At 40.8% G+C, this 57,671-nt stretch carries 44 protein-coding genes and 2 pseudogenes (2 of these 46 running past the window's edge); 15 read left to right on the top strand and 31 right to left on the bottom strand.

Annotation, left to right across the window (positions count from 1 at the left end; genetic code table 11):
- The 9 genes and pseudogenes from AC4CVD_RS05375 to AC4CVD_RS05335 form a co-directional block, all read right to left on the bottom strand.
- Positions 1 to 2,196 carry the 5' portion of a TonB-dependent receptor gene (locus AC4CVD_RS05375; protein ID WP_490752324.1) on the bottom strand. It extends 24 nt beyond the left edge of the window, so 2,196 of the gene's 2,220 nt are visible here — the first part of the coding sequence; the start codon lies at positions 2,194 to 2,196; the stop codon falls past the left edge of the window.
- 666 nt (positions 2,197 to 2,862) lie between these two features.
- Positions 2,863 to 4,584 (bottom strand): acetyl/propionyl/methylcrotonyl-CoA carboxylase subunit alpha, encoded by a 1,722-nt coding sequence (locus AC4CVD_RS05370; RefSeq protein WP_490753489.1) that lies wholly within the window; start codon positions 4,582 to 4,584, stop codon positions 2,863 to 2,865.
- The gene (locus AC4CVD_RS05365) at positions 4,584 to 6,167 is read right to left on the bottom strand and encodes a 5-oxoprolinase subunit B/C family protein (RefSeq protein ID WP_490752322.1); all 1,584 of its coding nucleotides are present in this window, start codon (positions 6,165 to 6,167) and stop codon (positions 4,584 to 4,586) included. Before AC4CVD_RS05365 ends, AC4CVD_RS05370 begins: the two co-directional genes overlap by 1 nt.
- Positions 6,168 to 6,201: 34 nt before the next feature.
- Positions 6,202 to 7,008 carry a putative hydro-lyase gene (locus tag AC4CVD_RS05360; RefSeq protein ID WP_490752320.1) on the bottom strand — a complete coding sequence of 269 codons (807 nt, stop codon included), beginning with the start codon at positions 7,006 to 7,008 and terminating at the stop codon, positions 6,202 to 6,204.
- The gene (locus AC4CVD_RS05355) at positions 7,001 to 7,783 is read right to left on the bottom strand and encodes a LamB/YcsF family protein (protein WP_490752318.1); all 783 of its coding nucleotides are present in this window, start codon (positions 7,781 to 7,783) and stop codon (positions 7,001 to 7,003) included. The genes AC4CVD_RS05360 and AC4CVD_RS05355 overlap by 8 nt, the downstream gene beginning before the upstream one ends.
- Positions 7,784 to 7,818: 35 nt before the next feature.
- Positions 7,819 to 9,073 (bottom strand): annotated as a pseudogene (locus tag AC4CVD_RS05350) (NRAMP family divalent metal transporter).
- Positions 9,074 to 9,418: 345 nt separating this feature from the next.
- Positions 9,419 to 10,330, bottom strand: a complete 912-nt coding sequence (mumR, locus tag AC4CVD_RS05345) for a LysR family transcriptional regulator MumR (protein ID WP_004694273.1) — start codon at positions 10,328 to 10,330, stop codon at positions 9,419 to 9,421.
- Positions 10,331 to 10,464: 134 nt separating this feature from the next.
- On the bottom strand, positions 10,465 to 10,596 hold the full coding sequence (locus tag AC4CVD_RS05340) for a hypothetical protein (protein ID WP_265936943.1): 132 nt from the start codon (positions 10,594 to 10,596) through the stop codon (positions 10,465 to 10,467).
- Between the two features lie 73 nt (positions 10,597 to 10,669).
- Complete coding sequence (locus AC4CVD_RS05335) at positions 10,670 to 13,630, bottom strand: heavy metal translocating P-type ATPase (RefSeq protein ID WP_490752315.1); 2,961 nt, start codon at positions 13,628 to 13,630, stop codon at positions 10,670 to 10,672.
- A gap of 82 nt (positions 13,631 to 13,712) precedes the next feature.
- On the opposite strand from AC4CVD_RS05335, the gene AC4CVD_RS05330 reads away from it, so the two are divergent.
- The 4 genes from AC4CVD_RS05330 to AC4CVD_RS05315 all read left to right on the top strand — a co-directional run bounded on the left by AC4CVD_RS05330 (position 13,713) and on the right by AC4CVD_RS05315 (position 17,857).
- The gene (locus tag AC4CVD_RS05330) at positions 13,713 to 14,108 is read left to right on the top strand and encodes a MerR family transcriptional regulator (protein WP_039889744.1); all 396 of its coding nucleotides are present in this window, start codon (positions 13,713 to 13,715) and stop codon (positions 14,106 to 14,108) included.
- A gap of 71 nt (positions 14,109 to 14,179) precedes the next feature.
- Positions 14,180 to 14,770 (top strand): 5-formyltetrahydrofolate cyclo-ligase, encoded by a 591-nt coding sequence (locus AC4CVD_RS05325; RefSeq protein ID WP_490752313.1) that lies wholly within the window; start codon positions 14,180 to 14,182, stop codon positions 14,768 to 14,770.
- Positions 14,771 to 14,918: 148 nt separating this feature from the next.
- Positions 14,919 to 17,348: an endopeptidase La gene (gene lon / locus AC4CVD_RS05320; RefSeq protein WP_490752311.1), complete on the top strand. Its 2,430-nt coding sequence runs from the start codon at positions 14,919 to 14,921 to the stop codon at positions 17,346 to 17,348.
- A 128-nt stretch (positions 17,349 to 17,476) separates the two neighbouring features.
- On the top strand, positions 17,477 to 17,857 hold the full coding sequence (locus tag AC4CVD_RS05315) for a VOC family protein (protein WP_004980894.1): 381 nt from the start codon (positions 17,477 to 17,479) through the stop codon (positions 17,855 to 17,857).
- Positions 17,858 to 18,102: 245 nt separating this feature from the next.
- On the opposite strand, the gene AC4CVD_RS05310 is transcribed toward AC4CVD_RS05315, so the two are convergent.
- Positions 18,103 to 19,044 carry a M28 family peptidase gene (locus AC4CVD_RS05310; protein WP_490752309.1) on the bottom strand — a complete coding sequence of 314 codons (942 nt, stop codon included), beginning with the start codon at positions 19,042 to 19,044 and terminating at the stop codon, positions 18,103 to 18,105.
- A gap of 146 nt (positions 19,045 to 19,190) precedes the next feature.
- Between AC4CVD_RS05310 and rlmH the strand changes: the two genes are divergently transcribed.
- The 3 genes from rlmH to AC4CVD_RS05295 all read left to right on the top strand — a co-directional run bounded on the left by rlmH (position 19,191) and on the right by AC4CVD_RS05295 (position 21,482).
- Complete coding sequence (gene rlmH / locus AC4CVD_RS05305) at positions 19,191 to 19,673, top strand: 23S rRNA (pseudouridine(1915)-N(3))-methyltransferase RlmH (protein ID WP_004980899.1); 483 nt, start codon at positions 19,191 to 19,193, stop codon at positions 19,671 to 19,673.
- Between the two features lie 108 nt (positions 19,674 to 19,781).
- Positions 19,782 to 20,558, top strand: coding sequence for a dioxygenase family protein (locus AC4CVD_RS05300; RefSeq protein WP_005399833.1), 777 nt, complete (start codon positions 19,782 to 19,784; stop codon positions 20,556 to 20,558).
- Positions 20,559 to 20,699: 141 nt separating this feature from the next.
- Entirely contained in the window at positions 20,700 to 21,482 is a 783-nt protein-coding gene (locus AC4CVD_RS05295) for a DUF4377 domain-containing protein (protein ID WP_005399834.1), read from the top strand.
- A gap of 76 nt (positions 21,483 to 21,558) precedes the next feature.
- Here AC4CVD_RS05295 and gdhA read toward each other — a convergent pair whose 3' ends face one another.
- Positions 21,559 to 22,902 (bottom strand): NADP-specific glutamate dehydrogenase, encoded by a 1,344-nt coding sequence (gene gdhA, locus AC4CVD_RS05290; RefSeq protein ID WP_004980905.1) that lies wholly within the window; start codon positions 22,900 to 22,902, stop codon positions 21,559 to 21,561.
- Between the two features lie 345 nt (positions 22,903 to 23,247).
- Between gdhA and AC4CVD_RS05285 the strand changes: the two genes are divergently transcribed.
- Together AC4CVD_RS05285 and nth are read left to right on the top strand one after the other, a co-directional pair.
- Positions 23,248 to 24,042 carry an RnfABCDGE type electron transport complex subunit B gene (locus AC4CVD_RS05285; RefSeq protein WP_490752306.1) on the top strand — a complete coding sequence of 265 codons (795 nt, stop codon included), beginning with the start codon at positions 23,248 to 23,250 and terminating at the stop codon, positions 24,040 to 24,042.
- A gap of 3 nt (positions 24,043 to 24,045) precedes the next feature.
- Positions 24,046 to 24,756: an endonuclease III gene (gene nth, locus AC4CVD_RS05280; protein ID WP_148826427.1), complete on the top strand. Its 711-nt coding sequence runs from the start codon at positions 24,046 to 24,048 to the stop codon at positions 24,754 to 24,756.
- An 11-nt stretch (positions 24,757 to 24,767) separates the two neighbouring features.
- Here nth and AC4CVD_RS05275 read toward each other — a convergent pair whose 3' ends face one another.
- The 4 genes from AC4CVD_RS05275 to AC4CVD_RS05260 all read right to left on the bottom strand — a co-directional run bounded on the left by AC4CVD_RS05275 (position 24,768) and on the right by AC4CVD_RS05260 (position 27,683).
- Entirely contained in the window at positions 24,768 to 24,965 is a 198-nt protein-coding gene (locus tag AC4CVD_RS05275; protein ID WP_279670427.1) for a hypothetical protein, read from the bottom strand.
- A gap of 82 nt (positions 24,966 to 25,047) precedes the next feature.
- Positions 25,048 to 25,707 (bottom strand): adenylate kinase, encoded by a 660-nt coding sequence (gene adk / locus AC4CVD_RS05270; RefSeq protein ID WP_004980915.1) that lies wholly within the window; start codon positions 25,705 to 25,707, stop codon positions 25,048 to 25,050.
- A 77-nt stretch (positions 25,708 to 25,784) separates the two neighbouring features.
- Positions 25,785 to 27,101: a DUF445 domain-containing protein gene (locus tag AC4CVD_RS05265; protein WP_004694304.1), complete on the bottom strand. Its 1,317-nt coding sequence runs from the start codon at positions 27,099 to 27,101 to the stop codon at positions 25,785 to 25,787.
- A 63-nt stretch (positions 27,102 to 27,164) separates the two neighbouring features.
- Positions 27,165 to 27,683 carry a hypothetical protein gene (locus tag AC4CVD_RS05260; RefSeq protein WP_004980918.1) on the bottom strand — a complete coding sequence of 173 codons (519 nt, stop codon included), beginning with the start codon at positions 27,681 to 27,683 and terminating at the stop codon, positions 27,165 to 27,167.
- Between the two features lie 241 nt (positions 27,684 to 27,924).
- Between AC4CVD_RS05260 and mrdA the strand changes: the two genes are divergently transcribed.
- The 4 genes from mrdA (at position 27,925) to AC4CVD_RS05240 (ending at position 31,975) form a co-directional block, all read left to right on the top strand.
- Complete coding sequence (gene mrdA / locus AC4CVD_RS05255; protein ID WP_125274575.1) at positions 27,925 to 29,967, top strand: penicillin-binding protein 2; 2,043 nt, start codon at positions 27,925 to 27,927, stop codon at positions 29,965 to 29,967.
- A 2-nt stretch (positions 29,968 to 29,969) separates the two neighbouring features.
- Positions 29,970 to 30,536: a 16S rRNA (guanine(966)-N(2))-methyltransferase RsmD gene (gene rsmD, locus AC4CVD_RS05250; RefSeq protein WP_490752304.1), complete on the top strand. Its 567-nt coding sequence runs from the start codon at positions 29,970 to 29,972 to the stop codon at positions 30,534 to 30,536.
- Between the two features lie 204 nt (positions 30,537 to 30,740).
- The gene (locus AC4CVD_RS05245) at positions 30,741 to 31,475 is read left to right on the top strand and encodes a sulfite exporter TauE/SafE family protein (protein WP_490752302.1); all 735 of its coding nucleotides are present in this window, start codon (positions 30,741 to 30,743) and stop codon (positions 31,473 to 31,475) included.
- 164 nt (positions 31,476 to 31,639) lie between these two features.
- Positions 31,640 to 31,975 (top strand): hypothetical protein, encoded by a 336-nt coding sequence (locus tag AC4CVD_RS05240; RefSeq protein WP_224466888.1) that lies wholly within the window; start codon positions 31,640 to 31,642, stop codon positions 31,973 to 31,975.
- 83 nt (positions 31,976 to 32,058) lie between these two features.
- Here AC4CVD_RS05240 and AC4CVD_RS05235 read toward each other — a convergent pair whose 3' ends face one another.
- Complete coding sequence (locus AC4CVD_RS05235) at positions 32,059 to 32,643, bottom strand: 1-acyl-sn-glycerol-3-phosphate acyltransferase (RefSeq protein ID WP_490752300.1); 585 nt, start codon at positions 32,641 to 32,643, stop codon at positions 32,059 to 32,061.
- 277 nt (positions 32,644 to 32,920) lie between these two features.
- Here AC4CVD_RS05235 and AC4CVD_RS05230 point away from each other — a divergent pair, with 277 nt between their 5' ends.
- A complete protein-coding gene (locus tag AC4CVD_RS05230; protein ID WP_490752298.1) occupies positions 32,921 to 33,397 on the top strand; it encodes a copper resistance protein NlpE in 477 nt (158 codons plus the stop codon).
- Positions 33,398 to 33,510: 113 nt separating this feature from the next.
- On the opposite strand, the gene AC4CVD_RS05225 is transcribed toward AC4CVD_RS05230, so the two are convergent.
- From AC4CVD_RS05225 to AC4CVD_RS05160, 14 genes and pseudogenes are all read right to left on the bottom strand, one after another.
- Positions 33,511 to 34,893, bottom strand: a complete 1,383-nt coding sequence (locus tag AC4CVD_RS05225; protein ID WP_490752296.1) for an arylsulfatase — start codon at positions 34,891 to 34,893, stop codon at positions 33,511 to 33,513.
- Positions 34,894 to 35,191: 298 nt separating this feature from the next.
- A complete protein-coding gene (locus AC4CVD_RS05220; RefSeq protein ID WP_490752294.1) occupies positions 35,192 to 36,457 on the bottom strand; it encodes an anaerobic sulfatase maturase in 1,266 nt (421 codons plus the stop codon).
- Between the two features lie 683 nt (positions 36,458 to 37,140).
- Positions 37,141 to 37,533, bottom strand: a pseudogene (locus tag AC4CVD_RS05215) (transposase family protein); the annotation flags it as partial.
- Between the two features lie 37 nt (positions 37,534 to 37,570).
- A complete protein-coding gene (locus AC4CVD_RS05210) occupies positions 37,571 to 37,894 on the bottom strand; it encodes a helix-turn-helix domain-containing protein (RefSeq protein WP_020753140.1) in 324 nt (107 codons plus the stop codon).
- A 263-nt stretch (positions 37,895 to 38,157) separates the two neighbouring features.
- Positions 38,158 to 39,183: an IS30-like element ISAba125 family transposase gene (locus AC4CVD_RS05205; protein WP_001988464.1), complete on the bottom strand. Its 1,026-nt coding sequence runs from the start codon at positions 39,181 to 39,183 to the stop codon at positions 38,158 to 38,160.
- A 193-nt stretch (positions 39,184 to 39,376) separates the two neighbouring features.
- Positions 39,377 to 40,199, bottom strand: a protein-coding gene (locus AC4CVD_RS05200; RefSeq protein WP_094148576.1) for an IS5 family transposase whose coding sequence is annotated in 2 segments (ribosomal slippage) — positions 39,377 to 39,817 and positions 39,819 to 40,199 — 822 coding nt in all. Because the reading frame shifts where the segments join, the coding sequence is not laid out codon by codon here.
- A gap of 168 nt (positions 40,200 to 40,367) precedes the next feature.
- Complete coding sequence (locus tag AC4CVD_RS05195) at positions 40,368 to 40,799, bottom strand: hypothetical protein (RefSeq protein ID WP_490752292.1); 432 nt, start codon at positions 40,797 to 40,799, stop codon at positions 40,368 to 40,370.
- Between the two features lie 359 nt (positions 40,800 to 41,158).
- The gene (locus tag AC4CVD_RS05190; protein ID WP_490752290.1) at positions 41,159 to 41,593 is read right to left on the bottom strand and encodes a hypothetical protein; all 435 of its coding nucleotides are present in this window, start codon (positions 41,591 to 41,593) and stop codon (positions 41,159 to 41,161) included.
- A 2-nt stretch (positions 41,594 to 41,595) separates the two neighbouring features.
- Positions 41,596 to 46,500, bottom strand: a complete 4,905-nt coding sequence (locus AC4CVD_RS05185) for an RHS repeat-associated core domain-containing protein (protein ID WP_490752288.1) — start codon at positions 46,498 to 46,500, stop codon at positions 41,596 to 41,598.
- 287 nt (positions 46,501 to 46,787) lie between these two features.
- Positions 46,788 to 50,120, bottom strand: coding sequence for a type VI secretion system Vgr family protein (locus AC4CVD_RS05180; RefSeq protein WP_490752286.1), 3,333 nt, complete (start codon positions 50,118 to 50,120; stop codon positions 46,788 to 46,790).
- Positions 50,121 to 50,594: 474 nt separating this feature from the next.
- A complete protein-coding gene (gene groL / locus AC4CVD_RS05175; protein WP_004694331.1) occupies positions 50,595 to 52,229 on the bottom strand; it encodes a chaperonin GroEL in 1,635 nt (544 codons plus the stop codon).
- A 67-nt stretch (positions 52,230 to 52,296) separates the two neighbouring features.
- Positions 52,297 to 52,587, bottom strand: coding sequence for a co-chaperone GroES (locus tag AC4CVD_RS05170; protein ID WP_010326285.1), 291 nt, complete (start codon positions 52,585 to 52,587; stop codon positions 52,297 to 52,299).
- 194 nt (positions 52,588 to 52,781) lie between these two features.
- Positions 52,782 to 53,558 (bottom strand): metallophosphoesterase family protein, encoded by a 777-nt coding sequence (locus tag AC4CVD_RS05165; protein ID WP_126035858.1) that lies wholly within the window; start codon positions 53,556 to 53,558, stop codon positions 52,782 to 52,784.
- Positions 53,555 to 54,478 (bottom strand): diacylglycerol/lipid kinase family protein, encoded by a 924-nt coding sequence (locus AC4CVD_RS05160; RefSeq protein WP_004694337.1) that lies wholly within the window; start codon positions 54,476 to 54,478, stop codon positions 53,555 to 53,557. The genes AC4CVD_RS05165 and AC4CVD_RS05160 overlap by 4 nt, the downstream gene beginning before the upstream one ends.
- Before the next feature lie 414 nt (positions 54,479 to 54,892).
- On the opposite strand from AC4CVD_RS05160, the gene AC4CVD_RS05155 reads away from it, so the two are divergent.
- Positions 54,893 to 56,725, top strand: coding sequence for a phosphoenolpyruvate carboxykinase (GTP) (locus tag AC4CVD_RS05155; RefSeq protein ID WP_490752284.1), 1,833 nt, complete (start codon positions 54,893 to 54,895; stop codon positions 56,723 to 56,725).
- Positions 56,726 to 57,083: 358 nt separating this feature from the next.
- Here AC4CVD_RS05155 and glpD read toward each other — a convergent pair whose 3' ends face one another.
- Positions 57,084 to 57,671 carry the 3' portion of a glycerol-3-phosphate dehydrogenase gene (gene glpD, locus AC4CVD_RS05150; protein ID WP_490752282.1) on the bottom strand. The gene runs 930 nt beyond the window's last position, so the window shows 588 of its 1,518 coding nt (coding positions 931-1,518); its start codon lies off the right edge, out of view; its stop codon occupies positions 57,084 to 57,086.

The raw sequence follows: 57,671 nt of genomic DNA, 5'->3' as shown, positions 1-57,671 counted from the left end.
TTTTAACGTTGCTCCATTTGCTACTAAGTTACTTGTGTTGTCACCAGATCTTAGCAATTGGCTATAAAGTGGGTAATATTTTCGGTTAAACATATTTTCTAAACCAATAGTTACAGTATCTTTTTTGTTAAGCGCAAAACTACTGATTAAGTCGGCCGTTGTATAAGATTTCACATCATAACGACCAAAACCGTTTACGCCATTCAATCTGTAGTCCTTCGCACCAAAGTAAGTTGCCTGTAGTCTATTCGTCCAAGTATCAGTTGGACTATAAGAGATGTAACCAGTCAATTTTAATGGTGGGATTCTAAAGCCCGTCATATCTTGTTCTTTATTCGTGTGTTGTGGAGTTTCAGGACCTTTCATCCACGTTACACTCCCCCCAGTCCCCCAAACATTAACATCATCAATGTAGTCAATAGTTGCTTCAACACCAGAAACTTTCTCTTTTGTTCTAGCAAGAACCAATCCATTGTTAAAAGATTGAACACCTCCAAGGTCAGAGGTTGAATGGAATACAGCAAAACTAGATGAGATATTTTTAAAATCACCCTTCCAGCCAAGCTCATAATTATCAACTTTTACAGGTTCTAAAAATGATGAAGCAAGGTTAAAACCGACTCCAGCATTACGTATAACTAAACCAACATCAGGAAGTTGAAAGCCTTGATTAAAAGAGCCGTATATCGAATGTTGATCAGTTGGAGAGAAAGTAACATTTGCATTATATAACCATGCATCAGCTTTAACTTTACCCCCTTGGACTGTATAAGGGTTTGGTTTACCTAACTGAGATAATGGGATGAAACTATCGATTTCAGCGTAACTATCTTCATAACGAGTTCCAATCTCAGCAGCCCATTGGTCATTAAATTGATGCTTAAATTGAACAAATCCGCCAAGACTTTGCGTTGTGAGCTCAGGCAAATAAATAAGATTCCCAATTTTAACAAACTCGATACCACCGGACTGATCATAAATTTGAGGGTCAAAAATATCCAAGGGCATCTCGCTCTTTTCACGACTAAAGTCACCGCCCCAAACTACAGTTGTATCACCCAAGAATTCAAGTGGAGTTGAGACTGTTAAGCGACTACCTAGGACATTATTTTCTTGGTAAATTTGATCTACTTGTTTTCCACGATTGGCATTACCGCGAGCATCAAATGGTGAGAAGCGAGTAAAGAAGTCTCGATAGTAAAGTTGTGCATCAACTTTATTTCCTAATAGATCTTTATTGATATAGGTCAAATTATAGATTTGATTTTCATTTTTATTTTGATCTTTTAATTTTAAACCTTTAATTGCTTGAGCAGGTACACTACCAAGAGGATATTTTTTTGTGCTCGTATCAGCTGCATAATCAGAATCTTGTTCTGCATTATAGTAATTCGCTGCGAGCTGTAGGTATTGATTGTCATCAATATGATAGCCAATTTTACCCCCTATGCTATAGGCATCAGCATCATAAAGATCACCTTGACTGGGTTCTGGAGCAACTCTATCACCACTGGCATCATATGGACTACCAATACGTTGATAGCCAAAGTCCAATGCATAGTCAAAATTATCCAAACTTCCCGTAAGATATTGGTGAATATCCCCACTTAATGCATCTGTACGGAAATTAGTTAAAGGGCTTTGTAAGCCAATAACAGTTTTAGCTGTAGGTTCTCCACCAGCAGCTTTAGTTGTTATAGATATAATCCCGCCTGCTGCACCACTACCGTAAATGGCGTTGCTTCCTCGAATAACTTCAATATTTTGAATACTTTCCGGATCAATAGAAGAAAGACCTCTAGAAGTATCACGCGTTAAATTCATCGGAACACCATCAACTAAGATAAGTGCATTTCGTCCACGTAACGTTTGTCCATAATCTGTAATTGTACGACTTGAATCAGATAAGCCAGGCACAGCTTTAGCTAAAACAGTTGCAATATTCCCTGAAGAACCATTTTTTAAAAGTTCAATTTGTTTTTCATCTAACTTTGTCACTTGTTTTGATTTTTCTTGGACTTCATCAGCACGTGAGGCAGTGAATGTCATTGTTTCTAACTGTTGTACAGTATTTTCTGATGGAGAAACCTTTTCTGAGTTCTCTGCAAAACTCGAATTAGAAATGAAAATTACCCCTGTTGTTGCCAATATTGGGAAAAGTTTTTTAGACATAGATATTGAAGAGGGTTTTTTCATAATTTGTAAATAGCAATAAGAATTGTTATCAAAATAATTCTTGTCTACTTTACAGTCAATTTTTTTATCAAATAACTTTAAATTATTTATTGTAAATAAATAATTTAAAGAAAAAAATATTCAGCTATTTTGATACGTAATTTTCTAATATTGAAGTAACTACCCTAATTTACTTTCTTCAATTTCAAATATCGAAAACGATTTATAAGAAAGCAGATGCTTTTGCTTAAATGAATCGGCAATGAGTAAACTCTAAATCTCAAAAAACAGTTTAATTCACCTTTTTTTATTAAATTTTACAAATAAATTTAGTAGGCAAATGGTAGGCTGAAAACATTAAAAAGTAGGCATATGGTAGGCACATTATTTATACTTCTGAACAATATGGTATTTTTTCATAGAGTTTTGTATTTTTTTGTTTAAATACAAATATTTATTTCACCTTATTATATATTTAAACTCTGTTTAATATTGTCTCATCTCGCCAAAAACAAGATTTCCCTTTAAATAACGCTTTTATTGGACTATTAAATCTTTATCGAACCATCTTTCGACTTCATTTGTCCATAAAACAAAGCTAACCAGCCCTCAATTTTTAAGAGTTTCAAAACGAAAAACCTGACTTAGCTGAATACTGCATCAGGTTCATTCACATGATTTAATTTTTTAGCAAATCGATCCAATAATATGCTCTGCGTGACAGGTCACTCCCTGCTGAGTTATCAACTGAATTACCCCGCTTTGATGTGCAAGTACAGGGACTTCCATTTTCATGGCTTCCATAATCGCCACCACTTGCCCCTCTGCGACCTGCTCCCCGTTTTCTACCTTCCAAGCGCTAATTACGCCATTGATTGGAGCAAGTAAGTGTTCGGCACTCACTGCTGTTTCTGTAGCTAGTTGGTCTTGAGCAGTGATTGTAGGATTTTGCGCAAACATACCCGCAGGTAAGCCTAAACGATGTAATTTCCCATCAATTTCAATATAGCTGAGTAACATCGGCTGTTGATGATTCGGAATACTGCGTTTCGTTGGCTTTAAGTCCTGTTTAAAATCATTTTCAATCCAACGAGTATGGACATTAAATATGTCGGTAAAATCAGCTTCATTTAATACAGCACGGTGAAAGTCTAAAACCGAAGCAACCCCTTCAATTTTAAATTGCTTCAGCGCACGTTTAGCCCGAGCGATCGCAATTTCACGGGTTGGGCCTGTGATAATCAGTTTTGCCATGAGCGAATCAAAATGACTCGACACCAACGAGCCTGTACGAACACCTGTGTCTACGCGTACGCCCTGACCAAACGGTGCTTCAAATAAACTCAATACACCAAATGCAGGAATGAAGCCACGAGCAGGGTCTTCAGCATTGATACGAAACTCAATGGCATGCCCTTGTACTTTCGGGGTTTCTTTGATTGAAAGTTCATGACCTTGAGCCACACGAATTTGCTCGACCACCAAATCGACTTTGGCCGTTTCTTCAGTAACAGGATGTTCCACCTGCAAGCGGGTATTAACCTCTAAAAATGAAAGCTTTCCATCACGGCTCAGCAAATATTCAACTGTACCCGCACCGACATAGTTGGCTGCCTGACATATATTTTTAGCCGAAGTTAAAATTTCTTCATAAATTGCATCACTGATAAAAGGCGCTGGCGCTTCTTCAATCAGCTTCTGATTACGACGCTGTAGTGAACAATCGCGTGTACCTAAAACCACTACATTGCCATGTTGATCGGCAATCACTTGCGCTTCGACATGGCGTGGTTGATCTAAGTATTGCTCAACAAAACACTCACCGCGGCCAAAGGCAGCTTGCGCTTCACGTACAGCCGAATCATACAGCTCTTTTACATCTTCCAGTTTCCAAACGACTTTTAAACCGCGACCACCACCACCAAACGCGGCTTTAATCGCAATAGGTAAACCAAACTGCTTTGCAAACTCGAGGGCTTCATCAGCATTATTTAAGGGGTCTTGTGTTCCTTGAACTAAAGGTGCACCCACTGAAGCGGCTATCTTACGTGCTTCAATTTTATCACCCAATTTTTCAATGGCGCTTGGCGATGGCCCTACCCACTTTAAGCCTGCATCAATCACTGCCTGTGCAAATTCAGCACGTTCAGATAAAAAGCCATAACCCGGATGAACCATGGTCGCTTTGGATTTTTTAGCAACCTCAAGAATGGCTGGAATATTTAAATAGGTTTCACGTGCAGTTGCACCCGCTAAACCCCATGCTTCATCCGCCAGTTCGACATGCATACTATCAATATCGTCATCGGCATATAACGCAACTGAACTAATACCCATATCACGGCAAGCATGAATAATACGAACGGCAATTTCACCACGGTTTGCAATTAATAATTTTTCAGTAGTCATCATTCATTCTCAAAATCTGTAAATTCGGTCATTTTTTTAAATTTGATTTGGCACCCTGCTGGAATCTGTGCCACCAAGTCCCAATGGTGCTTCGCCACAGCCGCTATAACGGGGTAGCCACCAGTTAAAGGATGGTCATTCATAAACAATACAGGCTGTCCACTGGGTGGAATCTGTAAGGCACCAATACAAGTGCCTTCACTTTCCAACTCATGAGTAATTTTGCGTTGCAATGGTTGTTCACCTGAAAGCCTCAGTCCAACTCGATTGCTTTCATTGGTCACAAGCCAAGCTTGCTGACATAAGCGCTCAATGCTCTCCGCTTCGAACCAATCCGTTCGCGGTCCCATCACAATGTCGAGCTCAACCACATCGCCGACTTTGGGCAAGTGTAACTTCGCAATTTCGGTATTACTGATATTTGAAACTTCAACCTGTCCTTGATAAACCATATCCCCCATTTTTAGAGGTTCTGGTCCCAATATGGCCAAACTATCAAATGAGGCGCTATTCAGCACAGGCTGCACGTCGATACCACCACGAACCGCCAGATAATTCCTCAGTCCAGCCGTCGGCGCTTGAATCTGAAATTCATCACCTTCATCAAGGGCAATCGCTTGATAACTCTCAAAGTCAGCCTTTTGGCCATCACTAAATTTCACGTGGAGGTTTGAAATTGCTCCCGTAACCGAAATGACTGCGGACTGATGCATTTTGGCTTTCAAACCACCATTTAAAACTTCAATTACAGGCGTCGGAGTTGGGTTACCAACAATTCGATTTGCACTGTGCATCGCTGATACATCCATCGCCCCTGCAACACCAACCCCTATCTTGGTCTGGTTAAAACGCCCTTCATCTTGAATCAGCATCTGTAGGCTCGGTGCAGTTACCGTAAATAAAGGCATGGATTGTTTGGGCTCAACTGTACGAGTGACTTGCTGTGCTACGCTAACCGTGGTCGGTTGATGTGTGACATCTTCAAAATGGACCGTCATCCCCGGTAACAATAGCGCTGGATTTTTACGCTCCAAATCCCACATTTTTTCAGCAGTCGTACCGATCAGCTGCCAGCCGCCCGGACTATCTTTCGGGTAAATCCCTGAATATTGTCCTGCCAGTCCCAAAGAACCCGACGGTATTTTTTTACGTGGCACAGCTAAACGAGGAATATCTGTAAAAGGTCGATCGGGACTGCTCATATAAGCAAAGCCCGGTGCAAAACCGATAAAAGCCACATTCCAAACACTTTGACGATGCTTCAAAATCACATCAGCAATTGAAAGCCCTTGTAACTCTGCAACCTGAGCAAGATCTTCGCCCGTATAGCAGATAGGAATAATCAATTCTTGGGCATTACGCTCACCGCCTGAACCAATTTTTACAGTCTGAATTGAAGCAACCAGTGTTTTAAAGGTGGTCTCGATTTCATTAAAAAATACCAAAATCGTTTTTGCAGCAGGGACTAAGTCTTTAATTCCATTCAATTGCATCGTGTGCAATTTATTGTACAACGCCAATGTTTCCTCTAAGCTGGCAAGCTCTATAAGAAAACAATCCGCGTTTACCGATAAAAAACGCATGTGCCTATCCTTTTTAATTGTTCTTTCCTGCCGCTTAACCTATCCATGCACGATCAGGAATGTCGGTAATGAACATATGACCGGGTGCATGGCTTATGGCAAAAGGAATTTTTGAGTTCATCACCGCCGCTTGTGGGGTTACACCACAAGCCCAAAACACAGGAATTTCCCCAGCCTCAATACGTGAAGCATCACCAAAGTCTGGCTGATTCACATCACGAATGCCTAAACCTTCAGGATGTCCAATATGTACAGGCGCACCATGCACACTTGGCATCCGTGCTGTAATTTTAACGGCATCCGCGATTTGATGGGATGGAATTGGGCGCATAGACACCACCATGTTGCCCGAAATACGACCCGCAGGCTGACATTGAATATTACTCAAATACATCGGTACATTGGTCTGATCATAGATATGACGAACTTCAATGCCCGCCTCCTGCAGTGCTGTTTCAAAAGAGAAACTACAGCCAATTAGAAATGTTACCAAGTCAGGATGCGCATTATAAATGTCACTCGCATCCGTTACTTCATCGACCATTTCACCCTCTTTCCAGATGCGATAACGTGGAAAGTCGGTGCGTATATCTGAGTTCTCTGCCAGTCTTGTGGCATAAACACCTTCCTCTAGCACGTCTAAAACAGGACAGCTTTGCGGATTGCGATGTGCATACAGTAGAAAATCATAAGCCCAATCTTTAGGTACCGAAATCATATTGACCTGCGTCATGCCCGCAGCCATACCCGCCGTTGGTTTGTCAAAGCCTGCACGGATTTTTAAACGTGCGGCTAAAGCGGCTTCAAGCTGCGCTGAATCGACTCGGATATCCTTATACATTGCGTACTTCCTGAGGCTTTAAGACAAAGGGACGAATTTCAATATGATGATTTAGCAGTTCAGCTTTAATCGCAGCCGACATCTCTAAAGCACCCGCGGTGTCACCATGTAAGCAAATCGTGTCCGCTTGAATCGGGGTAAATACACCATCAATCGAATCAACGCCGCCATTTTTCAACATAGACACCACACGGCGTGCCACCAAGGCTGAGTCATGTAAAACAGCCCCGTCCAAACGTCGTGAAACCAATGAGCCATCACTGTTATAAGCACGGTCTGCAAATGCCTCAGATACAACCTTTAAGCCTGCTGCACGTGCTTGCTCAACCAAGTGGGAACCTGCCAGTGCCACCAAAACCAGTTCTGGGTTATACATCTTGATAGCATCAATCACCGCAGCGGCTTGAGCGTGGTCGTGTGCAATGGTGTTATACAGTGCACCATGTGGTTTCACATATTGCACTTGAGAACCAGCCACTTTAGCTAGACCATCCAGTGCAGAAATTTGATACAACACATCGGCAATCAGCTCATCACGTGACACATCCATATTGCGACGACCAAAACCGACGAGGTCTGGATAAGATACATGCGCGCCAATCGCGACATTTAATTCAACAGCCTTACGCAGTGTTTTTAAAATCCCCAGCGGATCTCCTGCATGAAAGCCACATGCAATATTGGCACTCGTCACCACGGGTAGAATTTGGTCATCATTGCCCATTTTCCATGAACCAAAACTTTCACCTAAGTCACTATTTAAATCTACAAACATGGCTTGATTCCTTTATCACTTCACCGTCTACTGGCTTAAAGTTTGGTTAAATAATTAAAGACTGTGGTAAAGGACATATAGCCCATCCACCATGTCAACATACATGTGAGTACACCCAAAATAAGTAACCATTTTGGATAGTTATAATTCCCCATCATATCTTTACGGCAAGCGGCAACATAAACAAAAATAGTCAAACCGATTGGCAGTACCAAGCCATTAAAGCCACCAACAAAGATCAATAATCCAGCCGGTGTCGCGCCCAGTACGACATACAGCAATAAAGCTAAAGAGATAAATGTAATGGTGATGTAATTGGTTTGTTTTGGACTCAGGTTTTTCTTAAATGCAGTAAAGAATGAAACCGAAGTATAAGCGGCACCAATGGTACTACTGATCCCTGCTGCCCAGAAAATCAGACCAAATAATTTATAACCGAAAGTCCCTGCGGCATATTGAAAAGCTTGTGCTGCTGGATTGGCATCATGGCTGGCTAAATCAATGCTTGCACCACTCACCACTACACCCAAGAAAGCTAAAAACAGCACATAACGCATGATGCCTACAACCACAATACCTTTGGTTGCAGCTCTTGCGACTTCATCAATATTTTCAGGGCCAACCGCGCCTTTATCCAGTAAACGATGGGCGCCTGCATAGCAGATATAGCCACCGACCGTTCCACCAACAATTGTAGTGATAATGGCAAAATCAATCTGGTCGGGTGCAAACGTTTGATGAACAGCTTGGCCCACAGGTGGCATCACAATGACGGCAACAATGATAATCAAGATGATTTTGAGCAACCCCAAAACGATCATGCTTTTATCCATGGCCAGCGTGGCTTTTCTTGAAGCAAAAATTAAAATGGCCAAAGCACCACTTAAAATGCCGCCCCATTTAGTGTCCAAACCAAATAATGCATTGAGACCTAAAGCCGCGCCTGCAATATTACCAATACTGAAGAAGAAGCCACCCAAAATGACCAGAAAAGCCAGTAAGTAACCACTGCCCGGCAAGGCTTTGTTGGCAATATCCGAGGCACGCATTTGCGTCAGTGTTACAACACGCCAAATATTTTGCTGAACCACATAATCAATCAAAATAGACACGAGAATGGCAAAGCCAAACGCAGCACCCAATTTCACAGTAAAGACCGCGGTTTGAGTGAGAAAACCAGGTCCCATTGCGGAGGTCGCCATCATGAAGATTGAAGCAACAATGGCCCATTGGCGATCTGATAAAAAAGAAGATTTTAATAAAGACATATTTAATGCGTTCCTCGTCCATTTGAGCTTAATAACGCTATTTTCAAGTTGAACCAAGAACATCATTTTGCTTACAAATTCTGTTCTTAAATCCCTTTAACTGACAAAGATTCCCTGTTGCCCAACCAAAGCCATGGCGGATCAAATCTTCTATTTGAAATAAGAACATAGGCAAGCGCGATGAACAATACGACTTTTTACATCCATTATTAAAACTAAATAACTGTATTTTATTATTTTTTATTTATTAAAAGTCTAATGATAAATTTTACTTATCACGCACGATAAGCTGCTTTTATAGTTTTTCAAACAAATTACGTATTGAGATAAAGTAACATCACTTGTAAAAAAGCTGTGTGCGCCTCAATTATTTTTTAATTTTCTCAAGCAATCTTTTCATTGCGCTTTCAGAAACAGTGACTGCAACATCGGTTAGTTTCTCTTTCAAGGCAGCATCATTTCCTTGCATATAAATCGAGGTGAAATGAAAGGTTTTGAGTTGGATCGGTGTATTTAAAATCTCTAAACGACCATCTGTAATTTCCTTTAAGGCCGTTAAGGTCGGCACAACGGCGATCCCTAAACCTTGCTCCGCAAGACGCAATAAGGTCGCAAGCGAATAACTGGTAATAGACAGCGGCTCATCCAGTGCCTGCTCTTTCATTTTGGCCTTGAGCTCTTTATAGGGATAGGTAATTTTCGGGTAGGTTAAAATGGTATGAGACATCAATGCCTTAAATGACATTTGACCCACACCACCTTTGAAAGATGGGGCTGCCAAAAAACTCAGTTCAAAGTCACACAGCGCCTGCTCTACACACTCAAAAGCCAAAGTCGGCCCCAACAAAAAGGCCATGTCCAAATCCCCTGTACGCACACCCTCTTGCAAATTTGGAGTCAAATCCACCACAATTTCCACAGAAACTTTAGGAAACTCTTTTTGTACTTTCTCGATATATTCAACCAACCATGTATAAACGATCGTCTCAGAAACACCTAAACGAATTGTTCCTGTGAGGTGTTGGTTTTCAGTCAGCTCAGCCACCAAATCGGTTTCCAAACGCATAAACTTTTCAGCATATTTAAACAGAGTCATGCCTTTATGAGTGGGTTTAAGCTGTCGAAAACTGCGATCGAGAACTTTAAAACCTAAATCATTTTCAAGAGAGGTGATTTTTTGTGAAACGGCAGGCTGAGTCGTTTGTAATTTTGTGGCAGCCTTATTGAAACTATTTAAAGTCACCACCCAATAAAATGCTTCTAGATTTTTTAAATTCACCCTGAACCCTACCTTTACTCCATCCCGCTTATAGTACGGCAGTTGCCACTATTTTTTAAGTTGCTGTTTTATATAATTTCAAAATGACTCACAAGATGACGCTCATTCAAGCGCTATGCCTTGCCCAAACACATCTATTTTGCGTCTTTTACAACCTTACTCGGTCTAACCGGATCAAGGCTCTTTAAATCAAGTTGAATCAAAAAAGACGCTTGTAAAAAGCAATATTTATTCACGCTGAGCTTCATTCCAGCACGAATCATCATAAAAAAAGCACCTTTGTTAAAAAGATGCTTTTTTAAACTCAACTGAAAAGGGAGTGTAAAAATCTAAAAGCGCTTATTTACTCTTCTGTAAACGTAAAGCATTTAAGACTACGGACAATGAGCTCAATGACATCGCCACCGCAGCGAACATTGGGGTGAGCAATAACCCTGTTAATGGATAGAAAATTCCTGCTGCCACAGGTACACCCAAACCGTTATACACAAAAGAAAAAGCAAGGTTTTGTTTCATATTACGCACACCCAGTTTCGCCATATGCAGGGCATCGGCTGCACCACGAATATCACCTTTAACCAAGGTCACTTGCGCGGTTTGTTTAGCGATATCAGTTCCGTTCCCCATGGCAATTCCGACATTGGCTTGTGCTAAGGCTGGTGCATCGTTAATGCCATCTCCCGCCATCGCCACAATTTTACCTTGAGCCTGATATTTCTTCACGATGTCCAGTTTTTCTGTTGGTGTACAGTTACCATAGACTTGTTGAATACCCAATTCCTTAGCCACCAACTGGGCATTTTGTTCGTGGTCACCTGTTGCCATGACCACTTCAATACCATCATCAATCAGCTGCTGAATGACTTGCTGAGCATTGGCTTTAATCGCATCGTGAATAGCAATATAAGCCAGCACTTCTTGGCTATTACTTAAGAAACTAATCACATTCCCAGTCGCACGCTGCTGGTTCAACTGGCTTTGCAAAGCATCATCTAAGGTGATGCCGAGTTGCTCAAGCAGCTTTTGGCTACCAATATAGAGGGTTTGCTCGCCAATCTGACCTTTGACACCAAAGCCAGTCACATCCTCAAAGTCTGCCACTTTAAGCAATTGCTGTGCAGGCACAATTTGCGTCAAAGTCTGTGCAATCGGGTGACTTGAATATTGCTCAATCGAAGCAATCCACTGTTCCGCTTGCGCTTGGTTCACATTTGGGCTGAGCAACTGAATTTCTTTAAGGCTTGGTTTACCTTCCGTCAGAGTCCCTGTTTTATCGACAATCAGGGTATTCACTTTACTTAAAGCTTCAATCGCCTCTGCATCTTTAAATAATACCCCTTTTTGTGCCGCACGCCCTGTAGTGGCCATCACGGACATTGGCGTCGCTAAACCCAGCGCACATGGGCAGGCAATAATCAGGACCGCCACCGCACACATCAGTGCCAGATCAAATTGCGCACCACCAAACACCATCCAAGCAGCAAAGGTCAGTACACTAATCAGTAACACCACAATCACAAAATACTTGGCAAACACATCGGCCAAACGTTGTAACGGTGCTTTAGAGCGCTGTGCTTCTGCCACTGTCTGAATCATTTTCGCCAAAGTGGTATTCGCCCCGACCGCCGTGGTTTGAATACGAATACTGCCTTGTTGATTGACCGTACCGCCAATCACCGTGTCATGCATTTGCTTTTTCACAGGCACAGGTTCACCGGTCATCATGGCTTCATCGACATAGGTTTTACCTTCAACCACCACACCATCCAGTGGAATCTGCTCGCCCGAGGAAATCTGTAAAATATCGCCTTGTTTGACCATGCCGATATCCACTTCTACCACTTGATCGTTTTGAACCAACTTGGCCGTGTTAGCTTGCAGTTTCAGTAAGGCTTTGAGTGAATCTGCGGTCTTGGCACGCGCTTTCAGCTCCATGATTTGCCCGAGCAAGCTTAAAGATACGATCATACAAGCTGCTTCAAAGTACACTGCAACGCCATGCCCTGTTTTGGCTTCCATTGGAATCACACTTGGGAAAATCGTTGCCACCACACTATAAATATAGGCTGCCAAGACCCCAACACCAATGAGGCTCCACATATTTAAGTTGCGGGTTTTATACGAGGTCCAGCAACGCTCAATAAACGGTTTACCCGCCCATAGCACTACAGGAGTCGCGAGGACCAACTCAATCCACGGCTGAATATGCGGTGAAATGAAACTGTGAATATGTGAACCCATCGCCAGTACAAACACGATCAACGTCAGCGGTAAGGTCATCCAAAAGCGATGGCTAAAATCCACCAATTCAGGGTTCGGCGCATCATCTAAAGTCGGTTGCATCGGCTCTAGTGCCATACCACAAATCGGACACGTCCCCGGTCCCTTTTGTACAATTTCAGGGTCCATCGGACAGGTATAGTCCATATCCGCAGCGCCTTCAGGCACAGGACGCTGATCGGGTGGAATTAGATAAAACTCAGGATCCCCTTTAAACTTATCTAAGCAGGACGGATTACAGAAATAATAAGTCTGTTGCTGATAATCCGTTTTTAACTCTGTATTCGGATCGACTGACATGCCACAGACAGGATCAATAAACTCAGCTGACGCCGATTGAGTACTGTGTTCATGTTGATGTTTCCCACCACCACAGCAGCTACTTTTGGCAGCTTCTACTTTCGGCTTGGGTGCACAGCAACTGGATTTGCTGTCTGCTTCTATTTGCGGTTTGGGCGCACAACAGGACGTTTTTTCCTCAGCCACTTTCGAGGTCGAACCACAACAACCTGAGGCTTTAACTACAGAATCTGAACGTTCAGCCTTTACATAAGCCTCTGGGGTTGCAATAAACTTTTGCAAACATTTTTCACTACAAAAATAATAGTTCTGCCTCTGCCATTCAGTATGTGGTTTAGTTAAATCTGTTACGGTCATACCGCATACAGGATCAATAAATGTGGTCTTCTCTGTATCTGACACAGCTTTTGATCCGCAACCACAGCCCTTAGATGCAACTAATGTGCCTTCCTCTTTAGCCTGAGATGAAGCATCGCTTATATCTGTTTTCGGTTTACTGCAACAAGTGCTTGCTTGTTTTTCTGAGCTTAAGTAAGCCTCTGGGTTAGCGGCAAATTTCTTTAAACAGCCTGAGCAACAAAACAAATAACGAACTGATTGATGCTCATACACATGAGGAGAGTCCTCTGCGACCGTCATCCCACAGACAGGATCGATATTCACCACCATCGGCGCTAATTTCTGTTTGGAACAGCAAGACGTTTTGTGTTGCTCACTCATTCTGACTCACCTTTTATTTTTTGATTGTGTTAGCATAAAGTCTGTACCTAGGTACTGAGTCAAGCCTTTTGGAGATTATTTTATGCTCACTATCGGCAAGCTGGCAAAACACTGTCAGGTAAATGTGGAAACCATTCGTTATTATCAACGGATCGGTCTGATGCGTATTCCTGAAACCACACAAAACTATCGCTATTATAGTCAGCAAGATATTGAAACTTTAAGCTTTATACAAAAAGGCAAAGATGCGGGCTTACAGCTCAGTGAAATTCAAGATTTGCTGCATTTGCAGTTGGATGACCGTGAAAAAGTCCGTGAAGTGATTCAACAACGGCTGGAAAAGATTGATCAACGGATTCAAGAGCTGAATGCTTTGAAACAACGCCTTTCAATCTGGGTGGATGAATGTAAAACCACCACCGACAGTTGCTGCCCAATTTTGCAAGAGCTAAAAAAAGGTTCAACGATTGCCCCATAAACAGATACCATCTTTGAAATTTGACGATCATTTTCACACACACCTTTTCGATTCTCAGGACTGCGTTCACCATGTCGATTGAACTTGCCCAACTCAGAAAACAGCTTCGCAAACAACGCAGACAAGTTTCCGCCTATCAACAGCAGCAGTCCGAACTTCAAATTTTACAACGTTTAAGACGTGTGCCCGAATTTAAACATGCCACCCGTGTCGGGATCTACCTACATGCTTTTGGGGAAATTCAGACCCGTAAAATCATTGAATATTGTTTTCATCAAAAAAAAGCAGTGTATTTACCAATGATTTGCAATATGAATCAGCGTTTAGCGTGGGTCAAAATTTCACGCAATCAATTTCAAAATAAACGTTTTTCCCACCATCCGCTGGGTATGCAAGAGCCCATGGCAACACGTGGTCAGCACGTTTCACATTTAGACCTGCTACTCATGCCCTTATTGGCTTGTGATCCTTATGGCACACGCATTGGCATGGGCGGTGGTTTTTACGATAAAACCTTGGCTTCTGCACGCTATCACCGTCCATTTCGTCTTGGTTTGGCTCATCACTTCCAGTTGGTGCCACAGCGCTTGATTCGAGAAACATGGGATCAGCCTTTAGATGGACTGCTGACCCCTCAACAACATTTACGCTTCAAGCGCTAAAATTGACATTTGTGACTGTTGAGAATACTTAAAAATCACATGTTTAGTCATTTTTTATACAATTTATTTTGACCTGCCCTTGTATTTTTTAAAATACCCATCACTATAAAAAACATGGCAACACCGTTGTCACTCATTAGGAGTGCCCATGTCTGAAATTATTATGAATCAAGAAACCTTAGAGCCTCAGGTTCCAAGTGTATTACCACTTTTAGCGTTACGTGATGTGGTGGTGTATCCACACATGCAAATCGCGCTATTTGTAGGTCGTGAAAAATCGATCAATGCAGTTGATGTGGCTCGTAACAGTGACAATCTAGTATTTGTAGTTGCTCAAAAAGATTCTCTTTCAGAAGAAATTGATCACGACAACTTATATCAATACGGTACTGTCGCGAAGATTGTGCAAGTTGTGAATCATGAAAATGATGAAAACTGTATAAAAGTATTAATTGAAGGCTTGCATCGTTCAAAGCTAGAAAAAATCATTGATGAAAATGATTATCTAACCGCAGAACATGCGCTTAGCCCAATGTCAGTCCACATTGACGAAACCACGCAAGAAACACGTGTTCAAGAATTACGTGCTCTGTTTGCTCAATATGCTGAAGCAAAACTGCGTAATGCACGTGAACTGATTGCTGCTGCGAACAAGATTGACGATTTACTGCAATTGTTATTCTTCGTAGCGACCCGTGTTCCACTGAATATTGATGTGAAGCAAAAATTCCTCGAACACGATGAGTTTGAAGCACATCTACAAGAACTGATGACGTATTTATTGCAACAATCTGAAGAACAACAGATTGAGCAAACTTTACATGACTCAGTGAAGCGTCAAATGGAGAAAAATCAACGCGAATACTTCCTCAATGAAAAGATGAAGGTCATTCAGCGTGAGCTTTCTGACATGAATGGCGGCGCGGAAGATGACGTTGCAGAAATTGAAAAACGTCTTGCTGAAGCAGATTTACCTGAACATGTGCGTAAAAAAGCTGAAAGCGAATTCCGCAAACTCAAAGCAATGCAACCTGCATCTAGTGAAGCGGCTGTGGTGCGCAATTATATCGAGGCTATCTTAGATACGCCTTGGAATAAAGCCAGCAAAGTCAGCATTAACTTAAGCAAAGCGCAAGAAATTTTGGATACCGATCATTATGGCTTAGATGACGTGAAAGATCGTATCGTGGAATATCTCGCGGTTCAATCTCGCGTGAAAAAACTCAAAGGCCCAATCCTTTGTTTGGTTGGCCCTCCAGGTGTAGGTAAAACTTCACTGGGTGAATCGGTTGCGAAAGCGACAGGTCGTGAGTTTGTACGTATGGCACTCGGTGGCGTACGTGACGAAGCGGAAATCCGTGGTCACCGTCGTACCTATATCGGTGCGATGCCGGGTAAAATTGTGCAGTCTTTAACGAAAGTTGGTGTGAAGAACCCATTGTTCTTGCTCGACGAAATCGACAAGATGGCACAAGACTACCGTGGCGACCCTGCTTCTGCGTTGCTTGAAGTACTCGATCCATCACAGAACAACAAGTTTAACGATCACTATTTAGATCTTGATCTGGACTTGTCTGAAGTGATGTTCATTTGTACTGCGAACAGCATGAATATTCCAGAAGCCTTGCTTGACCGTATGGAAGTGATTCGTCTACCGGGGTATACCGAAGATGAAAAAGTGAATATTGCTGAGCGTTACCTTGTTCCGAAAGCAATGAAGAACAATGGCCTACGTGCGAAAGAATTGACTGTTCATGAAGAAGCGATTCGTGACATCGTACAACGTTATACACGTGAAGCCGGTGTGCGTAGTTTAGAGCGTGAAGTCTCTAAAATTGCCCGTAAAGTGGTAAAAGAAGCGGTCAGTAAAAAGGCGAAAAATTTGCAAGTCGACGTGACTTCGGCTAACCTTCCAGACTACTTAGGTCCACATAAGTTTGACTTTGGTATGGCGGAAGACGAAGCCCAAGTGGGTCGTGTCAATGGTTTAGCATGGACTTCGGTCGGTGGTGAGTTGTTGACCATTGAAGTTGCAGCGGTCAAAGGTAAAGGTAAATTCATTACCACGGGTTCACTCGGCGATGTAATGAAAGAGTCCATTACCGCAGCTATGACTGTCGTGCGTACCCGTGCAGATGAATTGGGTATCGAATCGACCCGCTTTGAAGAAACCGATGTTCACGTGCACTTACCAGAAGGTGCAACACCGAAAGATGGTCCATCTGCAGGTTTAGCGTTAACAACTGCATTGGTTTCTGCTTTCACAGGCATCCCAATTCGTCCAGATATTGCCATGACAGGTGAAACCAGTCTTGGTGGTCGTGCAATGCGCATTGGTGGCTTGAAAGAGAAACTACTGGCTGCACACCGTGGTGGAATTAAGCTGGTCTTCATTCCTCAAGACAACGTCCGTGATTTATCTGAAATCCCTGACAATGTCAAAGAAGGTTTAGAGATTAAAGCGGTGAAATCGATTGATGAGATTTTACCACTGGCGTTGACCTCTATGCCTGAGCCTTTGGTCAAAGCACCAATAGTGAAAGCGGTCGATGAAGGCAAAAAAGCTGCACGCCACTAATTCGGCATCGTAAAAAAGAGAGCTTCGGCTCTCTTTTTTATTACAATTTACTGTAGATAACACCACACATCTTTATGCTTTTATTTCCTACAATAATTTGATCAAGGGATACATGTAGGACAACTAAAATGAAAAACCCGATTGGCTGGTTTGAAATTTATGTGGATGACTTATCTCGTGCCAAACAATTTTATGAATCTGTTTTTAATATTCAATTAACTGAATTAACCCCACCAGCAGATGATAATTCACTGCAAATGTGGGCTTTCCCCTCAGACATGCAAGCCTATGGTGCTTCAGGTGCACTGGTGAAAATGCCAGGCCTATCCGCAGGAGGAAACAGTACCTTAATCTATTTTTCATGTGACGATTGTGCGAATGAAGCGAGCCGACTTGTTGAGTCTGGTGGAAAAATTCATGAAGCAAAAACTGCCATTGGTGAATATGGTTTTATTGTGCTGGCCTTTGATAGCGAAGGAAATATGATTGGCCTACATTCCATGACGTGAAACGAATGAAACTCCAAATTTTCGCTTAGTTGGTTTGAATTTTTGTATTAAACCTTTTCCTCTATCATCCATCAGACTTGAAAAATCGATAAAAAGCCCGATATAAATAATAAGAACAGATACGCGCTGTATGTTTCTTTTTATTGATGATTTGAAATTGCATGGTCATCTGATTCTCCAGACGGATGACCTTTTATCGCAGTTCTCGCTACTTGGGAACTGCGTTTTTTATGGCTCAAAATACATTAAGGTTTCAATAAATGCTGTACCAGCCCATCGATCACATTTGCCATTTTGGACAAATTCAACGTCGCTAAGCGGTCTGCTTTGGTATGGTAGTGACCATTTCGATAAAATGCCGTATCGGTAATCATGACTGCGGGGATATCAAACTCCCAATAATTCAAATGATCTGAAAAATCAAAAGCGTTGGCAAAGCTCGGAGCAACCAAACGCTGACATTCCAACAGATCAAGTTGCTGCATCGCTGTACAATAGCCTGCACCTAAATCACGTGAGCTCACGTTACTCACTGTCGCAATAAAATTACCATGGGTTGGATAAATCCACTTTAAGCCCACAGGATAGCTTTGTATGGGTTGTTCGCTAAAGAACCCGATCATTTCTAAAATATACACGCCTTTAATCTTATCTTTTTGTGACTGAACCGATTTCGCATGCACATAACTGCCCATTTGTTCAGTTTTAGAAAACGGTGGTTCTTCTAAACTATAGAACACAAAGTCCACATTGTTGGGCAATTTAGACTTCTGCTCTGCCAAAATACGCGCCGTTTCAATCACACCCGCAACGCCAGAGGCATTGTCATCTGCGCCATCCTGATCGCCAAAGACGTCATAATGCGCCCCAACAATCACGCGGTCTGCCCGTCCGACGTTTAAACTACACACTACATTTCGGTAGATTTGCTGATTGGCAGTAAAATTTTGATAGTGACATGGGACGCCCAATAAGCGCATTTGTTCCTTGATCCATGCAGAGACACGATTAAGTTCATCAAGGTTTTTATAGTTACGTGCTTTGCCCTGACCAATCACTTGCTCCAAATAAACTTGTAGGTTTTGTTCATCAGCCATTTTGACGTTGCTTGCAAATACCTGCCCTGTGAAAGTACCCAGTACAACAATCAACAAAAAAGCCTGTTTTTTTAAAGTTTTGAGCCACATTGTTATTATTCCAAGTATTTCTTATTCCTCTCATCTGTTGAATTAAGCAACATTAGTTCAGTGAATTCAATTGCATTTTGTTTCGTCTCACTGCAAAGCCTTGCTTTCACCGTTATAATGGATCGTCTCCTTATACATGACCCATTATGAAAATCCGTATTCTGACCATTGGTCAAAAAATGCCTGCATGGGTACTGACTGGTTTTGAAGATTATTTCAAACGTATTCAACCTTTTGTGCAAACGCAGATTATTGAACTGCCAATGGCAAAGCGCGGTAAAAATGATTCAGAAGCAGATATTTTAAAATACCGTCAAATTGAAGGTGATAGCATTTTAAATGCAATGAAAGGAAACGAAGTGCTGATTGCTTTAGAAGTCGGTGGTCGTGAGTTTAGCACCGAAAAACTGGCAGAAACCATGAAAGGATGGATGCTTGAGGGCAATGATATTGTACTGGCAATTGGTGGGCCTGACGGTCACTCTGAAGCAGTACGTAAAGCAGCTGCTTGGCATTGGTCTTTATCCAAACTGACCTTACCTCACCCGATGGTTCGCGTGATGCTGATTGAACAACTCTACCGTGCGATGAGTATTAATCATAATCACCCTTATCATCGTGCAGGTTAAGCTCAAGTATTGTTCTTTTTTTGGAACAATACGTTGATATTTCCCCCATTACACAGATGATAAGAATCTGACAAAATTCTTTTCATCTTCTCCTATTAGGCTTTCACAATGAACTTACAAACGCTACCCGGCTTATTCATTTCTCATGGCTCACCCATGCTTGCGTTGAATCCAGAGCAAGTTGGGCCTGCGTTGCATCGTTTGGGTCTAAACTTACCTACACCACAAGCAATTGTGATTATGTCTGCTCACTGGGAAAGTAACTCACTTGAAGTAAGTACTGGAGTACGTCCGGAGACATGGCATGACTTTCGAGGCTTTCCTGCTGAGCTTTATGACATTCGCTACCCAGCACCCGGTCAACCTGTTCTAGCCGAAGAAATTCTACATTTATTAGCAGAAGCGGGTTTTTCAGCTCATGCAAACAGTACCCGTCCGCGTGATCATGGCGTTTGGATGCCTTTACTTCATATGTATCCAGATGCAGACATCCCTGTGGTGGAAATTTCACTCCCGATGAATCTGTCGGCAGAGGAGATTTATAAAATTGGACAAACCCTTGCGCCTCTACGCGAACAGCAGGTCTTGCTGATTGGCTCAGGGAGTATTACCCATAACTTAGCCGAATTGTCTTGGCATGGTCAGTCACAAGCGGTACCTGAGTGGGCGTCGACGTTTCGTAATCATGTGGTCGCGAAACTTAGCCATCAGGACTTTGACGCCATTTTAGACTGGGAATCGATTCCTTTTGTCCGTCGTAACCACCCAACGTTAGAACACTTTGCCCCAATATTCTTTGCGATGGGTACAGGTCATCGTTTTAATATTGTGCATAGTAGCTTTACCATGGGTGCACTGGGCATGGACATTTACCGTTTTGATTAATGTATAAATTTTACTTATATATTAACAAAAAAATATTTATGGATACATTTTGAAACCCAAAAGAACTGAATGTATCCATTCTTTTAAAAATAACATCGGATAGCATGTATCTTGTTATTTTAAATCAAGAACTTGTAACCCATGAAATTAAAATATTTAGCGATTGCCCTTTTCCCTCTCGCACTGGCTGCTTGCCAATCATCTGATATTCAAAAAGTAGGAGATTTGGCTGTGTCTGTACTACAACAACAAAATGCAGATCAAACACTCGCAAACTACCATTGGAGTGCGAACACCGCAGATGCGCCTAAACCATTGGTTTTAAACTTTGACAAACAAGCAGGTCGCTTAGGCATTGCAACCAGTTGTAACGGTATGGGTACCAGTTGGAAAGTTGAGAATAATCAAATCGTGACGAGTAACCTGATGGCGACTCAAATGGCATGTGAACCAAAAGCCATGGCTCAAGAAGGCGTTGCAGCAGATTTATTTGACAACCGTAAAGCACCGTTTGTTTTAAACCTAAATGATCCTGATGCACCAACACTAACCGTGGTATCGGCAAAAGGTGAAAAAATTGTGTTCACAGGTAAGCAAACTGCTGAATCGAAATATCAAAGCCAAGGTGAAACTGTTTTCTTAGAAATTTCACCAGAAACCAAAACATGTTCTGCAGGAGTTGCCCGTATGGAATGCCTACAAGTTCGTGAAATTAAATATGCTGAAAATGGCGTAAAAACACAGGTCGATAAAGACTGGACGTTATTCTATAACCATATCGATGGTTTCACCCACAATCCGAAAGAGCGTCAAATCGTGCGTGTTAAACGTTATGAAATTGCCAACCCTGCGGCTGACCAATCAAAATATGCTTATGTTCAAGACATGATTATTGAACGTGAAGCGGTAAAAGGTTCATTGTAATCGTCAATGACCTAGAAAAAAACCGAGGCCTAAAGCCTCGGTTTTTTTATTGGAATTTTTCTAAGTGTATATAAACTTAGAATACGCCTTGAGCAAGCATTGCATCTGCAACTTTGACAAAGCCTGCAATGTTGGCACCATTGACATAGTTCACAGTACCATCTGCTTGTGTACCGTATTTCACACAGTTACGGTGAATTTCTTTCATAATCGCATGTAAACGCTCATCGACTTCTTCAAAAGTCCAACCCAAACGCAAAGCATTTTGTGACATTTCTAAGCCAGAAGTCGCAACACCACCCGCGTTGGATGCTTTACCTGGTGCGTATAAAATTTTCGCTTCAACGAATTTTTCGACTGCATCTAAGGTAGAAGGCATGTTTGCCCCTTCAGCGACACAAATTACTCCATTTGCAAGGAGCACTTCAGCATCCGCCTGATCTAACTCATTTTGAGTTGCGCATGGCAATGCGATATCACATGGAATAGACCATGGACGCTGACCCTCTAAGTATTCAAAGCCATGCTTAGACGCAAACTCAGAAATACGACCACGCTTCACATTTTTCAGTTCCATCACTTCAGCCAGTAAAGCATCGGTAAAGCCTGCTTTCACATATACTGTACCCGCAGAGTCAGACAATGAAACGACTTTCGCACCTAGGTACATTGCTTTTTCAGCTGCGTACTGTGCTACGTTACCAGAACCAGAAATCGTGACTGTTTTGCCTTGGAAGCAGTCGCCACGGGTTTTCAGCATTTCTTCAGCAAAATACACTGTGCCGTAGCCCGTTGCTTCAGGACGCGCCAAAGAACCACCAAAGGTTAAACCTTTACCCGTAAACACAGATGAAGTGTCATTACTCAACTTCTTCATCATGCCAGCCATATAACCCACTTCACGGCCACCCACACCAATATCACCCGCAGGGATATCCGTATTTGAACCAAGGTGACGGTATAGCTCAATCATTAGCGCTTGGCAAAAACGCATAATTTCGCCTTCAGACTTACCCTTAGGATCAAAGTCTGAACCACCTTTACCGCCACCCATTGGCAGTGTCGTTAACGCATTTTTAAAGGTTTGTTCAAAGCCTAAAAATTTTAGGATCGATAGATTCACCGATGGATGAAAACGCATACCACCTTTAAATGGACCAATTGCCGAGTTGTACTGAACACGGAAAGCACGGTTGACATGCGTTTGACCTTGATCATCCACCCATGAAACACGGAATTGAATCGCACGCTCTGGCTCAACCAAACGCTCCAGCAAACCGTGGTCTGCATAACGAGGATTTTTTTCAATGAACGGCCAAAGGCTGGTCATGACTTCCTCTACCGCTTGTAGAAACTCGGGTTGATGTTCATCACGTGTTTTCACGTAATCTAAAAACTCATTAAGGCTGTTATATTTCAACGCTTAATCCTCAGCAGAAAATGGATCAAAATTGGTCAAATTTTATAAACAATGTTAAATTTTGGCGCAAACAATTAAATATCTTTTACCAACAATTCACAATACATTTCTGTCAAAAAACATATTTATCATTTATATAACAATTATTTATATAAAATATACCTAGAATTTTTTAAAAAAAACACCAATAAAAACACAGGCTTAAAATCTTTTTTTGCTCAAAAATGATGCAGTCAATGAACCATTTTAGAACACAGGATTAATCAAAAAAAACATGGTAAAATTCAGTGATCTACCTATTTCTTCTAATATCTCTGCAAATTCATCTGCAGGATTGGTTTACGCATGAATTCGCACATTTCCCTGATCCAAAATATCGATGCCCTCCTTCCCCAAACCCAATGTGGACTCTGCGGACATCGTGATGGATGTCTGCCTTATGCCCAAGCCATCAGCGAAGGTGAAGCAGCCAATAAATGTGTACCCGGCGGGCAGCCTGTAGCCGATGCATTGGCTCAGTTGCTAAACCGACCAGCATTAATTGCAGAAGAAAGTATTTGGCCTATTCAAGCCGATGGCCGCCCACAGAGAATGAAAGCAATCATTCGTGAAGATGAATGCATTGGTTGTACCAAATGTATTAGTGCCTGTCCTGTAGATGCCATTATTGGCTCAGGTAAACTCATGCACAGTATTTTGACTGACCTGTGTACAGGCTGTGAACTGTGTATCCCGCCTTGTCCTGTTGACTGTATTGACCTTATTCCAGATGTAGACGGCATACCAACGGAAATCTTGCGCAAAGCTGAGCAAGATGATTTAAGACAACGCTATTACGCACATATTCAACGTGAAGAAAAACAGCGCCTACACCGTAAAGGCCCAGTGGTTCGCGCGGAAATTGATACGGCTTTATTTGCCCAGTTTTCAGCACAGAACGATGCTGTACCTGATATTCAGATCATTGAAAAAGAACCAGAAATGGCAGCAAAGCTCGATGCAAAATCCACCATTGAGCTGGCGAAATTACGCGTACAAATCAAAAAACTAGAAAAGCAGCTCAGTGTTTGTGAAGATACGAAAAAACGTCTGTTGTTAGATGACTTAACCCAACAGCTTCATCAGTTACAGGGAGCTTAAAGCATGCTCACTACAAGCGGAAAACCTGTAAAAAACATGACCAAAAAGCAAATTCAAATCTTTTTTGAGCGTTTACGCGCACAACGTCCAAACCCCAAAACTGAATTGAATTATTCGAGTCCTTTTGAGCTGTTGGTGGCTGTGACCCTGTCTGCTCAAGCGACGGATGTGAGTGTCAACAAAGCTACAGATAAACTCTTTCCAGTTGCCAATACACCTGAAACGATTTATGCCTTAGGGGTCGATGGTTTAAAAACCTACATTAAAACCATAGGCTTATATAATGCAAAGGCTGAGAATGTCATTAAAGCCTGTAAGATACTGATTGAAAAACATAACAGCATCGTGCCAAACAACCGCGCTGATTTAGAAGCTTTGCCCGGCGTAGGACGAAAAACAGCCAATGTGGTATTAAATACTGCTTTTGGACAACCGACGATGGCGGTCGATACGCATATTTTTCGTTTAGGCAATCGTACGGGATTAGCTGTCGGCAAAAATGTGCTTGAAGTCGAACACCGTTTAGTGAAAGTCATTCCGAAAGAATTTATTGTCGACTCGCATCATTGGCTGATTTTACATGGTCGATACTGCTGTATCGCACGCAAACCGAAATGCCATGAGTGTATCGTTTCAGATGTGTGTAACTGGCCAGATCGTTTTGAATTTGGTGCAGCACGTATTGCCACAACGACGATAGAAGCTGAACATTAAAGTTCAGTTTTTTATTGTTGATTTGATTTATCTTTTAAGTCTTGCTGCAACTTCGGATGCAACTGACGTTCTGGCTGCTTCTTCGACATTTTTTCTTGTTTACTGACATCGCGTAGCATTTTTACGCTGATATAAAACAAACCCACCAAGACCGCCGCAGCAACAATAATTAAAACAATGATTCCAACTTGTGCCACACGCGACTCCATTTTAACAGGATCAAGGAAAAGAGCCCTAATATGACTTAGAGCTCTTTCAATGTCAAAACATTGCCATGTTTAAAACATGCAATTATTTGTCTTGATCAAGAATCGCAAACAAATCTGCTTGTACTTCGTCAATTGGACGTAAGCCATTCAGCTTGTCATAGGTTGGTGCATTTTCACCAGACGCTGCGCGACCTTGGTAGAAACCAACCAACTGTTCAGTTTCAGTGTGGTATGAACCTAAACGTTTACGAATCGTTGCTTCTTGGTCATCTGGACGTTGTACCAGCTCTTCACCAGTTTCGTCATCCTTACCTTCCACTTTAGGTGGGTTGTAAACGATGTGATAAACACGGCCCGATGCAGGGTGCTGACGGCGACCAGAAAGACGTTGTACGATTTCTTCGTCAGGAACATCAATTTCAATCACGTGATCAATGTTGATGCCTTCATTTTCAAGCGCTTCGGCTTGAGGAATGGTACGAGGGAAACCATCAAAGATACAGCCATTTACACAGTCAGGTTGTGCAATACGTTCTTTCACTAAACCAATGATCAGTTCATCAGATACAAGACCACCATTGTCCATCACGCTTTTAGCTTGTAGACCGAGTTCAGTTCCTTCACGAATTGCAGCACGGAGCATATCACCGGTTGAAATTTGTGGGACATTGTAGCGCTTACAGATCAACTGAGCTTGTGTACCTTTACCTGCTCCAGGTGGTCCGAGTAAGATAATGCGCATAAAAAAACATCCTCATTTAAACAATGTATTTGACACTTTGTACATATCGAAAAATTCGACATATTTTTAGCATCTAATTATAAGAAAGCTACAAACAAATGTATTGTACCCGCAATGAAGCCTGTTACCCCACCCAATAGAATCAAAATCCATTCGTCTTCCTGAAATGCAGGACGTAATAAGTTTTGAAATTCTTTCGGCGTTAGCTCCCGAATACGGTCTCTAAACATTTGATAGATTTTCTGTGCACGGCTCGCATTGAACGCTGGGTCGCATACAGGCACCATCGTAATTTCAATTGAACGATCAATCAAGTCCGTCTTCAGTTTTGCGTATTCACGTGGCCCCAAAGACAGCTGCAAAGATGTTCTCACCAATGGCGTTTCCATGATTTCATTAATATGACGTTTGACAATACGACGGGTCTTGTCTTTTTTATTGCCATACATCATTTCAGTCATGATGGATTTTAACGTAATCAGGTCTTCTGTGACTACACTTGCAAACACATCAGATACTTCTTCTTGACGCTTCATGAAAGCGCCTTGCACATTATAGGTCCCAATGCGCGGAATCACAGGCTTAATCCATGGAAACTTACGATCTTTTGTTAATTCAGTCAGTTGCAGATATCGAACATAGTGTGGCTCAATTGGATTAAACACCATCCAAATCGCAATCCAGTTGGTTAAGAAGCCCCATACCGCTGCCCAAAATGGGACCGTCCAATGCCATGGCACCACAAACCAAACAATCATTTGGAAGATACCAAAGAACATCCCAATGAGAGCACTAATATGCCAAATAAAGTTGATTTCTTTCTGACCCACTTTCAAGAACATACGCACCATCAGTCTGCGGTCACCTTCCATTTGGCTGACCACCATATCGCGCATATCCACAAGTGACTCGACGTTCATAGTCAGTTCGGTCACTAATTCTCTGAGCACAGCCGGAAGCTGTTTGTGTGCCTGTGCATAAATTCGACGCTTAATCGAATAAGGTAAGTTTTCCCAAAGTACGGCATTGCGGTCAATCATGACTTCATCAATCAGGTGCTCAAGTTCAAAACCAACTTGCTCACCAATGATTCGCGCCATATCCTCAGGATCCATTGCATCTAAAAATTCACGCAAAGAACCGAGTTTGGATAAAGTGTTATCGGTAATGATGCCTGAGATACGCCCCGCTTTTCTGGGCACAATGCCCTGCCAACCCACAGGCAAAGGTCCAATATGAAAACCCCAAAAAGTAATCGGGTAAAAGACCATTTTCAGGGCCATCCAAACGTGCGCCCAAGTCACAAAAGCAGTCACAGGAATAATGCTGAGTACAGCCCAAAAATCAGGTCGATTCAAAAAGGTTTGCCACAACTGATTGACGTACTCAAGCATGCATAACTTCCATATTTAATTTTATTAACTGAATTATATAGCGTTTTAAAAAAGATATTGTGTCTATAAACCGAAACTTAGAGTATAGGAAAATTGTAGTCTCGGTTCAGTTTCTGCAACCACGTAGCCCGATTTGGCTTCGAGTTTTTCCCCTGCACCAATCCCCACACTGAAAGTGCTGATTCGCTCAGGACTCAGTAACACATAAGCAAGATCTACACCACCACCAAGGCGAGATTCGTACTCGCCATCCACTTTCTTGCTGTCAATATGCCCCGCATAAACACCGAGATAATAACCATTTTTATCTTTACCAGTAAAATGAACTGGAAATCTAAAGCCTAGCTGACCACCTACAGGGTAATCATCATTGATAAATACCCCAGCTTTTGCATATGCAATGCCATAAGGATTCACCCATTCCAAATTGGTGTGCAGTAATTTCTGCGTTACACCAGCCCCTACATTCCATGTTTGAGCACTGCCAGCAGGAATTTTTGCATCTGGCAAAAAGGAATTATCTTGAGCGTAGGCTACGTTTGCACAGGCAACAAGTGCCAACACTGGATAAATTCTTGTCATTATTGTCACCATTATCCGTAATGTTATTTTAGTAATTGGTCCCTTTTTACAGGATTTTGACTGTAGCAGAATTTATAAAACACTTATATACAGCAATTTATATTTTTGATGTCTATAAAGTCAAAATTTAGGCAAAAATGAAAAGCAGAAGCCGCGATTACAAATATCAAAACAGTGTGACATGCGTTAGAATAGCGCGCAGGTATTTTCCTCTTTATCCATGTGTTTAAGTCGATTTGGTATGAAACAGCACTTTCCTTTAAAAAATGTCCAACAAGAAAAGCGCATTTTTCGAAATCGTACCTTTATTTCCATGGGTATTGTGGTTTTCTTCTTGCTGATTTTAGTCACTCGCTATGCCTATTTGCAGCTGGTTCAATTTGACGAGTTTTCAACTGCATCCGATCAAAACCGCATCCGTTTACAACCTTTAGCCCCTGCACGTGGTTATATTTATGACCGCAATGGCGTGCTGTTGGCGGACAATTATCCTGTCTTTACCGCGACGATGAGTCGAGCGGATGTGACGGATATTGATGCCACGATTGAACGTTTAACACCAATCTTAGAACTCACACCAGATGATATTGAACGCTTTAACAGTCGTATTAAAGCCTCACGTAAAACTGAACGCGTTTCCATTAAACTTAATCTCAATGAAAACGATATTGCTCGCTTTAGCGAAGTTAAATATCAATTCCCTGGGGTTAATATCGAAACCCAGATGACACGCTACTATCCACATGGTGAACTGTTTGCCCATGTGATTGGTTATGTAGGTCGAATTAACGATAAAGAATTAAAAAGTATCAATAAAGATTTGTATGCGGGCACTAACCTGATTGGTAAAATTGGGGTAGAAAACTCCTATGAAGATTTGCTACATGGTGTGCCAGGAAATGAGTCTGTCGAAGCCGATGCGCATGGTAACGTGCTACGTCATTTAGGTCGCAAAGAACCCGTTCGTGGTAATGACTTATATCTTTCACTCGATTATGGCTTGCAGACGGTTGCCTCAGAGCAACTTGCAGGTCGTCGTGGTGCAATCGTGGCGATGGATCCACGTACAGGTGAAATTCTGGCCTTGGTCTCAAGTCCAAGTTTTAACCCTAACCTGTTTGTCACTGGGATTAGTCATACCGACTATAGCGGTTTACGCGATAACCTCGATCAACCACTATATAACCGTGCTGTGCAAGGCGCTTACCCGCCCGGCTCAACCATTAAACCGATGTTTGGTTTAGGTGGTATTCATTATGGCTTAATTGATTGGGGCACGGCCATTTCCGATCATGGCTATTTCACACTTCCGGGCGATTCGCATAAATTCCGCGACTGGAAAAAGTCAGGACACGGCGTTGTCAACTTGCATAAATCACAAGTGGTCTCTTGTGATACCTTCTTCTACATTCTGTCGTTCCGTATGGGAATTGAGAAAATGAACACATGGATGCGTCAGTTTGGCTTTGGTGAAAAAACTGGTGTGGATTTACCAAGTGAAAGTACAGGTCTTTACCCCAACCCTGAATGGAAAATGCGTACCCGAGATGCCAAATGGCTCAAAGGGGAAACCATTTCAGTGAGTATTGGACAAGGTGCTTTTACAGCAACACCACTGCAATTGGCCATGGCAACAGCCATTACCGCCAACCATGGTTCACATGTGATTCCGCATGTCTTACAAACCAGTAAAGGTGCAAAACCACATAAAGACTTAAATGCGCCTGATGGCAGAATCCAGTTCAATGGCACAGATCAAGATTGGATACAAATGCGTGATGCCATGGTCGATGTCATTGAAACAGGGACTGGACGTGGCATTCGCACGCCAATGTATAAAATTGCAGGTAAAACCGGTACGGCACAGGTCAAAAGTATTGCTCAAGGTAAACGCTACAATGAAGCCCTATTGACTGAGCGTCAGTTGGATCACGGTTTATTCGTAGGCTTTGCACCTGCGGAAAACCCTGAAATTGCGATTGCAGTGGTTTGGGAAAATGGTCGTCATGGTGGTTCTGCGGCACAGCTGGCTCGTCCGATCTTAGACTACTGGCTGCTCACACGTCATAAAAATCCAATTCGTCCACAAAACCATCAAATTAGTGGTGGTTTGATGACCGCAGGGATTAAACCGGGTGAATTACCAAGTGGTAGCACTCCACCAACGACCACGACCGGGACAAGTGCAGCAGCAACAAGTACCCAAAATACAGCACCCACTTCAACAACGACAAATACAAGCCGTTCAACTACACCGCCTTCTGCACCTGTGGAGTCAGACTAATTATGAAAAACCAACTCCGCATCATTGGAGGGGACTGGAAACGTCGTCAACTGCCTTTTGCCAGTATTGAAGGTTTACGCCCTACGCCTGATCGCATACGTGAGACTTTGTTTAATTGGCTCATGTGGGATGTACAAAATACCAATGTTTTGGATATTTGTGCAGGTTCGGGTGCATTGGCATTTGAAGCCTTATCACGTGGTGCCTCAAAAGTAGTGATGATTGAACCTGACCGCAGTCAAGCACAGTTTTTAACGCAAAACTTGGAACTCCTTAAAGTACCTAAGTCTCGTGCCCAGTTAAAAGTAGCGACTGCACAGCAAACATTACCCACCTTAAAAGAACAATTTGATTTGGTCTTTTTAGACCCGCCGTATAGCCTAGAGCTATGGGAAGAATTAGCTCTCTTGGCTGATCCGCTGATTCAAAATAATGGCTATATTTATGTAGAAGCCGATCAGGATTTGAATCTGTTAAAACTTCCAACATCGTGGGTGCAAGTGAAGAGCACCAAAGCTGGGACTGTACGTGCAGGTTTATATCAAAAGAAAGTGGTGGTTTCCCTATAAATACGGCTTTACACCGTTTTGATTTAGACCATTACGAAAGAAAGTGCTCTTAGCGCATATTCGTATGGTTCTGAGCTACGCTATGTATGAAGATGAATATACATATTCAAAATCAAGCTAAGGCTTCAGTCAGTTTTCACGTCTAAAAACTATGTAGACAGATCGAAAAACCGTACATTCGCTAAAATTTTAAATATATCGCATATGACTTGGTTGATCTTTATCTTAGGTGCAATGGTGGCGGGTTTTGTACAGGGGCTCACAGGCTTTGCATTTGCCTTAATTGCCATGTCATTTTGGGTCTGGATCTTGGCACCTCAGCTCGCAGCGCCTCTGGTGGTTTTTGCCTCGGTCTGGAGTCACCTAATTTCCTTAAAGTCAGAATCTGCTTTTAAACTTGATAAAAGCCTCGTTGCACCTTATATCCTTGCAGGTCTGATTGGCGTTCCATTGGGAACCTATCTGTTAGACATCATTCAAGCACATACCTTTAAACTGGTTCTAGGAATTTTTTTGATTCTTTGGTGTCCATTGATGCTACTTAATCCCCAAATTCGCTTCATTCAAAACTCTGGAAAATACGCCGATAGCAGTATTGGTTTTCTTAGGGGTGTATTGGGCGGGCTGGGAGGTTTTTGTGGCTCACTGCCTTCAGCTTGGGTCATGTTAAAAAACCTTCCTAAAGAGCAACAGCGCTTAATTTTAAGGCATTTTAATTTCGCCATTCAGTTGTTTACCCTGCTCACCTATCTGCTCCGCGGAAATTTAAACTTGCAACATTTACCCTATATGGGCATCTTACTTTTGAGTGTGAGTCTACCAGCCATGCTCGGCGCGCAATTGTTTTATAAAATTTCTGAGCGGCAGTTCAAACATACGGTACTGGGTTTATTGTTTAGTTCAGGCTGTTTTCTATGTATCAGCTATCGCTTTCTGTAGTGCTATAAAACCTAACTCTGAACTTTGGCAATGGCTTGGATCAGCAATTGTGTATTTTGTGTCAATATAGGCTCATCTTTAAACAACTTAGCTCTAATGGGCTTTCTCCAACTCCAAAAATATTTATACAATTGGCGCACCTTAAAACCCACCGCCCACCATATATGAAACTGCCTCTTGCACTACTGAGTCTTTGCTTTATCAGTGCTTGCTCCATAAGCTCATCCAAAGAAATAAAACAAGCCGAAAAACTTCTCCAATCTTTTGACTGTCAAAATATAGAACGCGATCAGGCAGACCACAGCAGCATGACCAGTTATCATGAACAAGTGCTTGCCAGCAGCAAACAAAAAGCCCAATCCTATGTAGAAAGCTATCAACATGGCGATCAAATTTTTGACCTGCCCCTGCCCGAAGTGATTGAAACACAGCTACAAAGTTATACGGCCGCATGCCAGTCACTAGGTGGGGTTTTACCCAATCCCCAGCAAAGTCCTTAAAATACGATTAGCAATAAAAAAAGACAGCTCGAAAGCTGTCTTTTTTAATTTCATAGGACTTAAATTTGAACTTAAGATGCAGTTTAGTCGTTGTGATAGCGAGTATCGACACTGAAATCTTGAGGAAATTTAGCAGAAATTTGCGCATAAAATGCCATAATTTCAGCCATATCTTTTTCATAATCACCAGTAGGATAAATAATTTTACCCACCCCAGTTTTTTTCTTCGCATAGTCCATATAGGCTAACGCAATCGGAACACCTGCGCTGACTGCAACATGATAAAAACCTGTTTTCCATTGTTCCTGCTTGGCACGTGTCCCTTCAGGGGTAACCAACATCACCAACTTAGGATGTTCTTTAAAAAGATCACTCATGAGTTGCACCATACTTGGACGTAGTTCACCTTCATGCTTTGGACGACGGTCAATACCTATCCCGCCCATTGCACGAACAAATGGCCCAAATGGCAGTTTCATATAGCTGTCTTTAATAGTGATACGGACATGCACACCTAAGGCCTTTAATGCCAAACGAGCGTACAGCGCATCCCAATTGCTGGTATGTGGCGCTGCAATCATTACACATTGATCGATATTCAAATCCCAATGATTATCAATCTGCCACCCCATTAAGGCTAAACTTTGTTCTGCAAGCTTTTCGAACACAAAAAATACCACATTACTGAAAATCCGCGCCGATTCTAGCAATGCTGCTGATCAAATACACGGCGAGACGCTCAATAAAACAACAATTAATCTATAAACGTATATTTTATTTAATTCCAAATATTTCAAGAAAAAACAGGGTCTTTGAGATTAAAGGTAAAAATATGTGAATAGTATTCTTTATTGAATATACAGAAGCACTCACAGATCTTCACAGATTCATTTCCTGCACTACTGTAAGGTAAAACTAAACATTGAATAATATCGGGTGCTGTATATGCAAAAGACTGTTTTAGCACTATGCCTATCTTTCACCATGTTAACTGCATGCTCAAAGCCAAATGAAAACAATTCTCCACCAGATCACAATGTCACGGCATCTCTGGACGACAGTGCTAGCGCAACCGTGATGGATACACCAGACACAGCAAATGCCTTAGATTGGGTAGGCACATATCAAGGGGTTCTACCCTGTCATGATTGTTCTGGGATCGACACTGAACTTGAACTGACCTTAGATCATCATTTTGTGCTGAAACAAAAATTTTTAGGCAAATCGAATAATAATTATGTGAATGAAGTGAAAGGTTCATTTCAATTTGTGAATGGCTCTGATCAACTGATACAGCTCGACTCATCTGGTGATAGCCGTATTTATTATATTGGTGCGCAATTTATTGAAATGCGTGGCGATAAAGGTCAAGTACTGGATCAACCTGAGTCCAACTTTAAACTCACCAAATCCTTGGAATAGACACTCGCAACATTCTGAATGATTTAAATTGCTTATTTATATATCACAGCAAAAATTTCACCCAAACATCAAAAAGGTAGCCTAATTACTTCGGCCACCTTTATCAGAGTTTACTACTTTTGAGTCTGCATATTCTTAATTAGCTCGCTAAAATCAAGTGTTGCAGCTTTTTGTACCGGTGGATAATCCATCAAAGATTTAATGTGTGAACCCAGTAATGCCTGTAAGGGTTCAGAAATCCATTGCTTGGTTTGAATAATATCTGAACGGTCTCTGATACTATCAAAAGTCTCAAATGGGTCTTGGCGAAGGTTGTACATCACTGGAAATTTTTGCTTTTGATATTGGTCGTAATAATTTTCACTGGTTTCAAAATGAACTTTCCATTGATTAATACGAACTGCACGTAAAATCGATTCATGATAGTACAGAAAATTATCTCGCATACTCTCTTTTGATTTTCCCGTCCAATAGTCGATATTGTTTACACCATCAATAATTTGCTTACGATTGGTTTTCATTTCCTCGACTACATTTTTATTCCCTGCGACATTCGCCAAAGTTGTAAACAGATCCATATGCGACTGAATGCCGTGTTTCACTTGTCCCGCAGGAATATGTCCCGGCCACCGCACCATCATTGGAACACGGACTCCCCCTTCATAGGTCGTCATTTTTTCACCACGGAACGGTGTGGTTCCACCATGATTTTTTGCACTGTGCTCAGGGCCGTTATCGGTGGTATAAACAATGATGGTGTTATCCAACACTCCCATCTTCTTCATATCATCCAAGAGTTGACCGACTTGCATATCATGTTCAACCATACCACTGCCGTATAAATCATCTTCTGAGGTGGCTTTGGCAGCTAAGTAACGATGCTCAGGACGTAAATGGGTAAACATGTGCATACGACTTGGATTCAGCCACACAAAAAACGGCTTGTCCGATTTTTTACTGCGCTTCATAAAATCGACACTGGCAGCAATGAACTCATCATCGACTGTTTCCATACGTTTACGGGTTAAAGGGCCTGAATCTTTACATTTTTGTTTCCCCATTACACCAAAGCGAGGATCGATAGTTTCATCGGCATCATTAGACGAATAGCAGTGCAATACACCACGCGTTCCATATTGATTCACAAATTCAGGATCTTTTGGATAATCATACTGTTCAGGAAATTCTTCCGTATTTAAATGATATAAATTACCAAAGAATTCATCAAAACCATGTACCGTTGGTAAGCTATCGTTGCGATCACCCAAATGGTTTTTACCAAACTGACCACTCATATAACCCAGCGGTTTCAATACTTCTGCCAAAGTCGGTGTTGCAGCTTTAATCCCTAAAGGTGAACCTGGACGACCGACTGTCGTCATACCTGAACGAATCGGATACTGACCTGTAATAAATGCTGCACGTCCAGCGGTTGAACTTGGCTGTGCATAGTGATCCGCCTTCTTTGGCAATACGATCAATATTCGGCGTGTCATAGCCCATAACACCATGACTATAAGCACTGACGTTCTGCCAGCCTACATCATCGGACATAATAACCAAAATATTGGGTGGTTTCGCCATGAGTGCTGTTGAAAGTAATGCTCCACTTACCAAGGCTAAAGAGCGAGAAATTAAGTTTTTTTGCATGGTATTTTCCTTAAACACATTCGTATACAACGAATTTTCATCCTTGTTTCAAACCCAATTGGCACTACACACAGAACAATATCAGTGCCTTAAAAATTTATTTTTTAGAAAAATGTTTTTCTAAAAACTAGTGACAATACTTTCCTAATGCGGTCGTATCCGCTTAGCAACTTCATTCTTAGATAAAAGTGCAGTATGAAAAAAACGTTTTAAACCTGAGCAAAGATAATGTAGACCCGCCTCTCCATCAGGGGTTTTGAGGAACCGATCTTTCGGACAATCTCCCCAGCAAAATTGAAGATATGGACATTTTTGGCAGTATTCTGGCAGTGACTTCGATTTGGCATATGCAAATTTCTTTTGTCGCTCAGAAAAAACTAAATCGCCTTGATGAATCTCATGAATGTTGCCCAATTTATATTCGGGATAAACAAAATGATCACAAGAGAAGAGGTCGCCATTGTGTTCGACCGCCAAGGATTTCCCGCAAATTTGACCCGACACACATTTCTGCGCTCCATAGCCGAACATCATTGAAACCATGTTTTCAAACTGGTCGATAAAGACCTGCCCAAAGTCTTTCTGTAACCATTCTTTCCACACAGTTGAAAGGAATATGCCCCAATCATCGGCAGCAATCGACCAGTCTGTCACCACAGAGTCTGAGCTGCCCGGCTGCGCTGCTGAACTGCCCAATTTAGGTAAATCTTGAGGATTCCAATGGCCTAGTGCTGTCTGCTGAAACTGGGCACTTTCCATTCCCGGAATCAGTTGAATCATGCGCGGTTGCACCTGATCGCGGATAAAACGATAAACATCTAACGGGCGTTTCGCATTATCACGGTTCACCACACATAAGGCATTAAACGGAACTTGATACTGACGCAATAACGCAGCAGCCTGCATGACTTTGGCATGCGTCGGTTTTCCACCTTTGTTATAGCGATGGATATCATGCAACTCGGCAGGCCCATCTATGGATAAACCCACCAAAAAATCATGCTGTTTTAAAAATGCACACCAGTCTTCATCCAGTAACGTGCCATTGGTTTGTAAATCATTTTCTATACGCTGATGAGGTTTGGCATATTTTTTTTGCAGCTCAACCACCCGCTGGAAAAACTCTAACCCCATAAGTGTAGGCTCACCACCCTGCCAACTAAAAACCACTTCATTGCCCGTTTGCGCTTCGATATATTGCTTAATATGTAACTCAAGCATCGACTCAGACATACGCGGAACTTTCGGTTGCTGTAACATGTCTTGTTTATGCAAATAGAAGCAATAACTACAGTCTAAGTTACACTGTGCTCCAGTGGGTTTGATCATCACGTGATAGCGATAGGTTTGTCCCTGCACTTGCAGGCTTCTTAAAGGCGGAGATTCAGCTTGTATAGGTATAATTCGCATTTTTAAAGTCCTCATTTTTATTCAGCGTTCAGGCACAAATTCACAACGGTACAAAACCATGTACATAAGTCATTCTGCGAAAAGAGATTCGAGAGTTTCATTCCATTCATTGCATGAAGTCTGCTAAAGACCCAAGCCTTTGGTATTTTGAATGGATTAACCCGAGTGACTGTTGCCGCTAAACATGCAACAGGAAGGCTGCTATAAGATGACCTTGCAAATCTTTTGATAATTTCAATGTTTTATAATTCATTCTCTTCTTATCCCTAAGCTTAATTTTCATCAGCAAAACCACTGTGTAAGAGTAAAAATCAACAGCCAATTCCAATTTAGGCATACTAAAAAATACTAACCCATCTTACACAGTTGCATCGCTTGGTAGAGCACGTTATCAAACTTTGAAAATAGAAAAACCACTCAAAAGAATGGTAATTGAATTTTTTATGGTCTCTTTTTATTAAAGCTTTTTCGGATTCAGATCATGTCTTAGAAATTATTATCCTTTGTAGTACACATGATGAATAAACCATAAACCAATAATTTTAATTAATTTTATTACACATATAGTGCTTGTGCTTTGAAGATATAAAACTTATATCCCAATGATCAACTGATTGATTTAACCTTTATCCTCCCCCCACTCCCAAATAATCAATAGACTTCCTTCATAAATCATTTTTCAATCAATTTAATTGTTTATCTTTCACCCAATCTAAATTGTATATGCCAGCAAGTAAATTAAACCGCAGATTTAATCTTTTACGACGATTTCTATATACACAAGATAAAATCTTAAAACATTTCATCCTTCCAAATACATGCTCTACTTGAATTCGTCTACGACCAATCTCTCTATTTAACTTTTTTAATTCAGAATCTAGTTTTTCAGTTTTCTTTGCTTTAGATGGCATGAGGCATCCAAAACCCAATTTCTTTATTCCTAAATAACCCTTATCAACGATAAAAAAGGGCTTAAATTTTAATTTCCTCATGCTTTTTTTAAATATTTTAAAATCATGCATGCTTCCATGACTTCCACATACACTCAGTATTTCACCTGTTGTATAGTGCATAGATAACTGAAATTTAAAGGTATGTCGCTTTTTTTTACCGCTATACCATTTCTTCTGTTTTTTTTGGACGTTGAACTAATATTTCAGTTGCATCAATCACAACAACTTCCCAATCCACTTCATCTCGATTAGGAAGTTGTTTTGGCAAGTTAAATTTTCCAGAACCGATTAAGGTATCTTCAATAAAACGTGTGATACGAATTGCACTCGTTTCAGATACACCGTAACTCATACCAAGATGGAAAAATGTTCGATATTCTCTCCAATATTCTATACATAAGAGCAAACGATCTTCCAACGGTAATTTATGCGGTCGTCCTTTACCAATATGACGAGGTAAATGCTTATTTAGCTCGGCCAACATGAGGGTAAATGTAGCCCAACTAACACCGGTAAGCCTACGAAACTTAACGTCTGATAATTTTTGAATATCTTTGAATTTCATTCAAGGATTATCTCTTGAATTAAATAATTTTGCTGATTAATTTAAGATCAAATAAATTGTACGTTTTTTGATTTATGACGGAAGTCTAATATTATTGAATAGTGAAATTACTACGAACTGATTTGATTTATTATTACAATAAACATGTTCCTGCTTATATTCATCTTTATAGAACGGCGAATTCAAACATGAGGTGCGACAGTTTCAAAAGCCATATGATAATCAACAAGCTGAGCAAATTTCTCTAATGGTGTAAGCCAATCTAACGCCTTTCTAGGACGAGTATTCAGTGACATGGCAACTTGATTTAAATAATGCTGATCTGCCTGATTTAAATCAATCCCTTTAGGTAAATATTGCCTAATTAAACCATTCATATTTTCGCATGTGCCTTTTTGCCAGGGTGAATGTGGGTCACAGAAATATACATCTATGCCTAAATCTTCTTCGAGTATTTTATGTTCTGACATCTCACGTCCACGGTCATAGGTCAACGTTTTACGCAGTTCTGCAGGTAAATATTTCAGAGCTTCAGTTAAAGCCTTGCGCACTGATTCTGCCTTTGCATCAGGTAATGTTGCCAAGATACAGAGCCGTGTATTTCGTTCAATAAGTGTTGCTATCGAACTTTTATTGTCTTTACCTTTAATTAAATCAGCTTCCCAATGACCCGGTATTTTTCTTTCTTGAACTTCGGCTGGGCGCTCATGAATAGTTTTAATATCCTGTAATATAGAATCTTTTTTAGGTTCACCGTTAGCTTTTCGCTTTTTATTTTCATGACGTAGACAGGATAATAAGTCTTTTTTCAACTCACCCTTGGGTAATGCTCGTATCGTTGAATAAATCGTTGTATGGCTTACATTCATTGTTTGATCCAAATCAGGAAATGTCTTTAAACGCTTTGCTATTTGCTGAGGAGACCATAAACAACGGATCGCTTCAACAATAAATTTCCAGAGGATTGAATCGATTTTGAGTTTTCTGTGACCACGTCTACGTCTAGCAAAAGTGTTATCAGAAGCATATTGAGCTTGATAAACGTCATTGATGCTATTTCTTTTAAGCTCACGATAGATCGTACTAGGATGTCTTTTAATAAGTTCAGCAAATTTTCTGGCTGAAAAGCCTTCTTTTCTTGACTCAAGCATTAATGCAGTACGATCTTCAAAGTTAAGATGATGGTATGACAATTTTATATACTCCATAAACCCTTTAAATTAATTAGGTGGTTTATGTCGCACTTCAAGTTTTACTCTGCCAACCAACCTTTTCAGCCAAAGATTTTTCTATTTTTTTATAAAAACTGGATTATCATTTTTTCTTATTTTAAATATTATTTTATTAGCGTTATATTGTGAAAAATAAATTATATTTTCATTAGATCTCCTGCGAAAGTCATTATTGCAAGTTTATCCGGTTTACGAGTGCAGCAATTAAGTTAATGCGTAAGCCGAATCTTTTCCGTCTATTTCGATAGCGTTCACTTAATATTCTAAATGTTTTCAATTGACTATTAATGTGTTCGATCACAACTCGTATTTTTCCAACCATTTTATTGTACTTTTTCTCAACATCAAATAAAGGTAAATTCTTCTTTTTCTTTATTGGCATCAATAATTTAAAGCCATCTTGCTCTAATCCGTAGTACCCTAGATCAGTCATAACATATTCACAATGTTTGAATTTCTTAACCGTTTTTCTTGCCAATTTAATGTCATGCTGACTGCCATTCGATATATCTAGCCCTATGATTTGTTTGCTGTTCGGATGATAGATCACTTGTACTTTTAGCGTATATTTCTTCTTTTTACCACTGTAGAATTTACTCTGATTTTTTTTTCGGACGTTCTATTGAACATTCTGTCGCATCAATAATTACCCAGTTAAAGTGTTCGTCTGCCGTGGTAATGCTTCGTTTTGGCAGAGTAAAACGTCTTGATTTCATCAATGCATCTTCAACCTTTTTAATGGTTCGATTCACATTACTTTCAGCGATATGGTAATTTGCCGCTAATTCCAGTTGAGTGCTGTAGTTCCGTAAGTAATTGAGAGTTAATAACAACTGATCCTCTATATCTAAAGTATGAGGACGACCTGATTTCTTTTTGAGTGATTCTGCTTTTTCTAAAACCTCTACCATTTCAGTAAAAACATGTCGAGGTACGCCAACCAAGCGTTTGAATTCAGAATCTGAAAAACGATTTAATTTCTGATATCTCATGAAATTTATATTGAGGTGGTTTTTACTTTCGCAAGAGGTCTATTGTATATTCTAGATATATAGTAAGTATCTTTCTAAAACTACTGACTACAGATAAACCCTCAACGACTGACGAACCTTAATTCCGATCAAATACAATACAACAAAATTTACGAATAAAATAATAATTTATTCACACAAATCGTCTCCCCACTTATCATAACTATATGAAACAACATCAATATCATATTTATTGATATTCAATCTCCTACCTTTAAAATCATAACTACCACCCCAAAGTGGATTAATAATATTAACCCTATTATTCATACCTAAACAAAATGTATCTATACCAATTCCTTTTCCTTTGAGAACCCACCCATCTTTTTCCAATAAATTTATTACTCGTTCTACATTATGAGTTTTTTTCGGTAAGTCAACAGACGAATTCTGGACTTCTACTTTATTTATAGAATAGACAACATCTAAATCACTACCAAGTAATTCTTTCATTTTTATTTCAAATGGATATTGATCTTTAGGTTGTTCATAAAGTCTATTGCCACACCCCATCAAGGGTAATGTAATAAACAATATAAAATTCAGTCTGTAAATTTTCATATTTAATTCTTAATCAATCCTTTAATTTTTCAGCCTTGAGCTTCAATACCGTAGCCAAAATTAAAATCCTCACTAGGAGTTCAAACACCTACCTCCAAACCTTTCATCGTTTCAAATGTAAAGTAGGCTTTTACCATTTAGGAGTCCAGCCTAATTTATGAAGTGAAGCATGCATGACATCATAACCACTCGTATATCCAAACTTGACTTCCAAAAAGACAACTAAATGATTACTTGGACTAAGTTTTGCCTTGAGATATAGAAATAGGCAACATAAAATCAATGCTTCTACGGCTTAAAGCAGAAGCATTATTTATTTCACTCAAAAAACCATGCAAAAAAATTTAGAATGAACTCAATTACTCACAAAGCTCATCCCCCCACTTGTTATAACTATAAGAAATTATATCTACATCCGTTTTTGTAACTCTAACCTTATTTCCTTTAAAATCAGTCGCATTAAATGATATGGGGCTAGCTATATTTATGCTATTTTTTGTATCCAGACAATATGTATCGACACTCACTCCACTTCCTTTCAGTATCCACCCATCATCTCCCAACAACTTTATTATTTTCTTAGTCTTTATAGAGTTTGCTGGTAACTCGACATACGCTAATTGAACTTCTGCTCTATTTAATGAGTTAACAACTTCTAAATTTTCACCTAAAACAGTTTTCATTTTTTCATCAAACGGGTATTTATCTGCTGGTTCATCATGAATTTTATTATTACTACACCCCATTAAAATGATAATAATGCATATACAAAAACTTAAACTTCTGATTTTCATATTTAATCCCTAATTTTTTCTGTAAGAGAGCGACCTTGAGCATCAACACCATATCCAAAATTGAAATCTGCACCAGGTGTTCCAACACCCACCTCCAAACCTTTCATTGTTTTAGATGAAAAATAAGCTTTAATTTTTTCACTAGCAGATGTTGAACTTGTATCAATAGGTAGTACTACGCCAGCGCGTATACCCCACATTCCGCCGCTTGCACTACCTGCTAACCCTGTAAGGAAACTATCTGTACTTTGATCATCCCCCCTACCTTCTGGCTTATTAAAAATATAACCAGCCATACAACTCGCAGAAAACTTACCTTTTAATTTAGAAAGATCAGCAGCGCCTATTTTCTTACTACCATCTATTACCGCAATTGCATTTCTTCCAATTGCCTTAGCTCCTTTTACATCTGGTCGTGATGCAGCACCAACTTGGAAAACTTTTCCATTATGTAGGTTTGTAATTTCTGCATAAGCGAATGGTCCTACACCACCTGAACAATAAACATAATCAAATAAAGGAGCTGCCTCTAACTTACACACTTCTCCTGTCTTCATCCAACAGTCATAATTTCTATATGCTTGATATTCTAAATTAGCAGAAGCTTGTGGGCTTAACCCTATAAGTTGCCCACCATAGGTCGGAGATAAACCAAGTTCATCAACCCATAGAGTAGGATTGATTACATATGCATGATGATTTAAACCTGCATATAAGTCGATCGGATCTTTACTCACATACCGTGCGCTATGAGGCTCATAATAACGATAACGGTTATAATGTAAGCCTGTTTCACTATCGTAATACTGACCTTGAAATCTCAGGTTGGTCTGCTCAAGTAAGTTATCCGAAGCTTGGATCGCTAAAGCCGTTCCCCATGTATCCTGTGTCATTTCCCATACACATTCACCACGTTCATTGCTGAGCGTCTGCGGTGTGCCCACTTGGTCGCAGTGATAAAACGTAACTCGCTCTAATGCTACTTTTTTCTTTCTGCTGTCCGTGTTCCAGACAGGATCTTTATAGATTGAATAGGGAATGTTTTGATCTTGTTGATAATCAGGCGTTTCTATCAGTTGTATAAAACCTGCATAACCTGTTTGTAGTAATGGTATAAAGCTATTTGGTTCATAGACATAGTGTTTGGTATAATCTTGTGGATTTGAATGGTTCTGATTTTTTGAATGGTTTGAGCTTCCTTGGTTGTGTTGCGATTCCCAAATCATTAAATCACCATCCCAACCAAACAACGTCAGGCTGCTATTTTGCTGGTCATTTTTATATAACCGTCGCCCAAAAACATCATAGCCATATTCGGTAATTTGACCATTGTGATCGCTTTGAATCAGTCGGTTTAAATTATCCCAAGTCAGTTTTAGGGTTTTACCTGTTTGCGTAGTTTCTACCACGTTGCCCTGTGCATCATATTTATAGTACTTTCCTTGAAAGTGTTTAATCAGGTTATTTTTGACTTGTGATTCTTGGGTTGCAATCGGGTCTATCAAGTTACCTGCAGGGTCAAAACTAAAGCTTTCAGTTTGATGTGCACTTTGGGTTTTGATGAGGCGTCCTATCGGATCGTATTGATAATTCAATTTTCCTAAACGACTATCTTCAACTTGCGTCAATAAATAGTTTTTATCGTAGTGATAATGTCGTTCTGCTTGGTGTTTTGCTATTTGTGATGGATCGATGGTTGCATCTTCAGCACGAATGATTTGTGAGCTGAGTAAACCAACATCGTTATAGTGCTTGCTTTGTATTAATCCATTGGCAAGCCGACGTGTCGTTTCACGGTGTAGATCATCTCGTTGAAATGCCACCATGTCTTGCTGATTAAAAGCAATGCCATAAATATGCCCTGATCCATAGCTTAAATTGGCTTGAACTTGCCCATCGGGTCTGATGGTTTTGATCAGATTTCCCAATTCATCATAGTCATAACGTAACACTGCGGTCAGTGCTGTTCGCTTAGGTATTTTATAATGTTGATGTTCTCGAACAATCAATCCAATCGGGTTTCGATAGAAATCAATCTGACTTTCCGCATTTTTAACTTGGCTCAGTTGGTGATTCAAGTTGTATTCAAATGCTTCTGTTTGACTATGTCGTGTGTGGATATGAGTATAGGTTTTTGTCGCAACCGAACCGTCTGCATGATAGCCAAATTGGGTCAGAATATTGGGCTGACGGATTTGGAATAATTGCCCATTATCAGTATAGCTATAGTATTTTTCTTCACCATCAAACGCTTGTTCTCGGATCAGTTGTCCATAACGATTATAGTCAAATACATATTCAGCATGATTTTGATTAATCAGCTTTTCAATACGTCCAAGTTTGTCCCATTGGTAAGTAATTTGATGATGATTGGCATCTATGCGTTGCTCAAGTAAACCCATTTGATTGTATTTGTATTGGGTAGCTTGTCCTTTGCTATCAATATGTTTAAGTAAGCGTCCTTCTTCATCATGTTCAAATTGTTCAGTTAAACCATCAGGATAAATGATCGCTTGTAACTGTCCTTTGTCTTTACCTTGCGTGCTATAAATATATTGAACTTTTTGACTATCGGCAGATTCTTGGGCAATCAGTGTGCCTTCATCATCATATTGCCATGCGCTATTTTTTCCTGAACAATCTGTATAGGAAACCACCTGCCCCAAATCGTTATATTGGATTTTCTTGGAACTTCCTCTGGCATCGGTCACTTCTACGATTTGATGATCATTGTTGTATTTATATTCGGTTACATGCCCTAAAGGGTTGATTTCTTTGCTGACATTGCCATGAGCATCATATTCTTGTTTCCAAATATTGCCTTCTGGGTCTTTGATTTCGATTAAGTTACCCTTTTCATCATAAGCAAAAAGGATAATTCCACCATTCGGCTGGACAATTTTAATGACTTGACCCTGATTGTTGTAGATTTGCTCTGTTTCAAAACCTGCGAAATCAATCTGACGGGTAATACGCTTTTGTCCATTACGAGACAACCATGTCTCTCGCCCGTCAGCTAAACGGATGCGGTAGGTAAAACCATCTAAATCAAAATAGTAATAGGTCGGAGTATCATAAACATCGTATACCGCTACTTGGCGTAAACGTGGATGCCATTCTAATCGAGTTTTAAAACTGCCATCATCTGCCCATTCTGCAACAGCTTTGGCTTTAGCTGCAGTCGATTCATAACGGATATTTTGCCCACGTCCTGTGCGGTCTGTATAGCGGGTTAACTGGTGAGTCTGGTTATATTCATAACTTCGTGTATGTCCATTTTGATCAATGGCTTTGATCAGATTGCCCTGTGTATCATATTCATAACGTGCCAAAGCTTCCGCCTGATCATCGACAAAAGCCGCAATCACTTTGGCTTGTTCATTAAAAGCAAACTTGAGTACGTGTTTAGCACGCTTCAATTGGAAATCAATAGCTTGTAAATAAGCAAACTGTTCAAATAATAAATAAGTTAGAACAACCTTTTCATCAGTTTTATCATTAAACTGTTGAACAACATGATAATGCTTTCCGCCATTAAAACTATGGAAATGGAAATTCCATGCTGAACCAAAATTCAGTAATAAATCATTATCCTCATGAGGCGTAACCGTAAAACCTTCAAAAGGAACACTATAAGCCTCATAGCGAATGGAGGATGGCAATTGATGTTTACGCCCTTTACCATCAATAAATAAGTAACCTTGTGCATTTTGGATCATTACATTGGAAAAAGGCATCATCCAACGTGCCCCGATCATGCTGTGATCAAACTCGTCCATTTGCGAATTGTATTGGCGGTGAAATGCAAAATCTACCTTTGCCAAATAGAAATCTAAGTGATTAATTCTCTCTGCCCCAATAGCATAACTAATACTACGCCCTGTTTGCGAGTCGGCTCCATCACATGGGGGAGCATTTAATGCATCAGGCTGTAAGGTCACAAATTCTAAAATATCACCATTGATATGCTGCTCATGTTCACCCGTTTGGTTTAACGGCACACTGGCTGTGGCTTTTTTATCTTGTGTTTGTATTGCTTTCAGTGTTTCTTGAATCAACCAAGCAAGGCTATATTGAGTTCCTGCATTACTTTGTTGTTGAATCGCCGTAGCAAGCACAGATATTGCTTTAGTAGATTCTAAGTCTAATCGTGTTTTTAAGTCTGGACTCAACTTTGCTGTCATATCTGCTTGTACAGGCGCACCCAACAAATCAATCAATGGCTGTGCCCAGTTGCTAAACTGTTTGCTTGGGTCACGTTTTTCAGCTGTTGCCCCTGCTGAAGTAACGCTGGGCAATCCAACTACAGCACTGCTACTAAAAGCTTGGAGAATTGAAGTCCCCAGTGTCGTTGCACTAGACAATAAACCTGATAATTTACCTTGTGTTTCTTGTAGGAATTTTTCTAAATCACCTGCCATCTGCGCATTTAAGTGTAGCTGCATACGACGTAAATCAGCTTCTTTGATTTTGCCATTGGTTGGATATAAACATTCTGCCATTAAACCCAGCATTGGACGTAAAGCCATACGCACATGTGCTTCTGTATTCGGTTGTAAAAATAAACCGATTAAATTCATGCTCAGTAGAGCTGCTTGTTGTACGCCCGCTTCAGCTTGTTTGGGTTCTGTGGCAAATAAAACAAGGTCTAAAACACTGCCTGATAAAGCAAAGATATTAGCAACTGTCGCTACATTGGCGCTCGCTTTTATCTGTTCTAAGCTGGTATTTCCGCAAGCGTGTAAATAATTTTGAATTTGGTGCGCGATAAACTTATGGTCTTCGGTATGTGTCACGCTGGATAAGTTAAATACGGCCAACTCAACTGCTGGCTTAGTCTCTTTAGCAGCTGATTGTTGCTGGGTATTTGACCCTGTGGTCTGATTTTTACTGTCTATAAATGCCATAAACTTAACCTTAATACGTTCTAATTTTTAATCTAATTTCAATCAATGAAAATTTTAAAAATGTTAAATTATTTGTTTCACACGTTATATACATCAGATTCTTCAACTATCATTTCCGTACAGGTTCTTGTGTAGCGATATAACAGGATTCATCCAAATCCATCTGTAGGACATTTTTATCCATGTTATAAATAGACCGCGTTTTTTGCAGGCCGTGGAATATGCTGTGCCAAAGCCGAGGAAGTTTGATTCATATGATGAAGCATACTTTGTGGAGTCGTTGATGATTACGATACAGATGCCCCACCTTTTCGGCTGGTAATGCTATAGGTTAGGAATCGTGAAGAACATTCATCTTTTTTAATAACCTCATCAACCACTTTGACTGACTCATCCAACCCATTGTGAGCAGAACCCAATGACTCTGCAACAAAGCCTTGCCCCAGTGATGATCCAAACCCTGTTCCAGTAGTTAAATTAGAAACTAAACCACTGGTCTGTTGAGTAAACAATGCTGATGCTTGGTCTTGGATACTTTGTAAAGACTGACTTGGATTGGCAATCATCTGCCCCATGTTCATCATCTGTGACGGAGATAAATTTAAATTCAATGCTGAAGAGACTGAACCTAATGCACTTTGAGTAAATTGGTCTTTAAACGATCCTAAGCTTTGCGTACCTAAATCTTTTAAAGCATTTTTTCCCATATCTTTCAATGAGTCAGCATTCAAAGAGAATAAATTATTTTTGAGTTGGGACATTATATTTTGTCCCACTGAGTTTAATGCATTTTGCGCAAAACTTGTGGCACCACCGACCACTTCTTCTGACCAAGTATAATCACGATTAAAATGACTTGCTTTATCCCATGCACTCCGCGGATCAGTTTCAAATTCGACTTTGGCTGGCCCTGGAGCAATACCCGTCACTTGTGCAAAGCCATTACTATCTAATTTTCCTGAAACTTGTTTCCCAAATGAATCAATTACTTTAAAGCCAGTCTGCTTAAAGAAGTCTTGTCCACCGTAACTTTTTAGTAAGTCGAGTGCACCTTTAAGTGGATTCGATGCAGGCAATTGCGCTGATTTACTGACGCTGGAACTCGGCTTAAACATATGTTGTCCAGCATTAACCTCAAATTTCCCACCCGTTTTTGGAAAAATTCCTGAGCCATTCAAGGCAATCTGCGATGAGCCACCCGTAATCAAAACTTCTTTCGGACTACTGATTTCTATCCGATCTTCTGTAGACGAGATGGTAATTCCCAATTTAGCAAATACATCTAAAGCATCTGACTGTGCTTGAATTTCAACTTTACTTTGCGCGGCAATGGCTTTAATGCCACCTTGTGCAGCAAATAGACTCACTTTGCCTAAAGCTTGCCCCAAAATATTCTTTTGGGTACTGAGGTTAATACTATCGCCAGCAGTATGGTTAATGATGCCTGTAGCTGAAAGATGAATATCTTCAGGGGTGCTTAAGGCAATCCCATCAGCCGAACTGAGTAACATGATGGCTTTTTTATACTTGGCAACATCTTTTTCAATTTCTTCGGCAAAAGCTTTCAGTTGCTCAATGGATTCTATTTCATCAGTCTTTTGGTTTTTGGCAATATCACTTAAAGCTTTACTATTCATCTGACTAGCTTCGAGTTGCTTTTTGGCAATCTCACTATCTAAATGTTCACCTTTGGCTTGATCTTGTTTGTAGGTCGAAAGTAGTAAGCCCTGTCCTGCACGTACTGCTCCCCATTGGTCAGTACGAAGCTCAAAGCCTTCACCACGATCATCACTTTCAGCTTTGTCTTTAGGGTGACTCAGTTTGCCCAAGTTGAGTTGGCTAGCGCCATGACTACTCTGTAACTGGCTGCTGATTTGCCCTGTCGTATCGTCAAACCTAAGTTGATTGTATCCACTGCCCTGATATTCTTTACTTTTTATCCCCGCCAACTTTTTAGTATCAGGTAGCTTACCTTTGTTGTCGAACTTGGTTGGATGGCGTTGTGCTTCATGGATGCGCCCAACCACAAATGGACGGTCAATGTTGCCATCAAAGAAGTCAATGACCACGATCTCACCAATGCGTGGTAGGAATCTTACCCCATAGCCCTCACCTGCCCATGGGGTCAGTACATCGACCCAAGCAGAATCCGTATCGTTATCATTGGAACCAGCACCACCATCATGAGTGTTGTCTTCGTTACGGGTAAATAGGAATCGAACTTTGATGCGTCCCCATTCATCAACAAAGATTTCTTCTCCACTTGGGCCAACAACTTTGGCACGTTGTGGTGATGCTATCGGTCTATGTTGTAGCGGGTTGTAGTCTGGAACAGTAACGATGTTACGTCGTTGAAGCGTAAGTATGTTGGCTTGGCGTTCATCTATCTTATTAATTGCAATATTGCTTTCTTGCCAATTGCTTTGTTGAAGCAAGGCATCTACTTGATCACTCAAGTCTTTAGGTAAATTATTTTGGTTGTGAAAAGTCTTAGCAGTGATTAGAAACTGTTTGTCTGCATCTAGGTGTTGGTCTATTTCGGGGTGTTCATTGAACTCAAACCAGTATCCTACATGTGCATCACGTACTGTAGAGGTTGCACAAAATTGTTTAGCTTGTGCATTGTAGTAGTGACTTAAGGTTTGATTAAACTTTTCAATCTGACTATTGCCTGATTTGGTCGTACCGTCTTCACCGTTTAAGTCCTGTATCCATGCAGGGCTAAAGTGCCATGCCTGCTCCAAACCTAAACTGGCATTGTCATAATTTTCACTATGGTTATGCATGCTTTGAACACTTCCCGCACCTTCTTCAGTTGCCAATACATCGGCTTGCCAACGCTGTACATGTACTGAGGTCGGTTGGATTGAACGCTGACCTACAAAATGAGTAATAGAATCACTTTTTTCTACGGCACTACTGCGATGAAAGCGAATACTGCGACGGTCTAGGACGTTAAATTGCGAATTATCATCAATTAATCTTAATCTTTGCGGCTGTATCTGTTCACTAGAACTAAGCACTTTAAGCTGTGCTTCATCAATCAGCCAGTTAATACCTTCACTTCTCATCAATCGCGTCAGAAAGTCAAAATCGCTTTCCGAGGCCTGCATAATAAATGGACGAACATCATAATCTTTGGTTAAGCCGCTTTTATCCAAAGTCAAACTTAAAGCGAAGAGCGCACTACGTTGCACCCATTCTTGAAACACGATTTGGATCACGTCCACAGCCGACTTATTCATAAACACGCGACTATTACGACGATGGTTCCATAAGGCTGTAGAATCTTTGACAGTCAAACGATAGATTGTAAGAGAACCATCACTCGCACCTATATCTGCTTGGGCCACAATACCTGAAACACGAGTTAACTCAGATTTGTCTGTGACAATATCAACAGCAGTTTGGCACCCAATAAATTGTTTTAATGGAATTTGAGAGTTGGTTGAAAGACAAATCAATTGTAGATGAGCCCCCTCATTAAGGCTATGCATCCCATCAATACGTTGTAGGAAAACTTGATTATTTAGAGACGTATTTGAGAATTGCACATGGATCGCACGTTTCTGTGCTATCAGTCCAAGTTGCTCTAATGCAGCATAAATATTGTTAGACATAAGCGATTTATTATTTAATTTTAGAATGTGGTCATTTATACAAATTGGCCCGAATTCTAATCTAGTTACTTCCATATTTGAATGATAATTTATGTTTTTTATTGTTAATCTATTTGATTATATTCCTAAAACAGTGCAATCAAATAATATTAAAATGGCTTAGATAGCCATAAATAAATCCGAAAAAATGCACAAACACAGCAATAAAAAAACTTAATATGTATTTTGCTTCAATAACTTATCAATAAAATGTTAAATATAAATGATCAATAAATAGAACCATAATATTACGATCAAAGTATGATAATACTTAAAATTTATTCAGATTAAAAAATGGCTAAAAAATCAATTATTTTAATTAAACAGCCTAACTAAACCACTTGAACATTATGAGCCAAACTAATCCAACATCTACAAATAATAAAAAGGCCGCATTTAAGCGGCCTTTTTACATCTAAAATAATATGGTGCAGATTACATCATTCCGCCCATACCACCCATGCCGCCCATATCAGGCATTGCAGGCTTATCTTCTGGAACGTCAGTAATCATACATTCAGTTGTCAACATTAAACCAGCTACAGATGCAGCATGCTCAAGTGCAGAACGCGTTACTTTCGCAGGGTCAAGAATACCCATTTCTAGCATGTCACCATACTCAGAAGTAGCAGCGTTATAACCGAAGTTACCTTCACCATTTTTCACAGCATTGATCACAACTGAAGGCTCATCACCCGCATTGGCAACGATTTGACGAAGTGGCGCTTCAATCGCACGACGTAAAATGTTAATACCTACGTTTTGGTCGTCATTCGCACCATTTACACCGTCAAGTGCAGCTGCAGCACGTACCAGTGCAACACCACCACCAGCAACCACACCTTCTTCAACAGCAGCACGTGTTGCATGAAGCGCATCGTCCACACGGTCTTTCTTCTCTTTCATTTCAACTTCAGTCGCTGCACCAATTTTGATCACAGCCACACCGCCTGCTAATTTAGCAACACGTTCTTGAAGTTTTTCTTTATCGTATTCAGAAGATGATTCTTCAATTTGCGCGCGGATTTGCGTAACACGTTCAGCAATTTGAGCTGCATCACCAGCACCGTCAACAATCACAGTATTCTCTTTAGACACAGTGATTTTGTGCGCAGTACCTAAGTCTTGAAGAGAAGCTTGTTCTAAAGTCATGCCTACTTCTTCAGAAATTACAGTCGCGCCCGTCAAGATTGCGATATCTTGAAGCATTGCTTTACGACGGTCACCAAAACCAGGTGCTTTAACCGCACATACTTTGATAATTCCGCGCATGTTGTTAACAACAAGTGTAGCTAAGGCCTCACCTTCAACATCTTCAGCGATGATTAAAAGTGGTTTACCTGTTTTAGCTACAGCTTCAAGTACAGTAATTAATTCACGGATGTTGCTGATTTTTTTGTCAACAAGCAAGATGAACGGATTTTCAAGTTCAGCCGTTAATGTGTCTTGTTTGTTTGCAAAGTATGGGCTGATATAACCACGGTCAAACTGCATACCTTCAACAACGTCCAAAGCATCTTCAAAGCCTGAACCTTCTTCAACGGTAATCACGCCTTCTTTACCTACGCGTTCCATTGCTTGTGCAATGAGTTTACCTACAGTTTCGTCAGAGTTTGCAGAGATTGAACCGACTTGTTCAATCGCTTTGGTATCAGAAGCAGGTTTTGCTGTTGCTTTAATTTCAGCAACCAATGCTTTAACAGCCAGGTCAATACCACGTTTCAAGTCCATTGGGTTCATACCCGCAGTTACAGACTTGATGCCTTCATTTAAAATTGCTTGAGCTAGTACAGTTGCGGTTGTTGTACCGTCACCCGCGATGTCATTGGTTTTAGAAGATACTTCACGAACCAATTGAGCGCCCATGTTCTCAAATTTGTCTTTTAGAGAAATTTCTTTCGCAACAGTTACACCATCTTTAGTGATGTGTGGTGCGCCAAAAGAACGGTCGATCACAACGTTACGGCCTTTAGGACCTAAAGTCACTTTTACAGCATCTGCAAGCACGTTTACGCCTGCAATCATTTTAGAACGAGCTGAATCACCAAATTTTACGTCTTTAGCTGACATACTAAACTCCAAATATTCTTAAATTTTAATCAATTGTATTGCTTAAACAGCAAATGAACGTTCTGAATTAACCTTCAAGAACCGCTAAAATATCAGACTCTTTCATCACAAGAAGTTCTTCGCCTTCAACTTTAACTTTAGTGCCTGCATATGCACCAAACAGTACATTGTCGCCCACTTTTACGTCTAAAGCACGAACGCCATTGTCTGTAATTTTGCCATTACCTACTGCAATGATTTCACCTTGAGCTGGCTGTTCAGCAGCAGAAGTACTCAAAATTAAACCACCCGCAGTTTTAGTTTCCTTTTCTACGCGGCGAATCACAACGTTGTCATGTAAAGGACGAATTTTGCTCATTTCTAGCTCCATAGACATTTTCAAAATGCCATTGTTTACGATGTGAAGATGACTTCTTATTCCTAGGTCATCAACAAAATTTTGATATGACACTTTTGTGGGGATGGAATAAAACGCTTCAAGGGCAAACACAAAATATTTTTATATTTTTGCGCTCTTTTTAAGCAAACCTAAGCAAAGTTTAGACACTTAATTCAATCTGACGTATTTTGCTGCATCAACTCGAAGTGATTTGTTTCAGCGTTAAAGCTCAAATGTTGTACATCGGCATTCGGCAAAATAATATTCAGGCTATTGGGCAAACCCGCATGTAAACGATAAGATGTTGCCGTTCCAGCATGGATATCCAGCACTGGATGCGATACCCCAAGTTGATAAATCTGATTCAAATCATAAACGGCAGCGTGGTGTAAATGCCCATGTAAAAGTCCATTTAAACCATGTTGGCTCCATTGCTCCAATGCAATACGACCAAGCATCGGACAGTCTTTCACACCATGACTATGGTCTGGCGGAGTATAAAAAGGCTGATGCGCGGCGATCAGTTTAATTTTGTGCGCAGGTGCTTGCTGCAATTTTAGATCAATCTCTTGAATTTGGTTCAGTGAAATATGCCCTCGCGTGTGGTAACGCCGACGAATACTATTCACTCCAATGACATAAAAATGTTCAGTTTCTAAGGTGTTTTCCATCCCCCCAAAAAACAGTTGATAACGTGCAAAGGGACTGAAAAAACGATTCCACACATGGTACAGCGGAATATCATGATTCCCCGGCACCACCAAATACGGCAGCTTTAAACTGTCTAAAAACTGCCGACAAGCATAAAACTGAATAAACCGCGCACGTTGGGTCAAGTCCCCACTGACCACTACGGCTTCAAAAGAATGTTCCTCACATAACTGACGAATGGCCTGTAAACAGGCTTCGCGTTCGGTCCCAAAGTGTAAATCTGACAAATGTAAAATCATGCGGGAACCATGATATTCAGCGCATGCTTACGTACTGTAATTTTCAGCGGTGGTGTCATCGTGACAATTTCTCCATCTACCGCAACCGTAAGCTTATTACGCTTTGAATGAACAATCACTTCATCTGCTGCAAAGCTATAGACATCGGAAGCCTGATCCAAATTGCCTTTAATCAGCTGCCATAAGGTCTTGAACAAAGTTCGCTTATCACTTTTTGCTACTACCACGCCCGCCACTTTGCCTGCTTCCGCCGCCTCGGCAATACGTAGTTTCATTTCAGCCAGTTGAAGCTGATTATTGCCAAAGAAAATCAATGGCGTTTTCACTGGATAGCGCTGTCCATCGACTTCTACTTCAAGTTTTAACTCTTTACGGTCGCGGATGAGAACATCCAATGCCGAGGTATACGCATGCAATGGAAAACGTCCAAAATGCTTATTAAACTGTTCTCTTTTTTGAATAAATAAAGGATAAAGCCCTAAACTGGCATTGTTCAGATAGATATGTTGATTCAGCTGTGCCACATGTACAGAACGTGGCTGCCCTTCACTAATGGCTTTGGCCGCGTCTAATAGGTCCAGCGGTATATTCAGCACTCGCGCAACATAGTTAAAGGTACCTAGAGGCAAGATCCCCATGGGTATATCCGTTCCCATCAATTTAGACGCAACAGCATTTAAAGTACCATCCCCACCTGCAGCAACCACGACCCCTACATTTTCTGCTTGACGATGGCGTAGTAAAATCTCTTGCATCATCTGATCAAAGTTCATGCACTCACTTAACTCAAATGACTGTATTTCAAAACCCGCGGTACTCAGATCTGCTACCAACTGTTCATACACTTCATCTTTATTTGCGGCATGAAAACCTGATTTTTTATTATAAATAAGTGATAAAGGTTTGAGTTGCTCTGACATTTTGCACCTAAACTTGAAGTAATTACTCTATTTTTGTCCAAATATTCAACACTTAACAGTTTTGTTATGTAAAATTCAAATGACTACCATTTATTTAATCAATAATAAATCTCAATCACAAAATAAATGTAAGCATATGATTTTAATACTAATATCTTAAATGAATAATCCTCATAAATATAATAAATACACAAAATAAAAGCAAAAAATCAAACCAAACTATTGTTTTTTAATAGTTAAAATGAAGCAACCCCATCGAACTGTTCATAATTTAGATACGCCTTTGGTCTTATTTTTTTTATCAAATTATGCTTTAATACAGCCACTTTTTTTCATCTTTTCATCTCTGCAGTAAATTTTATTGCTGAGATTGTACTTTGTACAAACGTGTACATATTTGAGATAGGCCTCACCATGACCCAAGTGAACGCACCAGAATTCGTTCGTCACCCTAAGCTTATTGCGTGGGTGGAAGAAATTGCAAAATTAACAAAACCAGCGAAAATTGAATGGTGTGACGGCAGCGAAGAAGAATATCAACGTTATATCAACTTGATGATCGCTAACGGCACAATGCAAGCGCTTAACCAAGAAACGCATCCTGGTTCTTATCTTGCTAATTCTGATCCTTCTGACGTTGCTCGTGTTGAAGGTCGTACTTACATCTGCTCTGAAAAACAAGAAGATGCTGGTGCAACAAACAACTGGGAAGAGCCTGCTGAAATGCGTGCCCGCCTAAATGGTTTGTTTGACGGTTCAATGGCAGGTCGTACTTTATATGTAGTACCGTTCTCTATGGGCCCATTGGGTTCTCATATTGCGCATATTGGTATCGAATTAACTGACTCTCCATATGTAGCAGTTAGCATGTCTAAAATGGCTCGCATGGGTAAAGCTGTTTATGACGTTCTTGGTACAGACGGTGAATTTATTCCTTGCGTACATACTGTTGGTGCGCCGCTTGCTGATGGCGAAAAAGACGTTGCATGGCCTTGCAACCCTGAAAAATACATCGTGCATTACCCAGAAACACGTGAAATCTGGTCTTACGGTTCTGGTTACGGCGGTAACGCATTGTTAGGTAAAAAATGCTTAGCTTTACGTATTGCGTCTTCTATGGGTCGTCAACAAGGTTGGTTAGCAGAACACATGCTGATCCTTGGTGTGACTAATCCTCAAGGCGAAAAACACTACATCGCAGCGGCATTCCCTTCTGCTTGTGGTAAAACAAACTTCGCAATGTTGATTCCACCAGCAGGCTACGAAGGTTGGAAAATTGAAACTGTAGGTGACGATATTGCTTGGATCAAACCAGGTGAAGACGGTCGCTTATACGCAATCAACCCAGAAGCAGGTTTCTTCGGTGTAGCGCCTGGTACAAATACCAAGACCAACCCGAACTGTATGGCTACACTTCACAAAAACGTGATTTATACCAACGTTGCGGTAACTGACAACGGCGAAGTATGGTGGGAAGGTCTTACTAAAGAAGCACCTGCTAACCTGACTAACTGGAAAGGTCAACCTCACACTGGCGCAGAAAAAGCGGCTCATCCAAATGCGCGCTTCACTGTTTCAGCAGGTCAATGTCCTTCTATCGATGCTGACTGGGAAAATCCAGCAGGTGTTCCAATTTCAGCGTTCATCTTTGGTGGTCGCCGTGCGGACACAGTGCCTCTAATTTCAGAAGCATTTGACTGGGTAGATGGTGTTTACAAAGCTGCAACTATGGGCTCTGAAACAACTGCTGCGGCCGTTGGCCAACAAGGTATTGTTCGTCGTGACCCATTCGCAATGCTTCCATTTGCGGGTTACAACATGGCGGATTACTTCTCTCACTGGTTAGAGCTTGGTGAAGAAGTAGCAGCAAAAGCGAAAGCTGCGGGCAACAAACTTCCGGGCATCTACAACGTGAACTGGTTCCGTCGTAATGCTGAAGGCAACTTCGTATGGCCTGGTTTCGGTCAAAACATGCGTGTTCTTGAGTGGATTATTGACCGTTGTGAAGGTCGTGCTGATGCAGTTGAAACACCAATTGGTTTAGTTCCAACTTATGAACAGTTGAACTGGACAGGTTCTGACTTCACTAAAGCCCAGTTTGACCTTGTGACTTCTCAAGACAAAGATCAATGGATCAAAGAGCTTGAAAGCCACACTGAACTATTCGACAAACTTGGTGAACGCCTACCAGCTGCACTTAAAGCTCGTCAAAACGAACTTTTAGATGCTGTTAAGCAATCTGCTTAATCTTTAAATTAAGCCAAAAAAAAGACCGCATGAGCGGTCTTTTTTTAATCTATTTATAATTTTAAAACTATATAAGTCAACAAAACCTATCCAGCCAATCGCGACTAAAATAAGTAGCGACAACTCAGCCAACACTTCATGTTTACTCGATCAAAGACACCCCTGATTCAACTAAATTTGAGATCAAAAAGCGCATCAAAGCCGTTAGAGATTTTTCTGGCAGCGTGATTGAACTTTATCCGCGTTTTGCTGAGTGCGCACATCAAATCGGCGAAATCGAAATTTAAATCTAAAAAAGCTGCGATAGCGGCTTTTTTAATAGAACAAAATCAACTGTAGCCATTACACATACTTCACACTATGCAGCATCTCCTTGCATACGACGCAGGTGTAAATCCTGCAAGTAGAGGTCTAAAGCTTGAGCTTCTAGGGCATCAAATTTTAAATACAGTTTAGTCCGTCGTTTTAAAATATCTTCACTGCTGATGGCCCACTCACGTTTCACCATATAATCCACTTCTTGCTGATACAAACCATGGCCAAAAGACTGCCCTAAAGTTTGTACATCTTTGTTCTCAGCGAGCATATGCCACACTCGACTACCATAACTGTTTGCCCAACGATGCGCTGTTTGAGACTCTAGCCCTTTGATTTCATGCATCAACTCTGCACATAAAACCTCGACTGAACTAAAACCTTCCGCACCTGGGAGTTTTGCCGCAGCCGTCCATTCCGCCTTCATGTGTGGAAAATAACGTTTCAACTGTAGCAAAGCCGCTTCCGCCAACTTTCGATAAGTCGTTAACTTTCCACCATAAACAGATAACAATGGCGCATCATCCGCGACAGGTTTAGACATCGCCAGTACATAATCACGTGTCACTTTAGAGGCTTGTGTACTTGCATCATCATACAGCGCCCTTACGCCTGCAAAGCTTGAAATTAC

It is taken from the genome of Acinetobacter sp. LipI_23, from assembly GCF_058243045.1.
The sequence above is the reverse complement of the archived record's forward strand: the minus strand, read 5'-3'. Positions and strand labels throughout refer to the sequence as shown.

What these genes read in the sequence shown, in the direction of transcription:
- AC4CVD_RS05180 (WP_490752286.1), bottom strand. Translation starts at nt 50,120, where the DNA reads ATGTCTAACAATATTTATGCTGCATTAGAGCAACTTGGACTGATAGCA.
- AC4CVD_RS05310 (WP_490752309.1), bottom strand. Translation starts at nt 19,044, where the DNA reads ATGTGGCTCAAAACTTTAAAAAAACAGGCTTTTTTGTTGATTGTTGTA.
- AC4CVD_RS05160 (WP_004694337.1), bottom strand. Translation starts at nt 54,478, where the DNA reads ATGTCAGAGCAACTCAAACCTTTATCACTTATTTATAATAAAAAATCA.
- AC4CVD_RS05370 (WP_490753489.1), bottom strand. Translation starts at nt 4,584, where the DNA reads ATGACTACTGAAAAATTATTAATTGCAAACCGTGGTGAAATTGCCGTT.
- AC4CVD_RS05210 (WP_020753140.1), bottom strand. Translation starts at nt 37,894, where the DNA reads ATGTTGGCCGAGCTAAATAAGCATTTACCTCGTCATATTGGTAAAGGA.
- groL (WP_004694331.1), bottom strand. Translation starts at nt 52,229, where the DNA reads ATGTCAGCTAAAGACGTAAAATTTGGTGATTCAGCTCGTTCTAAAATG.
- AC4CVD_RS05330 (WP_039889744.1), top strand. Translation starts at nt 13,713, where the DNA reads ATGCTCACTATCGGCAAGCTGGCAAAACACTGTCAGGTAAATGTGGAA.
- AC4CVD_RS05240 (WP_224466888.1), top strand. Translation starts at nt 31,640, where the DNA reads ATGAAACTGCCTCTTGCACTACTGAGTCTTTGCTTTATCAGTGCTTGC.
- AC4CVD_RS05365 (WP_490752322.1), bottom strand. Translation starts at nt 6,167, where the DNA reads ATGCGTTTTTTATCGGTAAACGCGGATTGTTTTCTTATAGAGCTTGCC.
- AC4CVD_RS05285 (WP_490752306.1), top strand. Translation starts at nt 23,248, where the DNA reads ATGAATTCGCACATTTCCCTGATCCAAAATATCGATGCCCTCCTTCCC.
- AC4CVD_RS05300 (WP_005399833.1), top strand. Translation starts at nt 19,782, where the DNA reads ATGAACTTACAAACGCTACCCGGCTTATTCATTTCTCATGGCTCACCC.
- AC4CVD_RS05245 (WP_490752302.1), top strand. Translation starts at nt 30,741, where the DNA reads ATGACTTGGTTGATCTTTATCTTAGGTGCAATGGTGGCGGGTTTTGTA.
- AC4CVD_RS05205 (WP_001988464.1), bottom strand. Translation starts at nt 39,183, where the DNA reads ATGGAGTATATAAAATTGTCATACCATCATCTTAACTTTGAAGATCGT.
- AC4CVD_RS05165 (WP_126035858.1), bottom strand. Translation starts at nt 53,558, where the DNA reads ATGATTTTACATTTGTCAGATTTACACTTTGGGACCGAACGCGAAGCC.
- mrdA (WP_125274575.1), top strand. Translation starts at nt 27,925, where the DNA reads ATGAAACAGCACTTTCCTTTAAAAAATGTCCAACAAGAAAAGCGCATT.
- nth (WP_148826427.1), top strand. Translation starts at nt 24,046, where the DNA reads ATGCTCACTACAAGCGGAAAACCTGTAAAAAACATGACCAAAAAGCAA.
- AC4CVD_RS05355 (WP_490752318.1), bottom strand. Translation starts at nt 7,783, where the DNA reads ATGTTTGTAGATTTAAATAGTGACTTAGGTGAAAGTTTTGGTTCATGG.
- AC4CVD_RS05185 (WP_490752288.1), bottom strand. Translation starts at nt 46,500, where the DNA reads ATGGCATTTATAGACAGTAAAAATCAGACCACAGGGTCAAATACCCAG.
- AC4CVD_RS05230 (WP_490752298.1), top strand. Translation starts at nt 32,921, where the DNA reads ATGCAAAAGACTGTTTTAGCACTATGCCTATCTTTCACCATGTTAACT.
- AC4CVD_RS05265 (WP_004694304.1), bottom strand. Translation starts at nt 27,101, where the DNA reads ATGCTTGAGTACGTCAATCAGTTGTGGCAAACCTTTTTGAATCGACCT.
- AC4CVD_RS05195 (WP_490752292.1), bottom strand. Translation starts at nt 40,799, where the DNA reads ATGAAAATTTACAGACTGAATTTTATATTGTTTATTACATTACCCTTG.
- AC4CVD_RS05155 (WP_490752284.1), top strand. Translation starts at nt 54,893, where the DNA reads ATGACCCAAGTGAACGCACCAGAATTCGTTCGTCACCCTAAGCTTATT.
- rsmD (WP_490752304.1), top strand. Translation starts at nt 29,970, where the DNA reads ATGAAAAACCAACTCCGCATCATTGGAGGGGACTGGAAACGTCGTCAA.
- AC4CVD_RS05325 (WP_490752313.1), top strand. Translation starts at nt 14,180, where the DNA reads ATGTCGATTGAACTTGCCCAACTCAGAAAACAGCTTCGCAAACAACGC.
- AC4CVD_RS05225 (WP_490752296.1), bottom strand. Translation starts at nt 34,893, where the DNA reads ATGACACGCCGAATATTGATCGTATTGCCAAAGAAGGCGGATCACTAT.
- adk (WP_004980915.1), bottom strand. Translation starts at nt 25,707, where the DNA reads ATGCGCATTATCTTACTCGGACCACCTGGAGCAGGTAAAGGTACACAA.
- AC4CVD_RS05360 (WP_490752320.1), bottom strand. Translation starts at nt 7,008, where the DNA reads ATGTATAAGGATATCCGAGTCGATTCAGCGCAGCTTGAAGCCGCTTTA.
- AC4CVD_RS05335 (WP_490752315.1), bottom strand. Translation starts at nt 13,630, where the DNA reads ATGAGTGAGCAACACAAAACGTCTTGCTGTTCCAAACAGAAATTAGCG.
- AC4CVD_RS05220 (WP_490752294.1), bottom strand. Translation starts at nt 36,457, where the DNA reads ATGCGAATTATACCTATACAAGCTGAATCTCCGCCTTTAAGAAGCCTG.
- AC4CVD_RS05190 (WP_490752290.1), bottom strand. Translation starts at nt 41,593, where the DNA reads ATGAAAATCAGAAGTTTAAGTTTTTGTATATGCATTATTATCATTTTA.
- AC4CVD_RS05275 (WP_279670427.1), bottom strand. Translation starts at nt 24,965, where the DNA reads ATGGAGTCGCGTGTGGCACAAGTTGGAATCATTGTTTTAATTATTGTT.
- AC4CVD_RS05170 (WP_010326285.1), bottom strand. Translation starts at nt 52,587, where the DNA reads ATGAGCAAAATTCGTCCTTTACATGACAACGTTGTGATTCGCCGCGTA.
- AC4CVD_RS05295 (WP_005399834.1), top strand. Translation starts at nt 20,700, where the DNA reads ATGAAATTAAAATATTTAGCGATTGCCCTTTTCCCTCTCGCACTGGCT.
- rlmH (WP_004980899.1), top strand. Translation starts at nt 19,191, where the DNA reads ATGAAAATCCGTATTCTGACCATTGGTCAAAAAATGCCTGCATGGGTA.
- AC4CVD_RS05260 (WP_004980918.1), bottom strand. Translation starts at nt 27,683, where the DNA reads ATGACAAGAATTTATCCAGTGTTGGCACTTGTTGCCTGTGCAAACGTA.
- lon (WP_490752311.1), top strand. Translation starts at nt 14,919, where the DNA reads ATGTCTGAAATTATTATGAATCAAGAAACCTTAGAGCCTCAGGTTCCA.
- AC4CVD_RS05340 (WP_265936943.1), bottom strand. Translation starts at nt 10,596, where the DNA reads ATGATGATTCGTGCTGGAATGAAGCTCAGCGTGAATAAATATTGCTTT.
- AC4CVD_RS05315 (WP_004980894.1), top strand. Translation starts at nt 17,477, where the DNA reads ATGAAAAACCCGATTGGCTGGTTTGAAATTTATGTGGATGACTTATCT.